The organism is Flavobacterium chungbukense (assembly GCF_020805785.1).
GTDB classification, from domain to species: Bacteria; Bacteroidota; Bacteroidia; order Flavobacteriales; family Flavobacteriaceae; genus Flavobacterium; species Flavobacterium chungbukense.
Genome location: NZ_JAJGZV010000002.1, coordinates 1 through 57,671, shown reverse-complemented (window position 1 = coordinate 57,671; position 57,671 = coordinate 1). Strand labels below are relative to the sequence as shown.

Below are 57,671 nucleotides of genomic sequence, written 5' to 3'. Positions count from 1 at the left end.
TGCGGCATTGGGCTCCTTTCAAGTCGAATTAAAACTGAGCCTTAAAAAAAGTAAACCAGCGGTGGGAATGTTTGGAAAAGCCGAAATAAAGGCAGAACAATCAGAAGATTTCATCATCATTCCGTACAATTCGCTTATTGAAGCTGACGGAAACAAAGCGTTTGTTTTTATTGTGGAAAACAACAAAGTAAAACGCCAACCGGTGACCATTAATAAATTTGAGAACAATAAAGTATTCATAAAAGAAGGTATTCAGAAAACAGATCAGATTGTGATCTCAAACAGTGCTTATCTCAACGAACAATCAACTATCAAGATCATTAAATAATCAGTATTATGAAAATAACAAACTTTGCTGTTAAAAATTATCAGTTTACGCTGATTATATTTCTGCTGGTTGCTGTGGTAGGGTATCTTACGTTGTTTACCATGCCCAGGGCGGAAGATCCTTCAACGCATCCACCGCAATATTTAATTACGGTAATTTATCCCGGCACAAGTCCGAAGGATATGGAAGAGCAGGTTGTAAAACCAATCGAGAATAAAATTTACGGACTCGAAAACATCGAAAAAATATTAACCACAGTAGAAGATGGTGTTGCTGCTTTTCAGGTAAAATTTAAATACGGAGTTGATGTTGATAATAAATATCGGGAGATTTCTACGGAAATGAATGCGCTTAAAAGCAGCGAACTTCCAAAAGACATTTATCAGATAAAAACCGAAAAAATTGCTTCTTCTGATGTGAAAATCCTTCAGATAGCGTTGATTTCAGAAAATGCATCAGACAAAAAACTTCGCGATGAAGCGGATAAACTTAAATCTAAAATTGAGAAAATTACCAATCTGAAAGATGTAAAATATGCTGGAATTCCCGAGCAGGAAATTCGTATTGATTTACAGCTTGAAAAGTTGGCCCAATTAAAAATTCCGTTAAATGTAGTCATGGCAAGCCTGCAGAGCGAAGCGGCCGATATTCCAGGAGGAAGCATTGATTTAGGCAGTAAAGTATTTAATGTAAAAACTAGCGGTAAATTTAAAAATGCGGACGATGTATCCAATACAGTAATTTACAATGCTAACGGTAAAATAATCTATATGAAAGATGTAGCCGAAGTAGGCTACAAGTCGCAGGTTGTCGATCATATTACCCGCATCAACGGACACAGATGTGTACTGGTTACAGCTGGTATGAAAGACAATGTAAACATTACAGATGTGCAGAAAGAATTCCTACCAATTGTAGATGAATTTTCTAAAGAATTACCGTCAAACATCAAATTAGTAAAAAACTTCGATCAGGCGAATATGGTATCGCAGCGTTTGGGGCATTTAGGTTTTGATTTTACACTGGCAATTGTTTTGGTAATTGTTACTCTGCTTCCATTAGGTTTAAGAGCTTCGGGAATTGTGATGATTTCCATTCCGTTATCCCTCGCATTAGGATTAATTGCAATGAATGCTTTTGGCTTTTCTTTAAATCAGTTAAGTATTGTTGGTCTTGTGGTAGCTTTAGGATTGTTGGTGGATGACAGTATTGTGGTAGTCGAAAACATAGAGCGATGGCTGCGAGAAGGACATTCTAAAATGGATGCAGTCCTTAAAGGTACCAAACAAATCGGAATTGCAGTAGTAGGATGTACCGCAACACTTGTAATTGCTTTTTTACCGCTTGCTTTCCTGCCGGATGTTTCGGGAGAATTTATCAGAAGTCTTCCAATGGCAGTTATTACCAGTGTACTGGCATCGATGATTGTCGCTTTGACTTTGGTGCCGTTTTTAGGAAGCCGATTTTTAAAAACGCACGATCATGCGGGAGGAAATATTTTTCTTCAGTATCTGCAAAAATTCCTGACCAGAGCGTATCGCGATATTATGCCCAAAGCATTAAAATATCCTAGAACAACTATTGCTATTTCTATAGTTTTAAGCATCACTGCTTTTGGATTGTTTAAAGTAACGGGTTTTAAATTATTTCCAACTTCAGAAAAACCGATGTTTCTGATCAATATAAAAATGCCCCTTCAGGCCAATATTTCAGAAAGTGACCGTGTGACCAAAATTGTAGAAGCAGAGCTTAAAAATCATAAGGAAATTGTGTATTACACTTCGAACGTTGGTAAAGGAAATCCGCAGATATATTACAATGTGCATCCCCAGGACAGAAAACCCGATTTTGCCCAGATTTTTGTCCAGCTCGAAGATGAAGCAAAACCATCAGAAAAAACAGCTTTGATTGAACAACTTCGAAATAAATTCAAAACAATGCCTTATGCAAAGGTAGAGGTAAAAGATTTTGAACAGGGAACACCATTAGAAGCTAATATTGTCGTAAGATTATTTGGTGAAGATCAGGAAGTGTTACGTAAGCTTTCTTCACAGGTAGAGACTATTCTTAGAAATCAGGAAGGAACCGTGTATATCAACAATGAGCTGAATACTTATAAAACAGATGTTAAAGTCAAAATCAATAAAGAAAAAGCCAGAACATTGGGCGTATTGACCAGCGATGTAGATAAGGTAATCCGTCTTTCGGTAGCAGGATTAACAGTTGGCGATTATATAGATGACAGGGGAGATGCCAGAAATGTTACGCTGACATTGCCCCGAGATAAATTTTCGAACCTCGATGCTTTGAAAAACCTGTACGTAAATAACCTTCAGGGAACCCCGATTGCACTGAACCAGATTGCTGAAATTTCGTTTGAAACTTCTCCAACTGCAATTAATCATTTTAATAAATCACGCTTTTCAAAAGTAACCGCTTTATCGGCAAAAGGGTATTATGCCAATGATTTATTGACGCACATTGTTCCAAAACTGGATCAATTGAAAATGCCAAAAGGATATTATTACAAATTATCGGGTGAGAAAGAATCGGAAGGCGATGCGCTGGGTGGTAACTTTTTGGCAGTAATTATTTTGAGTACCTTTCTGTTTGTTGCAGTTTTACTGCTGCAGTTTAAAACTTTTAAAGGAATTATTATTGTATTATCTATCATACCGCTAGGGATTTTAGGTGGTGTGTTATTGTTGCTTCTCAATGGAAGTCCGATGTCTTTGGTTGCTATAATCGGTTTTATAGGTCTTTCGGGAATTCAGGTAAAGAATTCTTTGCTGCTAGTAGATTTTACCAATCAGTTAAGGCAGGAAGGACATTCGATCGATGAAGCTATTTCAATTGCAGGAGAAACACGTTTTCTGCCTGTAGTGCTGACTTCAATTACTGCAATTTGCGGTTTGATTCCGATTGCATTAAACTCAAATCCCTTGATCGCACCATTGGCAATTGTGTTAATTGGCGGTTTAATCAGTTCTACAATATTATCACGGATTGTAACGCCCGTGATGTATAAATTTATCCCTCCTAGTATTGAAAAGATGTAAGAAGAGAGAAAAGATTTTTTTGAAATTAAGATAATTTTTAAAGCCGGCAGTGTGTTTTAGACTGCTGGCTTTTTTTCTTGAAAAAGATTGATAAGGGAAGACAGGAAATTATCAAATTTTGAAAATGTAAAACTTAATTTCAGCTCTGTTCTTGGTGTTCGAATCCTGTTAAGTTATCGAACGCTAAAATTTAAATTTATCTTGTTTTTCATATAAATACTGTTTTTCTGAAGTTTGTTTCTTTATGAAGAAAATAAAGCAAAAACAAGTCAAACTCATTTATTGATAAGGGTTAAATAAAAGAATGGCGCCAATTGAAGACAATTGGCGCCATTTGGATTTGTGACGGGGACAGGACAAATTGCAACATCATTTTTGGATGATTTGAAGAAATTGGCTTTCTATATGTAGTGTCTGTCTTCCACTGGTTATGTAAATTTGGTTTAGATGTCCTGTTGGGATTGATGCAAAAAATTATAAAAACTCAATTGGTTTATACCAGTAAACTAACATACAATTCTACAAATATTATGGAGGATTTGTAAAGATTGTTTTAAGTTGTGGCGGGATTGTCTTTCTTTGGCCTTATGAAATAATTAATTGTTGTTCCATTGGAGCTAAAAATTGGTTTATTTCTGTTTCTTACCTGCTGGATTTCCGCTCATTATGGATAGGATCATGGGCAGGTATTGTGTTCAAAAATCGTTTTGAGCTGATCGATTGCCTGCGTTTGGCTGAAATCTGTTTTTTGTATGGCGTCCATTATCTGCGGGCAGTCTCCAAAAGCTTCAGCGGCCATTTTACGGATTAATGAATCGGTGCCTACAGCCAGATTACTGCCGCTGGATTCTGAATAACCAAAAACGAGTTCTTCACTGTCTTTCTTTCCAAAAAAATAAGCAGTATTTCCATAAGTAATCACTCTGCTGGTTCCTCCTGCATTGGGCCTGTTTCTGCCTGTTTCTGTAATATAACCGATTCTTGCATTTTTATCATAGATCATGTAAAACCACTTTTTTTTACTTGATCTCGAAAACTTTCCACTTAAAATGTTTGCTGTTACAGCATATAAATTTTCAGCTATATAGGTGGTACCATCAGCATCTTCAAACTCAATTCTTTTGATTTCTCTGCTTGCTATTTTTTCTATTTTACTTCCATGATCAGTTTTGAAATTAACTTTTGAATCAGTGCTTTGTACTTTTTCTGCCAAGCCTTTTTTGATAACCCCATTTTCCATAAATAAAGTTGCTCTAAGGTATTTTGCCTGTAGTGTACTACTAAACAACATCAAAATAAACAGAAAAAGAATAGGATGTTTCATGATCTTTTTAATTTATGAAAGAAATATGTAGAGTGATTTTTCTATGAATCAAGCAAATATAGAAGTAATCTTCAAATTATTTACTACATGAAATCAGGTATATTGTCGGATTTATCGCCTGTTTTGTCGGCTTTTTGTTGGTCAAAACTATATTTAATATTTATATTCGTAAAAATTTTTTTAATGAAAGTAATATTCTACTTAATAATATTAAGTTGTTTTTTTAACATAAGCCTTTATAGTCAAAATGAAACCAATATTACCTACGGATTAAAAGTGGGTGGTATTTATTCCTCCTTTAGTAATCTGCCTGAAACGATAAAAGGCCGTGATAACACTTTTGACAACAGTACTCTGGAAAGCAAAGGCAAATATGGTCTTGAAACGGGATTTTTTCTTAACTGTAAACTGTATGATACTCGTGTTGCTATACAACCTGAAATCTTATTTAGACAGTCTGGAGAAACCGTGAAATATCGAGATGTTGTTGGGAAAGAATTTGAACTCGGACTTAATTATGCTTATTTAGAAATAGGTGCTTTATACAAAGTTTATCCTTACGAAGGTTTAAATCTAGGATTTGGAGCTTTCTACGGAATCAATTTATCTCCTAATGATATTAGTTATTCTTCTAATGAAGCGGACGGAATGTATGATGTAGCAACAAGACAGTTCTACAAAGATGGTCTTGATGGTGCTGGTGATTTTGCGCTTTGTTTTGCGTTGGGTTATGAGCTTCATAAAAGTATTCACTTCGATTTTCGCTATTATCTGGGTGTAAAAGATATGGTTAAAAGTAATGCATCTTCTTTTCAGTTTATAGAGAACCAAAACAAAAGCAGTGTTTTTTGTTTTTCTGTAGGCTATAGTTTTCATAAATGGTAATTAAAAAATAATGAAAAAAATTATTCTTCTGTTTTTATTGATAAGCACAAAATCTGTTTTCGCGCAAAGCGAGAGAGAAATTACATACGGCCTTTTTGCGGGAGGTATTTATTCGAAAATGTCCAATCTTCCAGACGTTATTGTACCAAAAGGTATTTACGACGGTTACACTTTAAAAGAGGAAGGAAAATTTGGAGGAGCTGGCGGTTTTTTCATTAACTGGAAATATCCTTATGCAAAATTGGCAATTCAAACTGAGGTTTCTTATTCTGGTCAGTCAACAGATTTGAATTATGAAGACATCAAAGGACTGAAATATAAAATGACTTTTGCTTTCAACTATATTAATGTGGGGGCACAGCTTAAGTTTTATCCTTACAAGGGATTTTACATTGGAGCGGGTCCATATGTCGGATTTAATATCTCGGGTGATAATATCAAATATTCATCAAATGCACAGGAAATATTTGCTGAATCAGGAGTTCCTTTTGAAACAGATGCAAATGTTCAAAAAGTACTGAGAGAATCTTTGAGCGGCAAAAATTACTTCTACGGAATGCTTGCAGCAGGATACGAATTTAGCTCTAACTTTTCTATTGGAGCACGATATGCCATTGGACTTTCGGATGCTTTAATGACGGAAGAAAATGGACATCGCTACAGCGAAAACAAAAACAAAGTCAATAGTATTTCATTGATTATAGGTTACTCTTTTGACTTTGATGATTTAGGGAATTTTTAGAAAAACAGCATCGTAACAATCAGTTTTACTATGAATAAAAAGATTTTTTTACTGGTAATTTTAATCACAGTATTTACTGTAAGTCTGACATTCTCGCAACAAAAAGTACTGCCTGGAGCCGTTTCAGAACCTTTTTTTTGGTTAAAATCTAAAAGTGCAGGCGAAAGTTATTACTGGGAGAGTCTTGTAGACAATAAAGAAGCAAAAGTATCTCTTCAAAAACAAGATGGAGCTGTTTTTAATTTTAATCCAAGTATTGTTTTTGATACTGCCCATGATTCATTAATTATTCCGTTAGGCGTTAACAGCAAAAGACGTCATACGCTTTTTATGGTGTATAAAGTAAAAGACAGTTTAAAGGAACAGTTTTTATGGACCATAAATGATGCTCAAAAAATAATAGCTACGGCAACAAATAAAAGATTGGTCGATTTAAAGAAATATTCTTACCAGTCCTATCAGGAAAAAATCAAACCCCATAAAGCCAATATTCATTTCTTTCAACAGCATGTTACTGATAGTGTTGCAAAGTTGTCATCACTTATTATTGGCCAGAAATCAAAATCAGAAAAACTACCGCCAGAAGATTTTAAAGGAAGCATAAGCGAAATTTTGGTTTACAGCCGTGTTTTAAATGGTTTAGAAACTCAAAAAGCAGCAAGTTATTTGGCTGTAAAATACGGGATTTCACTTTCCCAGTTTGATAATAAAAACTATTTAAACAGTAAAGGAGAAACTATTTGGGATGTCGATAAACATAAAGGATTTACATCTTCTATAACCGCAGTTGGTCGTGATGATGCCAGCGGATTGCTACAAGTAAAGAGCAGTAATATGGCAGAAGAAGGGCTTTTGACAATCGAAATGAAAAGTAAAACAAATACGATTCCTAATAATTACTTTACTTTTTGGAGTGATAATGGCAAAAATCTTCTAGTTAAAAAACAAGAACAAGGAGAGCCGATTGGTGTTTCGAGAGAATGGCAATTGGATTTTACAAATCCATCAGATTTGAGTTTGGACTGGTCTTTTAACCCATCTTTTATAAAAGGAACGCTGCCTAAAGATACTTATTACTGGTTATTGGTTGATTATTCGGGAAAAGGAACTTATGATGAGAATGATTCAGAATATATACGTTTGGCTAGTACTGCCAGTACAGAGAAATTAGTTTTAAATGATTTTGATTGGAACAAACATAAATCTGGAACAGCAAAATTTACTTTAAAAGTAGCACCAGAAATGTTCAGTAGAGTCTGGATTACAGAAGCCATTTGTGGTGTAACAGGTTCAGGTGAATTAAATTATACTATTGAAGGGGGTGAAGCACCTTTTACCGTTACTGTTAAAAAAGAAGGAAGTGAAGCCGTTGTAAAACAATGGAATCAGGCTGCAAAAAGTCAGAGTGGAGTACAGCTTTCTTCGGGAACTTATGATTATATCGTAAAAGATAAAAGAGGCAATCTGTATGCTGAAACTGTATTTGTTGCCGATAAAGAAGGAACTTTTCCTAACCTGAAATCGGAGTATTTATTGACAGATGGTAATGCGGTGCTTTTGGATGCAAGTAAGGATCTTCCAACGGGAAATTATCAATATGAATGGTTTTACGAAGGTAATTTTGTTGATGATAATCCAAAAATTCTAATAGATCAAGCCGGCGATTACGAGCTGAGATTGATAAATGATCTAGAATGTAAAACGTCTAAGAAAATTAGTGTGCTAACAGACGGTCAGGAAATTACAGATCGCAGTGTTTTGATCTTATATCCAAATCCTACACCCGACGGTAAATTTGCTCTTGCAATGCAGTTTCCTAAAAAGACAAATGCCACAATCAGTATTTATTCTTTGACAGGATCACTTTTAAAAGAAAAAAAATACAGCCAGATCGAAACTTATCTGCATGAAGATACTATTACAGCACCTTCTGGAATGTATCTGGTACAGGTAAAATCAGATTTTGGCACTAAAGCCTTTAAAGTTATTGTGAAATAATTCTACAGTCGAAGAAAAGTTCTTCCTGCAGAACGAAATATAATATAAATCGATTATTAGTAATCGATTAACCAGCTCTATGAAAAAGAAAATTATATTCCTGCTATTTTTAATAGGTACATTTTTGTTTGCTTCCAATTTAGGTGATTATAAAATTCCTTCTTTTATTACGGATAAGTTTTCAGAAAAAGAATCTGCGATTTCAGAATCAAAATCAGATGCAGCTATTGAGGTAAAGAATGAAAGTGAAGGTACAAAATTATTTTCTGCTGATATTGAACAAGGAATTATAGGAATCAACAGCCTTGATGAAGTTGATGATGCTTATGATAATGTTTTTCATCTTAAAATTGATGAATTACCGCAAGCTGATGAAAATGCCTATCTGGAATATGATTTGTTTGGTTACGATGAGACAGCATCGATCTCAAGAAGTCTAAACAATCAACCAAGTATTGGAGGACAATTTGTATCGCAAAATAAAGCCTGGACCAAACAAGCCGAATTATTATCTGAGAATTCTCTTCGAACTGGTGATAACGTTTTATTGTTTACAGCGCCAGAAGGAGTTTCAAATGGATATAAAATTAAAAACGTACGAATAGTATATAAAAATGTTCCAGAAGAAAATAATTTTAAACTTCTGAAAGCAGCAAATAAATTGTACATAAAAGGGACAAATTTTCCATCCAAAATAAAGAAACTTACCATTGCAGGAATTTCTATAGATGTAAATCAGCCAGAATTTGAATTGGTTTTAGATGCAGAAAATACTACTCAATTTATTCCTGTGCTAAAAGAGACTGTGACAGGTCTAATTTTAAAAGAAAAAATAGAATTAAATCAGTTTTTAAAAGTAGAAAGTTTTAGACCAATTGAAAATGCCAAAGAACGTGTTTTTAAGAATATTAATTTTGAGACAGCCAATAATTTAGAGTACAAAAACTTTTCTGCAGTACTTCCAGTTGGTGCCTTAAAAAACAATCTTACCATTTCGGTAAGTGGTTTAAGAAAAATAGATATTGCACCTTTAAACGCTTCAATGGTGAATGTTACTAATGGGAATGCAGGATTTAGATTACTGCCTCATGGAACCATTTTTGAAAAAGCAGTTACACTTTCACTTCCTTACAGCAAAAAGGCAATTCCAGAAGGATATACAGAAAAGGATATAAATGTATTTTATTTTGATGAAAACAAACGTCTTTGGCAGGAAGTCAGCAAAGATTCGTTAGACATTAAACAGGGATTAATTACAGCAAAAACAACACATTTTACCGATTTTATTGCAGGAATTGTAAAAATGCCGGAATCTCCAGAAACTTCTGGTTATACACCAACAAGCATAAAAGATTTAAAAGCAGCTAGTCCGCTGGTTGGAATTCAATCTATAGAACCGCCAACTCCAAACGTACGCGGAACTGCAAGTACTTCTTTTCCTATTGTCGTTCCAAATGGAAGAGGAGGAATGCAGCCTTCTTTAAAATTACAGTATGATAGTGATGGCGGCCATAGTTGGGCTGGAATGGGCTGGGATGTCTCTGTTCCTTCAGTAAGTATTGAAACGCGCTGGGGAGCACCACGATACGATGCAGCAAACGAAACAGAAAGTTATACTATTAGCGGAGAAGCTTTAATACCAAATTCACACAGGGTAGAATGGATTGGAAGAACACCAGATAAACAGTTCTTTCCAAGACGCGAAGGTGCTTTCCAGCAGATCATTCGTAAAGGAGCATCACCAAAAGATTATTATTGGGTAGTAAAAGATAAAAGCGGAAATGCTAGTTATTATGGAGGTACAATGTCTGGACTTTCAGTAAATGGTGTGCTTCAAGACGCGAGCGGAAACATTGGGTATTGGGCACTTTGTCTTCAAGTTGATTTGAACGGAAATACAGTAGAATACGAGTATGACAAAAGAGATGGAGGTATTTATCTTAAAAAAATATATTATACAGGTTTCGGTTCTCAAAAAGGAAATTACAATGTTACGTTTGTAAAAAATGGTGATTTAGGCGAACCGAATCGTCAGGATGTACAGCTTTCAGCAAGATTAGGTTTTAAGCAGTTAAACAATCAATTATTACGAAAAATTGAAGTGCGTTACAAAAACGACATGATTCGCAGTTATGAACTGCAATACAAAGAAGGAGCTTTTAAAAAGACTTTGTTAGAATCGGTTTCAGAATATGATACAGAGGCCAAGTTGTTTTACACCAATAAATTAGACTACTTTGATGATGTTCGTGATGCTTCAGGAAAATACAATCCGTTTGGACCTGAAGAAAGTTGGAGCGTACCAAGTGACAATTTAAAAAACAACTCTATTCCGTCTTTTACTAATGCTTTGTTTTCGGGAAAACATTCTCTGGTAAGCAGTACAGAAGGATCTACAACAGGAGTAAGTTATAGGCTGGGTCTGGGGTTTGCTACTAATGCCGGAAGTTTAAAAGGATTTACTATTGGCGGTCATGGAGGAAATAACTGGGGAAATTCTGAAACTATTGCCACTTTAGAGGATATAGACGGAGATGGATTGCCTGATAAAGTATTCAAAAATAATAATGGTGTTTATTATCGAAAAAATTTGGCCGGAACTGGAAAGCTGGCTTTTGGAGATCTTCAAGAACTTAATATCAGTGATGTAGGATTTTCAAAATCTAGTTCGTTTAACTGGGGTGTCGATTTAAATATGACTTATGGAAATATTGGTTTTGATCAACAGCGTTCCAGTAATAAAACCAAAGCCTATTTCATGGATTTTAATGGAGATGGTCTTGTTGATTTTGTTCGTAATGGGCAGGTATATTACAACCGATTAGAAAATGGAATCCCGACTTTCAAGAATAGCAGTGCGGGTACGCCGTCACCAGTTTTTGGAGGTGGAAATATTACTATTCCAGGTTATACAACTATTTCTTTGGAAGAGATAGAAAAACAAAATCCGCTTCACGATGTTGTGCGTATGTGGGAAGCTCCTGTAAAAGGGATAATTTCGGTATCACATCAATATCAATTAGTTCCTGAATCTACTCCAGAACGAATTAAAAGACGTGAGGAATATGTAAATAATGCTGGTGAAGACAAAGCCGATGGGGTTCATTTGTATTTTCAAAGAGGAAATACAGTAATTTGGAACGAAGCAATTGCGGCTACAGATTACGGTACTAAGAGCAAACAAAATACGGCCATTGCTGTAGAAAAAGGAGAACGATTGTATTTTAGAGTTAGCTCTGTTAAAGATGGGAATTTTGACACTGTAAACTGGGATCCAACCATTACTTATTCGCAGATTAAACACTTTGACAGGGGAACTAATGGAAATACAACCGAAAGTGATTTTACCATTCCAGCTTCTTTACAAGATGTAAACGCATATTCCTTGGCCACTTATCAAGCAAGTACCGATTTTTTTAGCAGCTCTAATGAAGGCGGAGTCGTGCCGGTAGCAGGAAATGTCGTTTTGAAAGGTATTTTAAATAAACCTGTTACCTCAGATCACATCAAACTGGTTATCAAAAAAACATATTTAGATTTGTCTCAGATTCCAGTTATTCTTTATGAAAAAACTTTCTTAGCCAATGAGGTCAGTTCATTCGATTTGTCATCAATTACGTTGCCTGCATTTGAAGCTGAGACTATGGTATCATTGTCCTTACAGACAGAAACCAATATCAATTGGCAGACAATTTCTTTTACGCCGACTGTTACTGTTCCTGCTTATCCGGGAGAATTGGTAAAAGAAGTTCCCTTAGGAGTTTCTCATTTGTTTTACAAAAAACGAGAAGGAAATTATAATATGACTGGTGTAACTTCTACTTCGCTAGGAAAAGTAAAACTAAGTATTCTGGCTCAGGATTTGACACTCGCAACTCCTGCTCAATATCCAGGTAATATTAATGATTTTGATGGAGATGTTATTATTTCTGCTAAACAAAATAATACATTATTAGCACGTAATCGTTATCAAATTAGAGGAGGTATTTTGAGTTTGGTAAATAATACATTTGATAATTCCGTTACGTATCCGGATGCTGTTTTGGGAGTTCCAATTCAATTAGAAATGACAGTTTCTAATGCACGATCTATAACGATTATTAAAAATTATCCAAAAGCTGATGCCTTAAATATTCAAGTTCAAGTTACAGATACAGTCAATGCTTCGGTATGGAACCAAGCTATAGATGATTTCAGTATTTATAGTCTTTTGAATGACGATGAAAGAAGTTTAGGATTGTATTATCGTCAATGGTGTGGATTTGCTATTAATGGAAATTTAGCATCAAATACTATTGATCAGACACTTCTAAAAAAATCAGATGCCTACAGCACAACACCCGATTTAGGCAATACAGATCCTGAAAGTTATGAAGGAACTGACTATGAAGTTGCAAAAAGTTATTTTGTATCATTAAATCCGTCTTACACTAAAGCAAAATGGGAAGGTTTAGAGGAAGGAATATATATACAAGGACAAATAATAGGTACATCAAGATTGGGAGAAGATGATATTTCGGAGTATACTGACTTTACACTTCCTAATCTGCCTGGCGGCAGTACTTCTGCGCTGGATATGATAAGCGAAAGTAAAAGTAAAAGTCTTTCTGCAGGAGCATCTGTTGGACCTGCCAATGTTGGTTATAGTAAGTCGATTGATGGCGACTCTTACGTAACACAAACAATGAGCGATTTTAATGGAGATAAATTTCCAGATTATATTCGTGGAGAAAATGTACAGCTTACAGCTCCAGTTGGGAAAATTTCCAACGAAGTAGTCAATATGGGAGATAACTTCAGCCATTCTAAAACAAGTACTGAGGGACCAAATTTTGGAGGAAGCTACAGTCACGGAGCTCCATCAAATTCAATTAGTATGACCATTGGTAAATCTAACGTAAAAAGGGATGCTGCTAAAGAAACCGCATCAAAAGAGGCAGAAAAGGGAGGTAATAGTATTGCAGTAAGTGCTTCTCAAGGAAAAGGAGAAGATCATGCGGCAATGATTCATAGTGATATTAATGGGGATGGACTTCCAGATAAAATTTCAGATTCTGGTGATGTTTATTTGAACACTGGATACGGATTTTTACCAGCAGAAAAATGGAACCACAACAGTTTGAATGGAGGAAAATCAACAGATTGGAGCGCTGGTTTAGGTTTTAGTATCAAACAAGGATCTATTTCTGGTGGAGCCAATTATGCAAGATCACAATCTGATAGTGAAGAATCTCTTATGGATATTAATGGTGACGGACTTGCTGATAAAATTAAATATGAAGGAAGTAACATGCAGGTTTCCTTAAACTTAGGTAATTCTTTTGCAGCACCAGTTGTCTATCCGAAATATTCAGAAATGAATCAGAATAAAGGAGTAAGCTACGGAATGAATGCTAATTTCTCAATAGACATTGTTATTTGGCTGTTGCGTATTACACCAACTCTTGGAGGAAGCCAAGGATGGAGCACAAACCGTTCTGAAGGAACTTTTATGGATATTGATGGTGATGGAAATTTAGATTATGTGGTTTCAAAAGAAGATGGACATTTGACAGCGCAATTATCAAATATCAGAAGGACTAATAAATTAAAAGGCGTTACCAATGGCGCAGGAAATAGCTATACGGTAGATTACGAACTAATAAAACCAAGTTACGAAAATCCATCAGCTAAATGGGTTTTACAAATGGTTACAGTTTTTGATGGACATGTTGGAGATGGTATTGATAATTCGATAGCTAAATTTAGATATGAAAATGCTTATCATGATCGTCGCGAAAGAGAGTTTTATGGTTTTGAAAAGGTAATCGAAGAAGAAATAGATGCGTCTGATAATTCATTATTTTCGACAACGGTTCAAGAATATCACAATCACGATTATTTTAGAAAAAATCTTTTAAAGCGCAGCTATACTTTAGATAAGGATGGCAAAATACGCCAAGAGTCTGAAAATGAATACAGCTTAGTAGATGTTGCTACACAAGCCAGTATTTCGGAATCTGAATTAAATTTACCATCATGTGACGATAAAAGAGTTTTTGCTGGATTAATTCATACCAACGAAAAAGTTTACGAAGCAGGAGGTGAATATCTAGAAACGAATATTTTCAATACTTATGATGCAAACGGAAACATCATTCAGTACGAAGATTTAGGAAATGGTTCAGCTGATGATAAAGTTACAGCCAAAATAGCATATTATGAAAGCACTAATCCATATTATGGAGGTATAGCAAAACAGTTAGAAGTTTACACAAGTGAAGGATTAAGACGTAAAAGAACCGCGGCGGTAAATCCTGCAACAGCAGAAGTAACTCAGATAAGCAATTACAGTGCAGCAGATAAAATTGCTGTTACTGACATTGCATACGACACTTACGGAAATATCGAAAAAATTACTGGTCCTGTCAATCATAAAGGACAGCGTATGACTTTGGAATATGTATTTGATTCAGAAAATCACCAATACATGACCGAAATAAAAGACGCCTTTGGTTATCAGAACAAAGTAGAATTCGATTACCGTTTTGGAGTGCCTCTTAAAACAACAGATCGTAACGATCAAAGTACTATTTATACTTTGGATACAAAAGGTCGTGTGTCAACAATAAAAGGCCCTTATGAAATTGCTTCAGGCAGACCATACACGATTGCTTATGAATATTTTCCAGAAGCAGAAGTTCCGTATGCCAAAACTAGAAATTATGATCCAGAACTTGACAAAGACATCGAAACCTACACATATACAGATGGATTAGGAAGACCTTTGCAGGTAAAGAAAACAGCAAGTTTATTTACACAGTCCGGAAGTCCAGATCAGGAAGCTCATGTTGTTTCGGGGCGTATAATTTATGATGGATTAGAAAGACCAATAGCCACCTACTATCCAACGACGACGACTACGATGGATAATAATTTTAGTACAGCAATGTCTAATGTTGAGCCAACTAAAACCGATTATGATGAGGTTGGACGTCCAATAAAAGTAACATTGCCAGATGGAAGCACCAATACAACATCTTATACCATTATCAATCATGATGGACTGTCAGTACTAAATACAACACAGACAGATGCTTTAAACAGAACAAGTTCAACTTATACAGATGCTGCAGGGCAAAATGTAGCCGTTGTACAAAATGATTTGGTAACAAAGATTGAAACTAATGCTCTGGGAGAAACGGTAAAAGTAACGGATGCCATTGATCATATTACCAAAATGAGTTACGACTGGGTAGGAAAACGTATTGAATATACACATCCAGATGCTGGAACAACAACTATGGAATATGATTTGGCAGGAAATTTAACTAAACGCATAACACAAGATTTAAAAAATACCGTTCCAAATGGTGGTGCTGTAGAATATGTCTATAATTATAATCGTTTAGAATTTATAAAATACCCTAAGAATCCACAGAATAATGTACAATATAATTATGGAAAAGCTAATGGAACTCCATCTCGACGAGGAAGAGTGTGGTTTGTACAAGATGCAACTGGAGGACAAGAATTTTTCTTTGGTAAATTAGGAGAGATAGAAAAAGAAATTCGCACACTTCGTATTACGCCTACAGATGTACAGACTTATATTTCACAATTTGAATACGATACATGGAATCGTATCCAGAAAATGACCTATCCTGATGGAGAAGTAGTAGAATACACTTATAACCGCGCTGGAAATCTGCAAAGTATGAAAGGTAAAAAAGAAAGCCATACTTACGATTATATCAAGCAATTAAGTTATGATGAATTCGAACAGCGTAAATACCTGAAATATGGTAACGACACCGAAACGAATTATACTTATGATGCCGTAATGAGAAGATTACAGCAGTTACAAGTAAGAAGCGGAGAAAGACAGGTCTTAAACAATGCTTATGGTTATGATAATGTTGGAAATGTATTAAGCATTAAAAATACAGCTCCAATAATAAACAACAGCTTAGGAGGAACCTCTTCTCAAGAATACCAATATGATGATTATTATAGATTAAAATCAGCAAAAGGTTCTTATCAAGGAGAGTTTACCAAAGCCAGTTATGAACTCAATATGAGTTACAATAAAATGCATAATATTACCAAAAAAGATTTGATGCATACCGTTAATAATGAGCAAAAAGGATATGTTCTAGATTACGCTTACGATAACGAATTACATCCGCATGCGCCGAGTAAAATTGCTGAAACAGCTAAAGAAGATCCTCGCGAATATCTATATGATGGAAACGGGAACCCAACAAGTTATACAGAAACTCAAAGTTTCAGAAAAATGACTTGGGACGAGGAAAATCGACTAATGGGAATTAATGATAATGGAAGAATTTATCAATTTTCTTATGATAGTAATGGAGAACGTGTAATTAAAAGTTCAGCCGATTCTCAAAATGTTGTAATAAACGGAGAAAACGCCGCTACAATTATACATACAGATGATTATACAGGATATGTAAGTCCGTATTTTGTAATAAGAAAAGGTAAATTTACCAAACATTATTTTGAAGGAAGTGGACGAATTGTGAGCAAATTGGGTAACGGAACTTTTGCCCAGCCGTTAGGTTTAACAGCAGGAGGAGTAAATTACACCAATCTTAGTGCAGAACAGCAAAAGGCGTTAGATGCTTATGTGAAAAGTTTAGGTTTACCACCAGGACCTCCAACACAGCAAGGAATCTATGCTACGCCAGAATTTACAGGGAATCCGTATCCAAGTGAAGTACTTAAACCTGTAGAAGAAAATCAAGAACCTCCAGAAGGATGGCCTAGAAACCCAATTTTTAATGCTCCGGGAGATGTTCCAGGTCCGCCAGTACAATTTGGCCCACCAATAGAACCAACTACCGTACAAGCAGGAGAAGGTTTTACAGGAACTGGAATGCCAGAAAATGATATTTTTTATTTTCATGCTGATCATTTGGGAAGTACTTCCTATATTACAGCCAAAAATGGTTCTATTTCACAGCACGTAGAATACATTGCTTTTGGTGAGATTTTGTTTGAAGAACATGCAACTTCATTTTCGTCTCCTTATTTGTTTAACGGCAAGGAATTAGATAGAGAAACAAACTTAACCTATTATGGAGCAAGGTATCTCGATATGAAAGCTAGTTTGTGGTTAAGTGTCGATCCTTTAATGTTTAAAGAAGACTTTTTTGATGAGCCAGAATCGAGTAACGGAGGAGGGTTTAATTCATTCAACTTAACATCTTATGCATTTTCATACAATAACCCTGTAAAATATGTAGATCCAGATGGAGAATGTCCTAATTGTGCCACTGCTGCCGCAGGAGCATTGATTGGCGGTATTATAGGAGGTGCCATAGAAGCAGGAACCCAATTATACAAAAACGGTAAAGTAGATAATTGGAAAGCTGTGGGTGGTGCCGCGGTACAAGGTGCTGTTGTAGGAGGAGCCGCAGGATTTACTGGAGGAGCCAGTTTATTGGTAACTGCAGGTGTTTCTGGTGGAGCTAATGCCGTTGGAGGTGCTGCGAGCAGAGCAATTCAGGGACAAAAAACAACCGTTAGAGATGTTGTAGTTGATGGAACCGTAGGAGCTGTTTTAGGAGCTGGAGGTAAATTGGTAGGGAATGCCGTTAAAAATTCGACGAATAATTTATCACGAAGCGCTAAAGGAAAATTAGGAGAAGCCATTACAGAAATCAAATACAGAGGTCGAGGTTATGTCAGTCAAGGCAAGGCTCAGGTTATGACTGGCGGAAGAACTCCAACAGGAAGACAAGCCAAAGCATTGTTTGACCATGATATGAAAAACATATTTACAGGACGCCGTTTGACGGTGGAAAGTAAATTTAATACATCTGGATTAACCAGAAATCAAAGAACAGCAATTAATAGAGGTGCTAATGTTATAATAGACAGAACAACAAGCCAAGGTCTGGGCAATGCAGCAAAAACAGCTACAGTTGGTACAGGTGGAGGTATAGCAGCTCAAAGAAATACAAGAGATTAATATGAGTACAAGTTTTAAAAAATCGGATAAGGAGCTCTTGGATGCCAGGAATGCTATTTTCAAGGAGTATGGAATTCCGGGACTGCAGAGGAACGGTTACGCGAAGTCCCCATTCAAAAGCTCGTGGTTCGGGCAGTATGATACAAATATACGAGGCTATTCCTATGAGCTCTGCAGGCTGGCAGATAACGGTGAGCTACACTTTGTCAATGCCACGATGGTGAAGGACGACAAATGGATCAAGATAAACCTGAATATCTTCCGGCTAGGTGAAAAGTTGGAATCGTTGGATCAACTGAAGGACTGCGAAGGGATCAACTTCCATCTTCCGCCGCACGAGTCCACAAGCATGCGTCTGAGGAGCGATGACTACAAGGGGCCGCCGCTGTTCCATATGATGTTTTCTCCGGAATACAAATTAGGCAATGTAGGTTCTGAAAGCAGTTTTGAAAAAGAGGTCAGGAAACTGGCGGATCTGGTGGGTAAGGACATGGCCAATATCCGATCCTTTGAGAGTAGGTGGCATGAACTACACCGCCCACGTACGACCGATTTGGAGGGCAATGTAATATAGGCAGCGGCTAGGTAGTTTTTCACAGTTAGTGATATGAGATTTTAAAATTTTAACCTTTTGATATTGAATAAATTTTAGAGATAAATAATTTAAAGATGAGCAGTAAAGCTCATCTTTTTTGTTTTATATTGCCTTAGTTAGTTAGTTAGTTAGTTAGTTAGTTAGTTAGTTAGTTAGTTAGTTAGTTAGTTAGTTAGTTAGTTAGTTAGTATTTTTTTAGATTGGTTTTAATTGTTGCAGATTTTTTAATTGTGGATTTGACTAGTGGAAGGAGATGTTGGCTGGAGTGAGAGTTAATTTGAATGGGAGAATTATTCAATATCTTTTTCCATTAAGATTTAATAGTATTAGTTGTTAAATTATTTTGACCGATAAGAGTCATGTTAAAGTTATCCAGCAAAAGTTTCAGGTAGATATGAAGCTTATTATTTTATATTTGCTTTTTATCTGATATTATCTGAATACACTGACTACATCTTTCTTATGATATTGTTGTTTAGATGAAATTGAAAATAACTTGTTTCTCTTAATTTATTTTATAAAATCTATTTATAGATAGAGGAATGCCTTTTTATTGGCTTTAGCTTTTTGTGGCAAGTTTGGTTGGAACTCCGCTATTTGCTTTAGTATTTTCTGTTTTATCCGACATTTTATACGTCCAGGCTGTCAATGAGAAAGGTGAGGTTATATAGCACTGAAATAAAAAAAGAAATAATTCCTGATAAGAAGTAGTATCCCTTTATTATACTCAAACTCATTTTTACTTAAAATAAAAAATGGCGCCAATTCTCTTCAATTGGCGCCATTTTGCTTTGTGACCTCGACAGGACAAATTTCAACATTTTTTTTGGATGATTTGAAGAAATTGGCTTACTATATGTAGTGTATGTCTTCCATTGGCTGTGTAAATTTGGTTTAGATGTCCTGTTGGGGATGGAGGGTTAAATCAATGTCCAAAAAGAAAACAACTTTGCTACTTAGTTTTCTTTTTTCTAGAATGGTTTTAACTGATAGAGATTTTTTAATTTTGGTAGGTTAGAGGATAGTGTTATTAAAAAGGCGGTTGCATTAAAAATATAAAAATGCGCGAAAGAGGATTATTATCAAGAATATGTGGAATTTATATTTTAGTTAAAGTTACTGTCATCTGTTTAGTACCTAACACCAGTTCATCTTCAGTTATTATGCTCTGGCAATTGTAAGGAGTTCCGGTATCTTCTTTGATCACAAGACTTTTTCCTTTTTTTGTCAGGGCAAAAGTTCCGTTATTTATATCCTGCAGAATACGGCCTCTAACAAAGCCATCATCAGTAAAAGTTAATGAGCCATGAGAGAGTATATCATTTTTGGCGGTTTGTGAAACAGCTGTTTTAGGTTCAACTTTGGTAATCTTCCAGCTTCCAACCAGATTGTCCCTGTTTTTATTAAATGAAAGAAACATTAGTGACAGCAGTGCCAGACTAAACGTATATAAAAATGGTTTTTTCATGATTTTATGAATTAAATTAAAAATATTTTTTAAGTGGAACAGCTTTTTCAAGACTCGAAACAGGTTTACATCTTAGAACGAACAGGTCGCTTCACTGCTGTATGCGGTGCAGTTTTTAATGCAGAAGATCTCTGGGTCTGGCTGTAATTTTTTGCAGGTCTGTTTGCTGACTGGTTATATTTACGTGTCTTCGATGATTCTCCTTTATTGTATTTTGTACTTCTCTGTTCTAAATTTCGTGCCTGCTGTCTGTTGCCGGAGTTTTTAGGAGTACGGTATTTTCCGCTTTCCCTATTAGTGATAACAGTATTAGAGCGGCTTCTGCTTATGTTATAGTTATTATATACATTTTTATTATGAATTATAACCGTACCGCCTCCTCCATAATGACCGCCATGATAGTGATAATGGACAATCAAATTAATTGGTGATTTGTTAAAATTACGCTACCTTTCCATTTGAAATCAAATACTACAAAGAGTGCAGTTGGACAGCAGGGGATCTCAACATCCGTTTTTAAGTAATATGGGAGAATTAGGTTCTCTTATCAGTGAGTTTAACTGGTCTGAAACTTCTTTAGGTGCGCCGGAGAAATGGCCGCCGCAGCTGGAGACATCACTGGCAATTATGCTCGGTTCAGGAGTTCCGATGTTTCTGATATGGGGAAAAGAAAGGTTCTTTTTCTACAATGATTCTTTCAGCGCTTTCTTTTCTGATAACGGCATAAAAACATCGACTTTTGAAACCCGCTTTAAAGATGCAATGCCTTTTGGATGGGAAACAATATCAGATATCATTGAACAGGTTATAAATCAAAAAGCAATTAGATTAGAGTCTAATATTATAACTGCTGTAAGCAGAAATAACAGTCTGCAGGAAATTTATCTTACTGTCGCATGCAGCGCAGTTTTCGGCCAGAGCAGGAATACGGAAGGAGTCTTTGGCACCTGCATAGAAAATTCAGCTGTTATTCCCAATGTAATAGAATCAGGTTCCGTAAGAACACAGCTTAACAATGTACTTAAACAGTCTCAGGCCGGAATTGCACAGGCCAATATAGAAGGACGAGTGACGGAAGTTAATGACCGATACTGCGAGATGCTTGGCTACAGCCGGGAGGAAATAGTACAGATGAATCTTGGAGATCTGACACATCCTGATGACCTGCAGCGCAATATGATACTTCTTGAGGCCTGCATCAGGGACGGAAAAGATTTTATGATTACCAAACGCTATGTAAAACGTGACGGTTCAATACTATGGGTAAACAATAGTGTCTCTGTTGTAAGCGATGCAGCAGGCAGTAAATATATCACTGCCATCGCAGTGGATATAACACTTGAAAAAGAAAAAGAGGAGCAGCTGGAAGAAGGAGAATTTCGTTTTCGGACACTTATTGAAAAAGCACCTGTGGGCACTGCATTATTCAGGGGAAGAGAGTTTTACATTGAACTGGCCAATCAGGCAGTCCTGCAGTATTGGGGAAAAGAAAATGATATTATCGGCAGAAAATTAAAAGATGTTTTTTCTGACATAAGAGATTATGATTTATATGACAGGCTCAATGAAGTTTATCTGACTGGAAAAGAATACAAAGCTACAGCAGCCAGAATAAAAAATGTAAAATCAGAAAAAGAACAGTATTTCGATTATTCCCTGACACCTCTTTTTGATAAGACTGGCGCCGTTTATGCCGTTCTTGCTATGTATTCGGATGTAACACCTGCAGTGAAAGCACAGCAGCAGGCTTCAGAGAGCCACAACGAGCTCGCTGTTATGTTTGAGCAGTCTCCCGTCGGTATTGCCACGATAGGAATAGGAGATGATCTGGTTTTTATAAGCGCCAATACTTTTTACGGCGAACTGGTAGGCCGCAAAGCTGAAGATATTATCGGCAAACCCCTTCTTGAGGCACTTCCGGAGCTCAAGGGGCAGGGTTTTGATGATCTGCTGAGGGAAGTAATCCGTACCGGTAATGCTTTTATTGCCAAGGAAGTGGAGGTTGAATTGCTTAGAAATGAAAAGCTGGAGCATATTTATGTGGATCTGACCTATCAGATTAATCGGAATGCTGCAGGTAAACCAGCTGTTATACTGGTAGTTGCAACTGATGTAACCAGACAGGTATTGAGCCGTAGAGAAGTGGAAGAAAGTGAAACAAAACTAAAAAACCTCATTGCGGCGGCACCGGCAGGCATTGGCCTGTTTACCGGCCGCGACCTGATTATAGAATATCCTAACCAGACATTTATAGATATAGTGGGCAAAGGCCCTGATATTTTAGGACTGCCGTTAAGAGAAGCCATGCCTGAACTTATTTCTGAGGGCCAGGCTTACCTTAAAATTCTTGATGATGTCTTTACAACCGGAATTCCTTTTATTTCTCCTGCTTCACTGGTGAAAATAATGCAGAATGGAGTGCTGAATAATAACTATTACAATATTTCCTATACACCGCTGCGAAACAAATCAGGAGAAATTTATGCTATTTTAGATATTGCCATTGATGTGACGGCGCAGGTCATCGCGCAAAAAGCAATGCAGGAAAGTGAAGCCCACCTGCAGTTACTGCGCGATACAGTCCCGGCCATGATTTTCTATCTAGATAAGGAACAGCGCTACCAGAGTTATAACAGGGTTTTTATGGATTGGTTTTCTGTAGACGCGAGTGAAGCCATAGGAAAAAGCGTAAGAGAATTTCTGGGAGAAGCTGCGTACGCAAAAACACTTCCCCATCTTGAAATTGCTTACGGCGGAGATCAGGAGAAATATGAAATGTTTGCGCCCTCACGCATGGGAATCACCAGATGGCTGAGCATTGTATATACGCCACATAAAAATAATGATGGGGAGGTAATAGGAGTAATTGTTCATGCAACGGATGTTACGCAGAGTAAACTGACAGAAATAGCCCTTAAGGAAAGCGAATCCAAGCTTCGCACTGTTTTAGATGCTGCCCCTGTTGCGATAAGCGTATTTGCGGGCAGGGATTTAGTCATTGAAAATCCTAATGATCGTTTTATGGCTGTCATTAATAAGGGAAGTTCTATAATAGGACAGCCTCTTAAGGCAGTGCTGAAATCCAGCAATTCGGAGAATTTCCTAAAATCGGCACAGGAGGTATTTCGCTCAGGAAAAAGTTTTTATGCCGGCGGCATGCCTGGAATTAATACCGAAGAAAGAGAAATCCGTTATCATAATATCAGCCTGACTCCTCTAAACGATGAGAGGGGAGAAGTTTATGCTGTGCTTTATGTCGGTTCGGATGTCACAGATGAAATTGTTTCAATAAAAAAAGCGGAACAGGCAGAGTCTGCTCTCCGCTCTGCAGTAGAAGTGGCGCAGCTCGGAACATGGTCACTGGACATATCTTCGGGAATTACCACAGTATCAGAGCGTCACGCTTCCATGTTCGGATTAAAGGCAGCCCAAATGCCGTCATCGGAAATACGCGCACTGATAAAACCTTCAGACTATGACCGGGTGACTGAGGCATTTTTTGCAGCCCAGAAACCAGGTTCAGAAGGCAGATATGAGGCTGAATACAGAATTATACACGGCATTACGGGACAGGAAAAGGTTATTCATGCAGTGGGACAGACTTATTTTGATCTGGATGGGAAGCCGTCGGTGATTCAGGGGACTGCTCAGGATATTACGATCCACAGGGAACTTCAGCTTGCCCTTGAAAGTGAAGTGGAGCTCAGGACAAAAGAACTTGCGGCAGTGCTGAAAGAGTTGCAGTCTTCCAATGCTGATTTAGAACAGTCCAATGATGCCCTTAAGCATTCCAATCAGGAGCTGGCGCAGTTTGCATATGTGGCAAGCCATGATCTTCAGGAACCGCTTCGGAAAATTCAGATTTTTGCAGGCCTGCTTCAGGAGAATCACCCTGGTAAAGATCCTAAGATAATGATTGAAAAAATAACTTTTTCTGCTGCCAGGATGAGCCAGCTCATTACTGATCTTCTTGCTTTCTCAAGACTGATACAGCCTCAAAAGAGCCAGCAGGCGATTGATCTGAATGAAGTTATCAAAAATATCTGGATTGACTTTGAGCTGGCTGTTGAGGAAAAAAATGCTTCAATTGAAGCTGGAAAGCTGCCGGTTGTAAAAGCTGTCGGTCTTCAGATGAATCAGCTTTTTTATAATCTGGTCGGCAATTCGCTGAAATTTACAAGAGATGATATTGCGCCGAAAATTACAATAAGCGCTGTTCTGGTACCGCATGATTATGCGGCCCAGTTTACAGATTCTCCCCTTGTTGAAGGAGAGTATCATCACATTTTGTTCAGTGATAACGGAATTGGATTTGAAAAAGGCTATGAGAAGCAGATTTTTGAAATCTTCAAACGGCTGCACGAACAGAATATTTTTCCCGGCAGCGGCATCGGACTGGCGCTGTGCAGGAGAATTGTCAACAATCATCATGGGTTAATGTATGCAGAATCAGAATATGGAAAGGGAACCACATTTCATATTTTTCTTCCTGCATCTTAAAGCATTATGCAAACCTGTTGCAGCAATAATGCGTATATTATAAAGAGCTGCTCTCTGCCGAACCGAAAGGTTAAAGAAAAAACACTTATGTTATATAAAAATATACTTCTGGTTGATGATGATCCCGATGACGCTGAAATATTTATGGAGGCTGTCGGTTTTGTCAATGAAAAAATAATAATGCGCCACATTGATAATCCTGTAAAGGCATTGCAGGAACTGGAAACTTTAGAAAATCTTCCCGACCTGATATTTTTAGATTACAATATGCCGTTAATGAATGGCAAAGACTTCCTGCAGCAGATCAAAAGTAAAGAGAAATTGAGAAGCATTCCGGTAATATTAATTTCAACTCCTTCTGAAGAATTTGTTTTCGATCTTCTGGAAAAGAGAGAGATTATCCGGTATATGAGCAAACCCAGCAGTTATAATGAACTGGTCAGAATGCTTAAGGAATTAATATTATAGTTTAATGCTGCCGGGTTTTCAAGAAAAAAATGACTTTAGTGCAGTAAAAATTTTTATAAATCAGCAAGCCGGCAATATTAAGATAAAACAGCAGTAATTATCAGCAAACCGTTACAGGGGTCAGGCTTGTCTTCCAGTATTCCATTATATTTTGTATCATTAACCTGTAAGCCGGAAAATTTTCTTCTTTGCTAAAATAGCCCTGTACATTATAAGCGTAGGCTTTTGTTACGTTTTCAGGATTTTTCGAAGTGGAAAGAAAAATGTACGGCACGCATTTTTCACTTATATCATCATTAGCTAGAATCTGGCTTCGTAATTGAAAACCGTCAATTTTCGGCATATTGATATCAGAAAGAATGAGAAAAGGATTTATATCTGGAGAAGATAAATAGGGAATAGCCAGAGTAGGATCTTCGATAAAAACTACTTTGTTCGGATACCCCAGACTCTCAAATATGTCTTTAAGAAAATTTCTGTCATCTTCATCATCCTCAATTATAATTATTTCGCCGTTTCTTCTCATAAGGCAAAGTTACATATTTTTTCCGCATTTATTTTTTTAGATTTGAAAGAAACTTATAATGGGAATAACCCAATTTTTGCCTTAGTTAAGCAGTAATTAACAATTGAATTTATGAAAAATCAATTCTTAGATTTATTTCATGCCAATATTGGCTGATAAAAATTTAGGTCTCTATAATACAATTCGACAAATATTAGGAAGGATTTAAAAACATTGTTTTGCTTTAATGCAGAGTTGTCTTTCTTTGGTTCTATGAAGGAGTTGTTCCCGCTATGCATTCCACCCGAGCGTCAGTGAACTGGCGAAGCAGTCTTTTGTGCCCAGCCCCATGTAAATTTTATAATATTATTTTTCAGGAGCTATTCCCGCTATGCGTTGCAATCTTTTGCGTCGAACTCCGGCACAAAAGGATTTCCACTGCTATCGGGGCTACAGCTGCCGGATAGCCCTGTTTTCTCTTTGAAGAACTGCGTATTGGAAGCCAATTGTTGTGTTTTAGCAAATAGTCTATTTTTTTAGAGAAAAAAATAAGGACATTAAAAAGTCATAATTTCTCCATTCTGGGTGTTCGAATCCTGTTAAGTAATCGAAGGAAAAATTTAAAAAAACATCTAATTTTTTTTATAAAAAATCTATAGCAGCTGTTTTTTTTGTTTTAACGTGATTCTAAAAAAAAGAAAATAAAACAAAAAAATGATTCAAAGTTAGTTTATCTACCAATGTAAATAAAAAAATGGCGCCAATTATCTTCAATTGGCGCCATTTGGCTTTGTGACCCCGACGGAACAAATTTCAACATTTTTTTTGGATGATTTGAAGAAATTGGCTTATTATATGTAGTTGTTTGTCTTCCAGTGGTTTTGGTAATTTGGTTTAGATGTCCTGTTGGGGATTGAAGTAGAGTTTACGCAGCTTATACATGACCTTGGCATAAAATGTAATCAGATAATTTTATATTCACCTAAAGGCCGAAAATAAATGTAGCTACATTTTGTAAACATAAGCATTAGCTAAGTAATTAAATTTCTGCAATATTATCTTTCTTGAAAAATTTTCTTCTTATGGCTTAATCCCCAATCTTTCATAGCGTAGATAATAGGAGTCAAGGTATCTGCATAGGGTTCTAAGCAATATGATATTTTTACAGGATAATCGTTCGTTATAATCCGTTTGATCAGCTGGTGCTGTTCAAGTTCCTTAAGTTCTTTTGAAAGTACTTTGGGAGTTAATCCTGGAATGCTCTCTTGAATTTCAGTAAATCGGCTGTTTCCTACACCTACAGAAATAATGATGGATAATTTCCATTTTCCATTAATTACTTCAAGTGTGTCCCGTACTGGCTTAACGGTATTTAGGCACTCACAATAAGGTTTCTTTTTCGGCATGATAAATTATTTATTTCGCTTTCCTTTAGGAAAGAGCTATACAAAGGAAAGTGATTTTGTTTAATTTTGCAATATAATTAATCAAAATATTCAATTTATGAATGCTGTGGGAAAAATGCTTATTGGACTTCATCTTGGAAATGGATACGGATCTCAATCGGGGGCTTGGCGTATGCCGGGAGTTGATCCCGAAAGCTATACGAGTTTTGATATTCGTGTAAAGCAGGCTCAGGCTGCAGAGCGTGGAAAATTTCAATTTATATTTTTGCCGGATGGTCCCGGTGCAGTTATGACAGATATTGAAACTGAATCTCCCGTTTTCAATCTTGATGTGATGATGACCCTCGCCGCAGTGGCCAGAGAAACTCAATATATTGGATTGGTCGCTACAGGATCAACCACTTTTAATGAACCCTTTAATCTAGCCAGACAATTTAAGGCTTTGGACATTATGAGCCATGGCAGGGCCGGATGGAATGCAATTACATCAAGCGGAGAAGATGTTGCAGCCAATTACGGAAGAAGAATTCCGTCGAGCCAAGATCGTTATGGACGTGCTCATGAGGCTATCCAACTCATTCAATCACTTTGGGGGAGCTGGGGAAAAGATGCTTGGATACACGACCAGAAGAGTGGTCAGTTTGCAAAGAAAGATCAGATTCTTCCAATCAACTTACAAGGTAAATACGTCGGTTCAAGAGGACCTCTATACATTCCACCATCAGAGCAGGGACAGCCAATCATCTTTCACGCAGGCGGCAGTCCCAACGCACATCAGTTGGCAGGACGCTTTGCTAATGTGGTAATAGGTGCAGCATTTACAATTGAAGAAGCAAGAGCGCAACGTAATGCATTTAGAGCGGCAGCAAAAAGTTACGGTCGTGATCCGGATGAAATCAAATACATTGCCGGACTGATGACCACCATTGCTAAGGACAAACGCACGGCGCTCGATCGCCGAATACAATTAGGAGGCAGTTCACTTATACAAAAATTTGAATACCTGCAAAAAATGCTGGGTATTCCACTTGATCTTTCCTTGATAAATGAACCAATTTCAGAATCGCTGCTGGAAAATGCCCGTCCATCTCCTTATGATCCTCGTTCTTCCAATGCATTCAAAATTGCTAGGCAAGGCTGGTCCGTTCTTGATATTCTTGCTCACGGCGTGATAGATTACCATCCTGTAATTGCAGGGCCGGGCGTAGAAGCGGCAGATCATATGCAGGCTTGGTATGAAGCCGGTGCTGCGGATGGGTTTTGGATTTCACCTGATGTTAATTCGGATGGAATTGATGCCTTTGTGGATCAGGTTGTTCCGCTGCTGCAGGAGCGAGGGCTTTTCCACAAAGAGTATGAAAGCAAAACTTTGCGCGGACACCTCGGCGTTCCGGATCAATATGGAATTGATCCAAGGGTTTAAATTGAAAATTATAACAAATGAAACTTATATAATATGAAAATAGGAATAATTGGAACCGGCGCAATAGGCGGTACGATCGCAAAAAAAATGGCACAAGCCGGTCATGAAGTGAAAGTGAATAATACAGATCAGGCTGAAAAATTAGAGGCCCGTGCTGAGGAGTTGGGTGCTACAGCAGCAACACTAAAGAATGTTGTAAAAGATGTAGATGTCATTATTTTATCATTGCCTACCATAGCAATACCAACTTTGCCTAAAGATTTGCTTGCAGGCGTTCCGGAAAATGTAATTGTGGTAGACACATCAAATTATTATCCATTCCGTGATGCCGATATTGAAGAGATCAAAAACGGAAAAGTAGAAAGTATCTGGGTATCGGAGCAATTGGGAAGGCCTGTTGTAAAAGCTTTCAATAATTTGCTGGCAGAGACCCTGGCAAACGGCGGAAAAAACAGCGGTGCTGAAGACAGAATAGCAATGGCTGTAGCGGGTGATGATCCGCAGGCTAAAAAAGTAATTGCCTCATTAGTCAATGATGCCGGTTACGATGCAGTTGACTCGGGTAGACTTTCTGAATCTTGGAGACATCAGCCTGGAACTCCTGCTTACTGTACGGAACTTAATGAAGAAGAATTAAAACAGGCACTATCTGATGGTGTAAAAGAAGCAGCACCGTCATTAAGAGATAAGGCCATAGCTGATCTTTCTGCCCTGCCTTCATATCCATCACATCCGGAGGTAGTAGAATACAATAGAGGATTGTTTCAAAAAAATCCTAAGTCAAGATAATTTATAATGACTGCACTGCAAAATCCCTCTCAATATTTGAGATGGGATTTTGTTTTTTTATATTCCCTCTTTGAAACAGTAAATCAGAGCTGCAGCAATTTCGTTAAAATGTTTCATTATTGCCTACTTTTGTATCATATCCGTCTGTACTATCTGTTCGAACTTTGTCCATATCAAAATATTAAAAATTAATATCATGGCAAAAACAATTTTTATAACAGGTGCATCGCGTGGATTCGGAAGAATTTGGGCAGAGGCATTTTTAAAACGCGGCGATAATGTTGTTGCGGCTGTTCGCAATCCTGAAACACTAACCAAGCTTAACAAAGAATTTTCATCATCGCTTTTGGTGCTAAAACTTGATGTTACTGATCGAAACGAAAGTTTTGAAGCAATAGAAACTGCAAAAAAGCACTTTGGCAGCATTGACGTGTTAATAAACAATGCCGGTTTTGGACATATAGGGGCGGTAGAGGAATTAAAAGAGCAGGATGTAAGAGCTCAGTTTGAAACTAATGTACTGGGATCATTATGGACTATTCAGGCAGTTCTGCCTATCATGCGCCAGCAAAAATCAGGACATATCATTCAGCTTTCAAGTGCGCTAGGTTTAAATACCGTATCTTTAATGGGGTTGTATAGTGCAGCTAAATTTGCTGTTGAAGGCCTTACTGAAACACTCGCGGGTGAAGTAAGCGGATTTGGCATTAAAGTTACCATAGTAGAACCAGGCGGTTTTTCTACAGATTTCTTCGGGACCACTTCCCTTGCACTCAGCGAATCAATATCGGCTTACGACGGTGTACGGAAAGATTTTTATCAGCATGCCGGCGAGCAGGATTCAGGTAACCCTGCAGCCACTGCCAAAGCTATTGTCAAGCTCGTTTATTCTGAAAATCCGCCACTCAGATTGCTGCTGGGTAAAATTGCTTTTTCCTGGGTGCAGCACACTTACTCAGAAAGACTGAAAACATGGGAATCATGGCAGGATGTGTCGGTGGCAGCACATGGTTAATAGACGTTTGAATTAACAGAATCTAATTTTTTTTTTGGTCTGTTTTTAAAATTAAGAAAAATGATACATTTCAAAAAAATCAGCGATCTGCATGAAGCGCTCGATATCAAACCTCCCCAGCACCCGCTCTTTAGTGCCGTATATGGTGAACGGGACAGTTGCAGCGGTAATAGTATTCTAGAGTTTTCATCTGAATTTTATATTATAGGATTTAAAAAATTGAAATCTGGAAGCATGCAGTATGGCAAAACAAAATATGACCATGACCGTGGTTCCATGTCCTTTACAAAGCCCCAGCAGAAAGTAGTCTTTAAAAATGTGGAATTAGAGGAAAAGGGATTTCTAATTATGATTCATGAAGACTTTTTACCGGGAACAGTCCTTTATAACGAAATTAGGAAATATAGTTATTTTGATTACGAGGTTACTGAGGCTTTACATCTTTCACCTGCAGAGGAGGATATCATTTGGAATCTGTATTTCAATATTGAAAAAGAGTACAACAACAATACTGATGAACTCAGCAAAGCTATTATCGTAAGTCATCTGGATTCCATGCTTAAATATTCACAGCGCTTTTATAAAAGGCAGTTTATAAACCGTACAGAGCTCACCGGTTCTACAGTTACGAAGTTTAACGCTTTGCTTGCTGCTAATTTTGAAGAAAGAAAAACAAAAAATATTGGATTACCAACGGTATCTCTCATGGCAGAAAAGCTGAATATATCTTCCCGTTATTTAACTGATTTGCTCAAACAGGAAACAGGAAAGACTGCTCTGGAGCTTATTCATCTTTTTCTAATCGGCGAGGCAAAAAACTTACTGACCGAAGGCGAACTGAATATAACTGAAATTTCTCATCTGCTTGGTTTCGAAAATACGACTTATTTTTCACGCCTTTTTAAAAAAGAAGTAGGAAGCACGCCAAATGAATTCAGGGCAAACATACTAAATTAAAAGTGGTAAACATCATAAAAAAAAGTAAGAGATATACTGAATAAAGAATTATTTAAAAATACATAAAGTTAAAAACAATAAAAAATGTCAAACAATCAAAATAAAATAGCATTAGTAACAGGCGCAAGTCGCGGACTTGGAAAAGATTCGGCTTTACAGCTGGCGAAAAAAGGATTTGATATCATCCTTACCTATCAGACCAAAAAAGAATTTGCGGACCAGGTGGTAAAAGAAATTGAAACTATTGGACAAAAAGCGTTTTCATTGCCTTTGGATATTTCTTCAACTGCCGGTTTTGACCAATTTGTAACTGAAGTAAAAGATGTTTTAGATGCTCAATTTTCTTCTGCAAAATTAGATGCGCTAGTAAACAATGCGGGTATCGGAATTAACCAAAGTTTTGAAACAACAACAGAAGAAATTTTGGATGCAATGACAAATATCCATTTCAAAGGCCCATATTTCTTAACTCAAAAACTATTACCATTACTGAATGATGGAAGCAGCATTGTAAACACTTCTTCTGGTTTGGCAAGATTCTCTTTTGCTGGATATTCCGTTTATGGCGCGATGAAAGCTGCAGTCGATTCATTATCAAGATACCAGGCATTGGAATTGGGAAGCAGAAAAATAAGAGTCAATTCCGTAGCTCCAGGGGCTATTGAAACTGATTTTGGCGGGGGTGTTGTACGTGATATTTCAGATTTGAATAAACATCTGGCTTCTGAAACTGCTTTAGCAAGAGTCGGCTTGCCCGATGATATTGGAAGTGTAGTAGCCTTTCTTTGTTCTGATGATTCCAAATGGATTAATGCGCAGAGAATAGAAGTTTCGGGCGGATATAGAATATAATGGACCATCATAAAAAAAAGCTATTGAGCTGGTTTCTAATGGTTTTATACGTTAGTTTTATCAATCCAAAGGCTTTTGTTTTGATTAATAAAACGAGTTAAGTTATTTATAGAGTAATAAAAAAAAGGCGTCAATTGTCTTCAATTGACGCCTTTTGGCTGTTGTGACCTCCACGGGACAAATTTCAACAAAATTTATGGAAGATTTTAAGATTGGCGTATTATATTTAGTGTCTGTCTTTCATTGGCTTCATGAATTTTATTTAGATGTCCTTTTGGGCATTGATGTAAAAAATAGATTGTTTTATGGCTGTATACTAAAATACAATTCTACAAATATTTGGAGGATCTGAAAATATTGTTATGCTTAAGGTAGAATTGTCTTTATTTTGCTCTATTGCTTATTGGCTGGGATTTTAAAATAAATCTATTTGGTTTGCGAAACCCTTTTTTAACATAATGATAATTTATTTGCCTAAATAAGTCTTCCTTGGATATTGCAGTAAAAATTTCATGGTTGAAGGCTAAAATTTCTTTTACATTCACATTAGTTTTTTGTTTGTAAAAGTTTCAAGCCCTAATCTCAAAGTGCAGCGTTGTATAAAGACAAAGAGAAAATATTTCAAACTCCCGATGTCATCTATTTATTTCGTTCAAAAGAAAATCCACTCTCTCTCTTATCTTTATTTTTGGAACCTCAATGACTTTGTAGCCGTATTCTGAATATATTTCTTTCATTTTTGTAAATGTTAATTGAGCTTCATCCCAGCTCTGCTTCCTTTCATCATCGGTTTTATAAATTTCTTTCCAAGGCGGCAGTATAAAAACTTTTTTGTTATAGGCATACTTTTTTGATATCTCGTTTTTCTCTTTTGATATTGGAATGTTTTCCATTTTCATATAACAAATTGAATCTAAAATTCCTCTATCAAAGAAAATGGGCATGGAACCTTCTAAATCTACTTCATCATAACTTCTCACCGAAGCATTAAACATTAATTCTGCATACAGCTCTTTATTTTTCCATGGCAATCCTTCACCGCTAACTGTAAGTTGCTGCTTAATTATTTTTCGAGCATCTTCTTGAACTACTTTAAAATTATACTTGGCCAGTTCATCTATTAAAGTTGTCTTACCAACTCCAGGACCGCCAGTAATAATATAAAAATTGTCTTTTTTCATTAGTTGAAAATTCTTTTAAATTTATTTCTACTTTTTTAAATTAACTAAATTATCTTCATCTAAACAAAGAATAAATCAACTATTAGCAACATTTGATTAGCAATCAATAACTGAAATAGGTGAGAGGGCAATTAGAATATAAGCCAATTTCTAAAATTATATAATGTAGTAAGTAGATGAAAATTAGTTTAGTACGATTTAAGAAGTGTTAATCTTGATTTAGATCATATAAGGTGATCGAATCCTGTTAAGTAATCGAATGATCAACTTAAAAACAATGCGTTACGTTTCTTATAAATACATTTTTTATTTTGATTTAAAAAAACAAAATAAAAGCAAAAACGACTCAAAGTTAGTGTATCTATTAATATTAATAAAAAAAAAGGCACCAATTGTCTTCAATTGACGCCATTTGGTAGAGTTCTTATGAAAAAGATATGCAAATGGCTACTGATTTTGCATAAGTAAAATAATGATCTAAAATAAAAAAATTTGGTGTGTATTTTAAGCTTATTACAATTCCCCAGAGTCACAGGCTTTAAAAACAAAAGTCAGAATTTTAAAATCAAGTTTTTTACGGAAAACCGTAACTGTGATTTTTTTTCTCTAAAAATCATTCTAATACAGATTTTTTATAAATCAAAAATACAATTTAAGGCAAATCCTCTATGCGTAAAAATACCTGTTGTGAGATATTAGTACGTAATCATGACTTAGATTTCTCAAATTATACTTGACCTATAACGGAATTAATAGTGTTATGCCTTATTTAAACTTAGTAATTATAAACCATTGATACAATATTATTTAAATTAATATTGAATTGATTTGTAGTGTGTTATATATTTTTTTATTGTAAATGGCGTTTAATTTAGTAAAACATAAAATGATTTTTTATTAACGAGTTCATGTATTAAAAATATTCAGTAGTAAATTCTAACAAGTAAATTAATTATATGAAATCAGCCTATTTATACGTTCGTGTAAGTACGGACGAACAAAAAAGAAAAGGTTACTCCTTGCCGGAACAGGAGGACAGACTATTGAAGTATTGTAAATATTACGATATCGAAGTCAAAGGAATTTATCGCGAAGATTACTCAGCCAAGAATTTCAATAGGCCAGAATGGAACCGATTGTTTTCAGAAATCAAAAAGAAATCCTCAGGAGAAGACAAAAATATATTATTTATCAAATGGGATCGATTCAGCCGAAATGTTGAATATGCCTACGAAATGATTGGAAAGCTCCGGAAATACAAAACAACAGCAAAAGCTATTGATCAGCCAATTGATTTTTCTGTGCCGGAAAGCACAGTAATGCTGGCTGTATATTTGGCTGTTCCAGAAGCAGAAAATGCGAGAAGGGCTCAAAACACTTCAAATGGCATTCGTCGGGCGAAGCTGATGGGCAGACATCCTAGTAAGGCACCATTAGGATTTATCAATTTGACAATGATGGATGGTAAGAAAGGCATTGCTCCTAAAGAGCCTGAAGACGAAATTATAAAATGGGCTTTTTATCAAGTTGCGAGGAACGATCATAAAATATCCAAAATCATAAAAATAGTCAATGAAAAAGGATTAGTATGCTCAAGATCACACTTTTTCAGGATTTTACATAATCCTGTTTATTGCGGGCTTATACCAGTAACACTTGACTCTGGTAATGAGGGAGTGGTAAAAGCATTACATGAGCCATTGATTTCCGAGTCATTGTTTAACCAGGTTCAGTCTGTTATTAATACAAGAAGAAGAATTACTGCCAAAAAAGATGATTTACAATCATTATTTTTTCTTAGAAGTTTTTTAATATGCCCTGTTTGTAATCGAAAACTTAGCGGAAGTGTTTCAAAAGGCAGATCAAAAGACTATCCATATTATCATTGTCATAATGGATGTAGAACAAGAATAAATGCATTATTCCTTAATGACTGTTATTATAACAAGCTCCGACAATTAATGCTCTCAAAGAATGCAGTTGAATTATTTAAAAAAGTTTTGGAAGACCAGAATATAATAACACAGAAAGCAAGTTATTTATGCACTCAAAAGGTATTGGAGAGGAAAATAAATGAGGAAGAGCTGACCCTTTCTCGAGGCAGAAAATTATTTATAGCTGGAATATTAAAAATTGATGACTACAACCAATTAATAAAAGAGAATCAAGTCAGCACTAAAAATCTTAAAAAGGAAGTACATGATATTGCTGTTAAATTAAAAGGGATTGATAGAAAAAATCAAATAGAAGAAAAAGCATTAGTTGAAATCTTTCAAAGATTTTCTGAATTTGAGGCTTCAGATAAAAGACATCTTGTAAATCTTATTCCACCGACGGAAATTAATTTTAAAACAGGGGATCTATCTTTAGGCTTAAATCAAGCATTTTTAAAAATATTATCAAAAAAAAGAAACCGAAAAAACAATAGAAAAAATGAATTTCATTGAGAAGAATGTTTCAGTAGAGAAAGCCGTTATTATTCTTTCCAAAAACGGCATTCAGGTAGATGAGAAGGAAGCTAAAATTATTTTGGAATTACTGTATTTAGTATCAAAAAATTACGATAAACCAAAAGAGAAAAAAATCCTATATCCTTAACGGGATTTCGAACCATCGTTCAGCTTCGATTAATTCTCTGATAGCGCCACTTTAAGACTGTTTATTTTAAACAGACTAAGAATTTCTTGTGAAAAAATAGAACCGCAAATATTAGGCTGTGAAGGCTTGAAATATCTACACATTAGGGTATAAAAAAAGAGACAACTACTATATAGTTGTCTCCTTAAGTGAAGGGACAGGACAAATTTCAACATCATTTTTGGATGATTTGAAGAAATTGGCTTACTATATGTAATGGTCTGTCTTCCATTGGCTTTGTAAATTTGGTTTAGATGTCCTGTTGGGGATTGATGCAAAAAAATATAAAAACTCAGTTGGTTTATGACAGTAAATTAATATACAATTCTAAAAATATTATAGAGGGTTTGAAAAGAAAGCTTAAGTTGAGATAGGATTGTCTTTCTTTGGCTTTATGAATTACTTGCTAATTGGGGTGTGAACCACCGAAAAAAGATCTTTGAAGATGATATATAAATATTTAAATTTTGTAGAGCCAAACATTGTAAAATTAATGCATCTCAAAAAACGATGATTTTAATTATACGATATATGATTTTTGTATTTAAAAAAGAATTTATCTTTAATTTAGGTCTCTGTTTCTAAATTTTTGAACCTAAGTTTCTTAGGGTTTGCATATATTATGTTTCTGATATTCCAAAATACAAAGTGCCACGATTTTGCCACAAAACTTAATTTACAAGGGTCTACATTTGCTTTGCTTTAATTGTCTTTGCCCAGCTCTGATAGATTGGGAACCAGACACGATCTCCATTAGAACCGTTGCAAAGCATAACGATACCGCTCTTGGTGGGTAGATGTAAAAACATTGCTGCACTCCAGCCTACGTTTTCTCCAGTATGTCCAATTGTTTGAAGATCTTCAAAATTCATGAATCGGTATCCAAGGCCACTTTTTCCTTCGCTCGAATATGGAAAAACAGGTTGCTCCATCAGTTGTATTGTTTTGGGCCTTAAAACTTTATTTAACTTCCGAGAATCAGTTGTAATGGATAGCTCGGCGAAATGTGCTAAGTCCACCACCGTTGTTTGTAATCCAGCAGCTGCTTGTTCTGTAAATATTCTATTTTTTATAGCATTCCCAAGCGTGTCGTACGCGGTTGCACAATTCGCTTTCATGTCTTCCGTCCACTCATAAGAGGTATCAGCTAATCCCAAAGGTAGGAATACATTTTTTTTCATATAGTCGGCAAATTTTTCATTTGTTTTTTCTTCAAGAAATAATTGTGCTAGTGTGTAACCGCCACCAGAATATTCCCACTTTGTTCCTGGCTCATTTATAAGATATACACTTTCACCATTTCTCTTTGTTTTTCCGTTGAGCGATTCTTCTAAGCTTAATAGTTTTGTTCCTTGTTCAAAGCCACCATATCCATGCACAGAAAGACCAGATGTATGGCTGAGAACGCGTCGAAGTGTAACTTTGGATACATCGTATTGGGATTTTGGTAGTTGCCAGCGGGTTAAGGATTGATTAATTGGCTCATCAAGTTGTACCATACCTTTTTCAGTAAGTTGCATAAATCCCCAGGCGGATACAACCTTCGAAATTGAGCCTATGTTAAAAATTGTTTGTGGAGTTATGGGTTTTTTAGTTGCCAAATCAGCATAACCGATGCATTGGATCGATATGATTTTTCCATTTTGGATAATAGCTACGGCTATTCCAGGAACATTGTTCTTTCTGGTAAAATCTAGTGCTAATTTTTGAATCTCTGTAGATAATAAATCTACTTTAATGATTTCATTTTCTTTTGTTGCAGTCTCGGCACGTTTTGTTGAGCAAGAAAAGAGAATTGCAATACAACACGTGATAAGTAAATGATTAAGTTTAGTCATATTCATTCGTGTTAGTTTTTAGATGTGTTACAATATTTATGCATTGGAATATTTCTGGTTTATTGATGATTAAATTTAGGGATAGTCTTGCAATGGTATTAATTAAGCTGACTTAATTTTTCTTCCGCAAAATACATATCTTGACACATTAATTAAAATTACTAGAATTATACATCCAAAATTTAATATATTCAGATTTTAGGAGTTAAATAAATTTCCAAAATGTCTATGTTCGCATCCACTAACAGCCTGCAGATGGATGGCACCTGTTCGCAATTTTCGTATTTGATCTTTATGCATTCTTCCAACTTCAAGATTTCCATCTCAAAGTCAAAAAATAGTCTGGCAGCTTCCCTGTTGCTTTCGGTTCTGACAACTATCCATCTTGGGTCATTTTTGTTTTTTCTCAAAATTAAAGGATTTAAGATTGAATGCTGTATTTGTGGCTCTTCATTGAGGTAGTTTTTACTTCAACCCACTCTGATCTTACAACTTCTGCAAAAAGTAAATTTACTAGATTGGCATGCCATTAAATTGTAAAAAAGCGAATGGACGGCTATTTTTTAAACGAGAGGAAGTAATTCGGTATATTTATCCCTTTCGGAGGAACTTTGGTAAATAATCGCGATGAAATAAACCGATTTTTACCTTACCAGATAAATAATTATAATCGGAAAAAGAAGTAGGAAATACAAATAATTATGAAATATTAAACCATTTTAAAAATAAGATTTGATTATTTTCAACTGCGCAATAATTAGGAAAATTTAGGATGTTTTAAAATAATAATTTTTATTCATTATAGGCGTTTGCATCATGTTGATTTATGCATAATTTTTAACGCTCCACAGGTTTTCGTGTTGATCCCTTGTTTTAGACTGCTGGCTTTTTTACAATTCATTTTTAAGAGTGCGATTCGAAAAAAATAAAAGAAACGAATTAAACTTATGTTGTTAAAAGATATATAACAAAAAAAAGGCGCCAATTGTCTTCAATTGGCGCCTTTTGGCTGTGTAGTGACCCATAAAGGACAAATTACGCACCATTTTATGGAGGATTTAAAGCGATTGGCTTACTGGAAGTAGAGACTGACTTTATGTGTCTTAAGGATTTTGGTTTGGATGTCCTGTTGGGGATTGATGGAAAATTTATTCAGTTTTAAAGTTGTTTCACAGAACTTTTGGGTGTTTTTAAGATTGAAAACTGTCTTTAAAACATAAATATGGAGTTACTAAAATGAGTTTAGATAATAATATTTAAGCGTGAAAAAGTCCTATTTTTATTAGGACTTTTTCGAGGGGAGGGCGGGATCATTTATATTATCATAGACAGTATTATAAAAATAACAGACCTCTAAAAATGAATCGTTTTTTAGAAGTCTGTTATTATAATATAGAAAAAATAATAAAATTAATTATGCGAAATTTGTTCGATTCTGTATCCTGATCCGGAAGATCCAGAGATAAAAACGGTATACACTTTTCCAGCCGCAAAATCTGTTGCTGGCAGCGTTGCCAGATTATCAGTTGTTCCAGTGCCACGTACCTGAATGCCCAATGAACCGGCATTAATTTCAGTGTAATTGCTTTGACTGTAGCGTGAAACATTAGAGGCCAGATTATTGCCTTGAGCATCAAGAAAATCAATATTCGCAGGAGCTCCACCGCTTAAATGAATGAATTTTACTTTAGCTTTTCCACTAGCCGGCGCAGTTATATTGTCTTCATAAAGTCTTACTTCAGCATCGTCTCTCGATTCTCCTGTAAGATATACAGTATATCTTCTGTCATCGTCAAGATCAAGTTCTTCAGTGGCATACAAATCATTATCATTTTCATCTCTAAACTGGCTTACCAGATTGTTACCTACAGCAACGTCATGATATGATACGGAATGCTCTAAATAATCAAGATCACCAATGTATGGAATGTTTGCCATAACAAATTTTTGAGAACCTGAGTTGGGAGCAGCGTTTACTACTTTTAGTCGGGCAGATCCAAACGGATCTACTTCGTTATTATCACAAGAGGATAAAAATAGCAGGGCTAAAATAGCCATTGCCTTTACAGGCATTAATTGAATAATGATTTTAGTTTTCATAATTTTAATTTTGGGTTTTACTTCGTTTTTAATCGTTTTACATATATTTTACCTTAATGGTAATTTTATTGCCCGTGTTTTTTACAGTAACTTTAAAATCATCAAAAGCAGGCTTTTTCATTTTTTCCATGAAGAAATTAGAAAAACCAAAACCTTCTTTTGGTATACCGATAAGGTTTTTGTTTAGTTCTCCGTTTTTATTTTCATCATCAATAAGCGTGATGCCGTATGTTCCGGGTTCGAGATCACAATTAATAATCATAAGGTCATTACTAATTGCTTTTTTATCAAAGATTAATTTTTTCGAAACTTTTTCCTGTTCGTAATCTTCACTGTTTTTAATAACATTGAGTATAATTTGCCCTTTTTCTGAGCGAATGCCCGATATTTTAATAGCCGTATTTTGTCCGTAAGAATTGCTAAGGCATAAAAGGATTATCAATACTATACCCCAGCCTTTTTTGGTATTTTTTATTTGAATCATTATAGTTGAATTTTAAGATATTTGTTCTGCGAAAGTAGGAGAGCAATTTCTTAAAAAGCATAAAAAATAAAGTCAAACGGACAATCTTACGGGTGAACCGTTTCGTAGTAGATAAATACGGTTTAGCAGATAATTAAAAGTGGAGAATTAATTTTTAGAAGAAAGTTTTTACGGCGTAACCGGGCTTTTATCTACGCTTTTAGAATCGATAATTACTTTGTATACAAGTTGTTTTTCTGAAATTCCTTTCAATTCAATATCAGTAATCGGTAAAAAGCTAAAGGGATAATCAACAACTAAATGGTTGTAAAAACTTTCAGAAATAACTAAAGCAGCATCATGATCACGGCATACTTTCTGAAGCCTTGAACATAGATTTAATACTCCTCCGTGATATGCCATTTCTTTTTTATAAACTCCAACAAGTGCAGCAGATACAATCCCGGAATGTATAGAACTTCTAAATTCAGGAAATATGTTGTGCTTATTCATATAATACGGTCGTTTTTTCTCCAAACGTTCAATAAGAGAAAAATGCATTTGAAGCGCATTATTAAAACATTTATTGGTTGTAATCTGCCAGCTTAAAACGGCTTCGTCTCCAACAAACTGGTAGATTTCGCCACCCAAATCAAGTGCAATGGCAGAAATGTCTTTAAAGCAATCCTGAATAAAACTACTGAATTTTGTACTTCCCATTTTTTCAACCAATAACGTCGAGTCCTTAAGATCCATAAACATAAAAATTCGGTCTTCAAGTGATGGCGTAAAATAGGCATTACGAATGAAATTTCTAAAGTAGTTTTTGCCCATATTGGTTCGAAGCGTAACGACCATTCCTACCAGCATTTCCATTAAAATCATCGAAATCATGACACTTAACCCTGAACCTTCAGGAAGTGAAGTGCTTTTCCAGGCGTTTGAAGGCATGCCGGAAAATTGAAAAGCAATTAAAATAAGCGCTGTCGTGAGCGCTGTGAAAACCATGATTCGCAAAAAAATAGTGAGAACAATATTTCGGGTTTTGATCATCTTAGGATAAATCAGGGTATGAAAAATACCCATTAGTAACCCTATACAAATGCAGGTTATGGCAGAAAATTCATAAATCCATTTTTTTGTCATTCCCGGAATTAGAGGATAGGCAATGGATATGATGTTATTGGGAATATCATTAAATTTTATATATACAAAAAGCAGTCCGCCAAAAAGCCATAACATGGTAACGGAGATAATTTCGCGCAGATAATAGTGAAGCCTGTAAGCAGTAATCTTCATCGTTTTTATTTTACAAGTTACTACTTTTTAGAAAATCAATTTTCTAACCACGCCAATACTTTAGACCTTTTTTCCCTGCTGACAAAAATATCTTTATGAAAAGGAAACGAAAGGTTTATTTTTAGCTTTCGCGGAAAATAATCGGTAACATCAGCAATTGCATTTCGGTTAACCAGAAGCTGTCTGTTCATCCTAAAGAAACATCTGTTGGTTCTTTTTTCCAGATCTTCAAGGCTTTCGGTAAGGATATAACTTTTACCGTTGTGTGCCAGCATGACTGTAGTTTCGGCTTCAACATAAAATAAAGCAATTTTATCTAATGTAAAAGGAAGAAGGCGATCTCTGTATTTTACCATGATAGTACCACTAACAGGCTGCTGAAGATTAGAGATGGTTTCCATTGCCTTTTGGTATTGTGCAGCAATCTGGCCGCTCATTATTTGCTGCATCTTATGAAATTTGCCTAATGCAACTTTTAATTCGGCTGCGCTAAAGGGTTTTAGAATATATTCAATTCCATTGGCCTTAAAAGCATCGAGAGCATATTCATTAAAAGCGGTGCAAAAAATGACCGGAACATTTAAAGGCACTGTTTGAATAATTTCAAAACTCAAACCGTCTCCCAACTGGATATCGCTAAAGATAAGATCAGGCTGGGGATTATTTTTAAAATATGTAATTGCTTCTTTAACAGATCCTAAAAGAGCGATGATTTCGATTTCGGCATTGCAGTTTTTCAGGCTGGAGGCAAGATCTTCAGCTACGAGCGATTCATCTTCAATAATTATGATTTTCATCGGTATTTATTTTAAAGCTTACAGAAAAAGTTGTGCCATCGTTGTTGATTATAATTTCATTTCCGGACCAGATTAAACAACGTTCGGCTAAGTTTGCCAAACCGCTTTTTAGAGATGTTTCATTTGGTTCTTTAAGATTCATGGTATTAGATACAGATATATAGGATCCTTTTTGCTCTATTGTAATCCGTAACGGATGTTGTTTGGTAAACCTATTGTGCTTGATGGCATTTTCGGCTAAAGGCTGAAGAGAAAATGTAGGTATACTGAATTTGAGTATTTCCGGATTATTTATTTTAATATCCCATTCTAAAGCTTCTGCAAAACGCATTTTTTGCATTTCAAGATAATTTTGGCAAAAATCCAGTTCTTCCTCAAGTGTTGTAACCATGCTGTCGTTAAGTGTTACCGCAGCTCTTAAAAACCCGGCGAGTTGTATAAGATAATGTTCACCAAGGGCAAGATCTTTTTTGTAAAGCGCTTTTAAGGTATTGAGAGAGTTAAATAAAAAATGAGGATGTATTTGTTGTTTCAAAAGTAAATTTTCAGCTTGTGCCGTACGAAGCTGCAATCTCGAATTTTCAATTTCGGCTTGTGTTTTAGCCAATCTTAAAATCGCAAAATCCTGTAACAACAATACTAAAGTCGAAATGAAAATAGCTTCCATTAAAAATGTCATAATAAGCTCTATATTGTAAACGCTCCATTCTACATGCGCCATATAAGCAAAAAAAGGCCACAAGATCATTTGAAGCAATATAGATGTACAAAAACTTGAGCCGTAACGCCAAATCCTGAACTGAACAATATCATTTGGAAATTTTACCGCACAAAATTCTAATATTGCTGAAAGCGAAAAAGTTACGGTAAAAATATAAACCAGACTTTTTAAGGTCATGAAAAGGATGAGAGCGGCTGAGTTTTTAAAAATAACAAGAAAAAATAAAGCAATCAACGAGATTAAGAACGTCAAAAAAATGTTCATTTTATAAATCTCCCTCAAAATTAAAGGAGAGAAAGATTTGGCAATATTGTTCATGATTATGGTTTTACATTTTTGGCTACAGATCTCAATCCGTTTTAATTTAGGGAAAATACAAAAAATAGTAATACTGCTCTTGTAATTTTGAGGAATAAATAATACCGCCTGTAAATGCAGGTGGTATTATTTGGCTCTTAGTTTGTAAAATGAAATTTATCTGATTTAAAAAATGTAAAAAAGACTGACTTGTGACATATGATTTTGAAAATCAGTATTTATGGTCGTTGATTTTGTTTTGCTGACATCCGTCAGTCCCATATAATAGCGCGCTCCAATACCAAGACCGTTTGAAAACTGATAGCCGATACCCCCAACCATACCAGCATCAATTTTTTTTGCGAAATCAGTATCATTATTCGTTATTTCTTTAAAATCTTCGGAGGCTAAAATTCCTACTTGAGGACCTGCTTCAAAATAGAGTCCGAAGCTGGTTTTGTATTTTACTACGATCGGTACAGAGATATAAGATAGCTTCAGGTCTTTGCCATCAGTAAGTCCGCCTTTTAATTTAGCGCCCTGGGTAGAATATAAAAATTCTTCCTGTACAGACCATTTGTCATTGATATCTAAAGCTACAATTGCACCGGCATGAAATCCAGGCAAACCTTCGGTATCAAAATCAGCATTGTAAAAATCACTGTAATTAGCACCGGCTTTAAGACCAAAATGAAGCCTGTCAAAAAAACTTTGGCTAAAAGCGCTTGAAGATACCAGAACAATGCAGAGCAAAAATAAATTTTTCATGATTTACTATATTTTAAATGTTATCAGGCAAAAGCCTTTTTTTAGTTTGATGATGCAAACATAAAAGGCACTTGTGACAGAACATAAAAAAAAATAGCTCAAACGGACAAAATTATATGTGAAACGGTTTTGCTTTTAAAATTGCTGTTTAAATAATTAGAATTTAGATGATTTTGATCAATGAAGAGGGGCAAATTATTTAGCTTTAGCTGATCCATTGTTTTAGAGAAATAACCTCTGCCTGCATCTGGAAAACTTTAGTGGTTAAAATTTGATGAACCTCTTCATCTCCATCGGCACAACAATCACTAAGAACCGTTAAGACATAGTCCTTGTCAGAAGCTTCTCTAATAGTTGATAAAACTACGCCACTTGTAGCAATACCCGTTAGGGGCAGACAGCAGTCGAACATCATTAAATTAAAAGGCAGTATAATCTCAAAGGGCTACACGGAGATCATACACATTTTGGATCAGGATGAGGAGTTTCACATCAATTCTTTTGAGATTGAGAATGGAACGGACATTGAAGTGCGTGAATTTATAACGGCATTTATTGCCAGGGAGCAGCTTGAGGACAGTATCTCTATTTTCAGGTAATTACTGTCTTCTTAATTTTAAGAAACCTTTAAAAAAAAAGTATAGAAAAGCGCCTTTTCAATGAAAGGGGCGCTTTTTGATTTTGTAGGTGATAGTAAAAAAGCAGTGAGGGACTATTAAATATTATTTTTTAGGAGCTTTTCCCGCTATATGTTTCAATCTTTTGTGCCGAAACCCGGCACAAAAGGATTTCCACTGCTATCGGGGCTAGGGCTGCCTTTTCTAATTTAGCATATTGAGATGGGTATATGTAAGATTATTTAAAGTGTCAATCGCCGACATGTCGCTGATGGGTAATTCTGATGATTCTGGTAAAGCAAATTCTCAGCTTCTTTATGTAAAAGGAAGCAAAATTGTTTATAGAAAATGGATTAAAAGGAGCACTACGAATAACGATGAATTAGAAATGAAGCTGCCATCTCATCCATTTAATATAATTTCAGAATTGGTCTTAATTATTTGAATACTCAAAATTAATCTTGTAAATAGTAAACTTGTAATGGCTGTGTATATTGATTTTGTGACTATGACCAATTGTACATGTTTATCTTAGAGACCATATATAAAAGGAATGTGATTTTTTTCGAACGACCCATAGTAAAAATCTGCTGTATTTTTAAATTTTAAATATTAGCTTTGGTCTGTTTCAGAGGTAGTGTAACTGTAAATTCAGCGCCATTATCCTTCTCGCCCGTGGCCGTTATGGTGCCGTTGTGCCTTTTGGCTATTTTTCTGCAAAGTGCTAGTCCCAGACCATTTCCTTCATATTGGTCTTTGGAATTTAATCTCTCAAAGGCTGTGAAAATCTTCTCGGCAAATGCAGGATCCATACCTATTCCATTGTCTTTGATGGTAATTTGTACTGCATCCTGGCCATGAAGACTCACCAAGGCACTGGTAATGATAACACGCGGAGGCTGGTCTGCTTTGGAGAACTTAAGTGCATTTTGTATCAGGTTATAAAATAGCTGTGTAATGAGAATCGGTGCACCTTCAATTTCAGGGAGCACTGTTGCATTAAGTATTGCGCCTTTCTCCTTGATGATGAGCTCCAGGTCGGTTTTTATATTTTCAATGACTTCAGACAGGTCAATATGCTCAATAGGCTGCTGGGATTTATCGATTGTTGAGTAGCTTAAAATGCCCTCTATGATATTGTTCATCCTTAGCGCTGACTGGTCAATCTTGGTAAGGTATTTTTTGCTGGCCTCATTAAAAACAGTGTCTTTTTCGTTTCGAAGCAGTGTATTGAAAATTTTAATTTTTCTGACAGGTTCCCGAAGGTCATGGCTAACTACATTGGCAAAATGCAGCAGATCTTCATTGGATCTTCTGAGCTCTTCGGTACTTTGGGTGACCTGTCTTTTGAGTTCATCTTCAAATTCCCGATGTTCATGGATATCCTGGATAATGCCGATAATGACCGTATCATCGCCGTTCTCGTCTTTAATTATCCTTCCGTTAATTTTAATCCATCGGGAGGTCTCATCCTTGCTTAGTATCCTGCTCTCATAAGTTATTATCCCTGTACTCAGGGCATCTTGATGTGCTTGTTCGCGTACGGGTAAATCCTCGGGGTGCAGTTTTGCAATCAGCTCTGCGTTTGATATTTCCCCTTCAATGCCCAGGATGGCATTGAAATTACCACAGGTTTTTACTTTTTGGGTAACAAGGTCTATCTCATAGGTGCCCATGCCCGAAGATTCAATGGCCATTTTGAGCCTCTGCTGGGCTCTTTCCAGCTCCAGTTTTGCCATATGTATATCAGTTACGTCGGCCCCGGTATTCATTACACCGTAGATATGGCCGTCGGGATCAACAAGAGGAATAAAGCTGTAGTTAAAATAGTGTGTTGTAAGTTTGCCATCGATCACAAGGTCTACTTTTTTATCCTTGGCATGAAAGGGTATGCCGGTTTTAAGCGCCGTTGTGGCCTGCTGGAAAAAATCTTCTTTTTCAACCTCGGGAAGCACTTCAAGGTAGTTTTTTCCCAATACCTGATCGCCTTTGCCCCAGGCCTTTATCATGGCAGTATTGGCCAGTTCGATTTTAAGCTCATCCCCTGAATATACGGCAATTGGCAAAGGGGTATTGTCAACGATATCTTTTAAAAGACTCATATTTCGGTACATGGTAATCGGTTTTTGGTGGTTACGAAGCTAGCGAGTTATTTGAGATTACTATTATAGAAAATTGGAAAAGTTTTGTACAATTACAACATAGGCTTTTTTGTTGCACTCCATACAATCTGCTGTCGCTGTATTGCTAAGTTATATAAAAGAAAATAATTTGTTTAGCTTTTTTTTTAAGTAAAAATTTTAAAAAAAAATCTGTTTAACAGCCATGTCAATTTTTATAAACAAAGGCAAACCACAGGGCTTAAATTTTTAATAGTTGAAGTCCCATACTTTTTTGTCAATGCGTTTTTCTTTCACTATAAATGGCGTTTTTTAACTTCCCCTTTCTTTTATGTATGAAGAGTCAGTCTTTGATACTATGAAACCATATTCTTATAATACAATAGGTTATGGATATCATGCTACTTATTTTTTGTGCGCTGTTCCCGCTATGAGCTGCAATCTTTTGTGCCCCTTTAAAGAAAACATAAATCATTTTAGTTATCGTGATATAATTCATAATGAAATGGAAAACCCGCCACATACAGTTAAGTACATGGCGGGGTGTCCATAAACATAATCTTCCATTTTATGTTTACTTATAATTTTCGTATTCAAAGGTGGTCTTTAATAAGGGGATCTTCTTATAGCTTTGATGCTGGTAATTGTATAATACGCATCTGTATTTTCCTGAACGGCTAACTTTAGGAGTTTTTAGGGAATAAACAGATCCAAATAAAATGGGACTGATTATAAAAAGACACCTGGTGAACCACCTGCCGCGTTTAATTTTTTATGCTCATCCGTTTATTTTCTCCTTATGGTACTCCCTGAGCCATTTTTCCATTTTCTGCAGTAATTGGATTTCATCTGGATCGCCTAAGGGGTCGGAAAGCCCTGTTATGGTCCTTTGGTAATTGAATTTTTTATTCTCAAAGCAGCAGGTGAATTTTGGGAACTCGTTGTGGGATACCAGCCATTGGTTGCCATCTGCATTTTTTATGTCAAACTTCTTCATTTCTTGTAATCTCCCGGGCAGCGGCAGGTACTGCTATGCTGTTGTGTTATGCGCTGTTTTTGCTGCTGGATTGTAACGGGCAAAAGTAGGGGATTATTGCCCTTATGGTGTTATATAATTTACAGGAGGGGGAATTTTTTTTAACGCCTTTAGCTATTATTTAATTTCATTGGCATTATGTACTCTCGCTGGCTTATGTAATCCTATTAGATTCCCTTGATCTCAGTACATTTAAATTTTCGCCCAGAAGGTTTAGTATTGCGCGGTGCACCATAAGTTGATTCATCCCTGGCGCGTTCATCTTCTTTTAGCTCGTCATTTCCAAGTACACCTATTTCGAATTCCTTCCTTACCGGATTATCCTTTTCGGGCGCTATGGTCTCAAAGGAATCATTTTGAGCCTCATCGCTATTTTGGGTATCCATATCGGTTTGAGACCCCTTTGAAGGGTCATTCTCTATAAGGTCCTTTTCTATGTCCTTCCCCCTTATGTCTTTGGGGCCGCTTTACGGTTTCTTTTAAGGGTTCTGCGGGTCATAGGGGCTGGGTGTTTTTGGCTGCGTGTTTTGGGTCTTTGATCGGGTTTTGGGAATTACGGTGGTCCTTGTGGTAATTTTTTGTTGTTGGGGATTTGTCGTTTTATTTTTTGAATTAGATTATTGCTGTGGTTTTTTTTAAGGTGGGTATAGGGCAGGTTGGGTGGTATGGCCGTGCTTGTCTGGGGTTGTGCTGTACTTTGTTTGTACTTTGTACTTAGTGAATTGTATATAGTTTTATTTTTTGGAGCTTTTTCCCGCTATCCGTTGCAATCTTTTGTGCCGAACCCCGGCACAAAAGGATTTCCACTGCTATCGGGGCTAGGATCTGCAACAGATCCAATTTGTCCTGGGAGAATGTAAATTTGAACCAAATTGTTCTATTTTCTAGTTTACAGGTCGAAGTTAAGATTAAGAGTTATTGTATGTTTGAATTTCTTAACTTTGCATTATGAAAGAGATCATAACAAGAGAAATTTCGCAGTTTAACAATGAACTGAAACTCCAGGGTTTTAAAGCATTTCAGATAGAGGATGATGGCGCAGAAACCAGAACCTACAGCAGAAAGGAATTTTATAAAATCTGCCTCACTACAGGGAAAAGCAGGATTCATTATTCCGATAAGACCTATGAGCAGGAAGGCACGATTCTTTTTTTCGGAAATCCGCACATTCCCTATTCGTGGGAAACTATCTCCACCACTTACGTTGGTTACACTATTTTATTTTCTGAGGAGTTTTTTAAAAACTCCGAACGTTCTGAAAGCCTGCAGCAATCGTCCTTTTTTAAAATAGGGGGAACACCTGTTTTGAAAATCACAGAAGAGCAGAGAGGCTTTCTGAATACTATTTTTCAGAAAATGATTGCCGAGCAAAAAAGTGATTATGTATTTAAAGATGAACTGATTCGCAATTACATCAGTCTGATTATACACGAATCTTTAAAGATGGAACCTTCTGAGAATTTTGAGCAAAACAAAAATGCATCATCCAGATTAGCCTCTGTGTTTTTAGAACTGCTGGAAAGGCAATTCCCTATTGAAACCACTTCTAGTCCGCTTCAATTAAGAACGGCGCAGCATTACGCAAAGCATTTGAATGTGCATATTAATTACCTGAACAGGGCTGTAAAAGAAGTGACGGGAAAATCAACAACGACTCATATTACAGAGCGAATCATCACAGAAGCCAAGGCGCTTTTGCAGCACACCGACTGGAGTATTTCCGAGATCGCTTACGCCCTCGGGTTTGATTATCCAACCTACTTCAATAATTTCTTCAAAAAGACTACGGGAACCAATCCCACTGCATTTCGTCTGGCGGAAGTTTGAATTTCTTAAGCTTTGGTTTGATAATCGTTACTTCCCTGCTTAAAGGCAGCCTTATCTTTGTATCTGGATATTTAATTCAAATACTATGTCAGATAAAGACCCTATTTCCGAAGCTGCACCATTTCAAAAAGATATTTTTGAGAGGCTTTTAGCCGGTGAGGCGATACTTCCAAACGATCCGCAACTAGGCAGATTAAGAGAAGAGGCATTTGCTGTCAAAGCATTGCTTAACCAGATGAATAATTCCTCAAATCCAGATGAAATTGCACAGATACTGAGCATAATTTTAGATACAAAAGTTCAAGATGTAACCGTTTTTACACCCCTTTACATCAACTACGGAAAACACATTTCGATCGGCAAAAACGTATTTATCAATTTTGACTGCACCTTTTTGGCACTCGGCGGCATTACCATTGAAGATGATGTTTTAATTGGCCCGAAAGTCAGCCTTATTACCGAAAGCCATCCCTTACATCCAGAGCAAAGAAAAGGACTCATTGGAAAACCTATCCACATTAAAAAAAATGCATGGATTGGTGCCAATGCAACGATTTTGCCCGGCGTTACCATTGGAGAGAATGCCATTGTCGCCGCAGGGGCCGTAGTTTCCAAAGATGTTCCCGATAATACTATCGTGGGCGGGATTCCTGCAAAATTCATTAAAAATGTTTAACCTTAAAACATATCGTATGAAACTGAAATCCTTAGTAACAGTTATCGCTGTTCTTTTCGCTTTTTCTTTTTGTAATGCAGGCTGTGGCAATGACAATGAAGCAGTACCACAAAACAATGAGAATGAAAGTACTAATAATAATTCAACATCAAAAATGAGAATAACAATTGGCACAGCCGTTTTTACAGCAACGATGTATAATAACCCCAGTACAGCTGCACTAAAAGCAATGCTTCCGCTTACCATCGATATGACAGAGATGAATGGCAATGAAAAGTACTACGATTTTCCCAGTCCGCTTCCAGCAAATGCTTCGGTTGGAGGTGAAATAAAAGCGGGCGATTTAACGCTTTACGGAAACAATGTCCTGGTACTTTTTTATAAAAGTTTCAAGACTTCCTATAGTTATACAAAACTCGGATATATTGACAATCCTGCGGGACTTCCTGCTGCACTGGGTAATGGAAATGTAGTTTTGAAATTTGAAAACAATTAAAATGAAATCTTATGAAAAGTATTTTAAATATAGCATCGGCACTTATAATTTGTGTGCTGGCAATGGCTTGCAGCAAGAATAAAAACCATGAAAAAACAAATGGAGATAAAAACCAGCTGACTCAAATTTTTCCAAGAGGTGAAAAAGGTTCAAAAGATTTATTTACAGGTAATGCATACAATACCGGTTTGGTTGATGCGGACAGCGTTTTTACAACAGCGGTTGGCAATGTCTATTTCCAGCCAGGTGCAAGGAGCAACTGGCACAGTCATCCCTCGGGTCAAATCCTGATTATTACCGATGGTGTTGGTTATCATCAAATTGAGGGAAAGCCTGTTGAAATTATCAAAAAAGGTGACCTCATAAAATGTCCGCCAAATGTAAGGCATTGGCACGGTGCTAGCGTTGATGTGGGTTTGCAGCAATTGTACATCGTTCCCAACACCGAAAAAGGAATTGTAAACTGGAACGAAGCGGTAACCGATAAGGTGTATAAAAGTGTTCAATAGTTTTTCAAAAAGAATTGAAATTAAATATAATTAATTATGGAAAATAATATCAAAGATAAAGTAGTAATCATTACAGGAGCGAGCAGCGGGATGGGAGAGGCTGCTGCCAGGCATCTGGCAGAACTTGGCGCTGTAGTGGTACTTGGTGCAAGACGAGCGGACAGAATTGAAAAGCTGGCAAAAGATATTCAGCAAACAGGCGCGAAAGCCCTTGCTGTAGAAGTGGACGTGACAGATCTGCAGCAGGTAAAAAACCTGGTTGACACGGCAGCCCGGCAATTTGGACGTGTAGATGTCATACTCAATAATGCAGGGGTCATGCCTTTGTCCCCAATGGACCGAGTGAATGTAGAGGAGTGGAACACCATGATAGATGTTAATATCAAAGGCGTGCTCAACGGTATTGCCGCTGTTCTTCCTTATATGAAAGAGCAAAAGTCCGGCCAGATTATCAACACTTCTTCTGTGGCGGGCCATAAGGTATTTTACGGGTCTGCGGTTTATTCCGCTACCAAATATGCCGTTCGTGCATTAACAGAAGGTTTGCGAATGGAGCTCAAGCCCTATAATATCCGTACCACCATCGTATGTCCCGGTGCTGTTAAAACAGAGCTGCTGGAACATATTTCAGAGGCAGATATCCAGCAGGCCAACAAAGACTATGTAGGCGAAGTAGGGATTAGCGCGGACAGTTTTGCCCGTGTAGTGGCTTTTGCAATTAGCCAGCCTTCGGATGTAGACATTAACGAAATTATCTTTCGCCCAACAGCGCAGGAGCTTTAGTAAACCTCTGTACAAAATTTAGGAAAGAGATGATGAATTGGGAACAAGAGATAGCCCAGGAGTAGTATCTAAGTATTAAAAATAATTCAAACATAAAATGAAAAAAGCATTGGCAATCACAATATTGTTTCTGATAACAGGGCAATTATTTGCACAAAAAACAAAATTAAATTCAGAAAAAATGAACACGTCAAAAAAACATTATACATTCCAATTAAGCGATAAGGTAACCCGTCAAAAAGTGAGCTTCAAAAATCGTTATGGTATTACATTAAGTGGAGATTTATACTTTCCTAAAGATATAGGAAACCAAAAATTATCTGCACTAGCCATTGGCGGGCCTTTTGGGGCCGTGAAACAGCAATCATCAGGATTATATGCCAATCAAATGGCAGAACGCGGGTTTATGGCGCTGGCTTTTGACCCGTCTTATACGGGGGAAAGTGGAGGTGAGCCAAGAAACCTGGCATCCCCTGAAATCAATACAGAGGATTTTAGCGCCGCGGTTGATTTTTTGGGATTGCAGAAAAACGTTGACAGGAACAAAATTGGGATCATCGGGATCTGTGGTTTTGGCGGTTTTGCCTTAAATGCCACGGCTATTGATAAAAGGGTGAAAGCGGTTGCCACGACAAGTCTGTATGATATGACCAGGGTCATGTCCAAAGGCTATAATGATTCAGTAACTCCTGAGCAAAGAACCAAAACACTGGAAGCTTTGGGCGAGCAGCGCTGGAAAGACGCCGAGGCTGGAAAACCGGCAGATGGCCCAAGAAACTTACCCGAAGCATTGAAAGGCGATGAACCGCAATTTGTAAAGGAATATTTTGATTATTACAGAACACCGCGCGGTTTTCAGGTTAATTCTGTAAACTCAAACGGAGCATGGCCTGCAACCAATCCAATATCTTTTATGAATATGCCAATACTCTCTTATGTAAAGGAAATTGCGCCACGACCAATGCTTTTGATTGCAGGGGAAAAGGCACATTCAAGATATTTTAGTGAAGATATTTTTAAAGTGGCAGGTGAGCCGAAAGAACTGATCATTATACCAAATGCAGTTCACGTTGATCTGTATGACAAAGTGGATGTGATTCCTTTCGATACATTAGGGCGTTTCTTTAAGGATAATCTGAAATAAGATATCAAAGGGTTATTGAAAATTTTTAATTTTTATGTCGACCGCGTTTCCTAATGATCTTTAAATTGGCTGGAACTTGCTAAGGTCCAGATCATAAACCTCCAAAGTCATTTGATTTAGGAGGTTTTTGGGTTTATACTACGGGGAAGCCCTGGCACCTGATTAATTGTTTGATTAACTTAACTAATAGTTTGAATTCACTAATTTTTATATGAACCTTTTGTGTTAATTTTGATCATAAATTAAATCTTAAGCTATTTATGATTAATTTTAAATAAAAACTAAATTAATTACAAGATGATTAAATTAAATGTAAATAATAAATCACATGATTGTGACATTAGCAGTGATATGCCGCTGCTTTGGGCCTTGCGTGATATTCTCCAGCTAACCGGTACAAAGTATGGATGCGGCGTGGCGCAGTGCGGTGCCTGTGTGGTACATCTTGACGGGGAAGCGGTGCGCTCCTGTGTTACTAAAGTGAGCCGTGCCCAGGGGAAAAAAATCACGACCATTGAAGGTTTATCTTTAAACAATGATCATCCTTTACAGCAGGCATGGCAGAATATAGATGTCCCGCAATGCGGTTATTGCCATTCCGGGCAAATTATGTCAGCTGCAGTACTGCTTCGTGAGAATAACAACCCTACAGATCAGGATATAGATAATGCGATGGCCGGTAACATTTGCCGCTGCGGTACTTATCCCAGAATTCGAAAAGCGATACATATTGCTGCTGAAATACAGCGAAAATCAGCTGAGAAATCATAGTGATCCCTGGGATTCTAAATTTATACAACTTTTCAATACTTCAGTATGATAAAAAATAGGCACTCACAAAATATAAGTGTTATGCTGCGAAAAAAAAGCGGCTCAATTGCAGCTGTAATCCTGGTTATGATTACCCTTGCAGCTTTTGGTTTTAGCAATACATACAGTCCCGATAAAGCATACAAAGATATACCCACGCCTCTTGTAAAGGACAGTATAGCCTCGGTAAAGGCTTTTGAGAAAGTATATACAGTGCTGATGAGCCCCAGATGTGTTAACTGCCATCCCATTGGGGATATACCCCTGCAGGGAGATGACAGCCATATCCATAAAATGTTTCCAAAACGCGGAGCAGACGGAAAGGGGCTTTATGCCATGAAGTGCGCCAATTGCCACCAATTGGAAAATACTACAGGTCCTCATGCGCCTCCGGGAGCTCCAAACTGGCATTTGCCCCCGGCTAACATGAAAATGGTTTTCCAGGGAAAATCAGCCCATGATCTTGCCAAACAGCTTGTAGACCTGAAACAAAACGGCAATAAGAACATGAAGCAGCTCCTGGAGCATGCTGATGACCAACTGGTGCTGGCGGGCTGGAAACCAGCCCAGGGACATTCAATGCCCCCGATGAGCCACAGCGAATTTAAAAAAGCGTGGACTGCCTGGATTAAAAATGGGGCCTATGCACCGGCCAAATAATGAAGTTACACTAAAATACTCAAAAATCATGTCAGAGTCAAATATAGTATCAAACGTTTCACGCAGAGGTTTTCTTAAACTGGCAGGTATAGGGGGAACAGCTTTCTATCTTGGTGTATTCAACAGCGCGGGTGCATCGGCCAATATCGTAAATCCGGAATTGGACGGGCTTAATTCGGTGGAGATGAATGCCTGGATTATTATTGAGCAAAGCGGCAAGGTAACCCTTATAGACCATCGCGCAGAAATGGGACAGGGTTCTTTTCATTCTGTACCGCAAATTATAGCCGAAGAGCTTGAAGTGGACCTCAAGGATATTAATGTGGTATTTGCACAGGGAAGTAAGAAATATGGCGGCCAGATCACAGGGGGGAGCTCTACAATCAGGGGTTCGTATAAAAATCTTCTCAAGTTAAGCGCCACGGCCAGGGAAATGCTCATCGCTGCAGCGGCCGGTATATGGTCTGTGCCGGCAGGTGAATGTTTTGCGCAATCAGGCCATGTCATCCATAAGCCGTCGGGAAAAAGCCTGCATTACGGGGAGTTGGCCCAGAAAGCCTCCAAACTGCCTGCCCCTTTAGAGGTAAAATTGAAAAAACGCTCGGATTATAAGCTCATTGGCAAAGGTATACGACGAATTGATACGGCCAGAAAAACCAATGGAACTGCCGTATTTGGAATTGATAAAAGAATTCCCGGGATGGTTTTTGCGGCAGTGGAGCGCAATCCCAGACTGCGGGGAAAGCTCGTGAGCTATGATGACAGCGAAACCTTAAAAATTGCCGGGGTAAAAAAGGTATTTAAAATAAAAATGAAGGTCCATAATACCCTGCGTGAAGGTGTGGCCGTTATAGCGGACAATACCTGGGCTGCCCTGCAGGGCAAAAAGGCACTAAAAATAGTTTGGGACGACAGCGGGTTTGAGCATTTGGACAGCGCTGAAATATCCAAAAGACAATTGGATTTACTTGATAAGGAGCAGGGGCTTATCTTTAAGAAAGTGGGTGATCCCGATAAAATTATACAGGCTGCAGCAAAAAAGCTCGATGTGACCTACCAGACACCCTACCAGTCGCACTATGCAATGGAGCCATTAAATTGCATAGCGCACCATCAGGGAAATAAAATTGAAATCTGGGGACCCCTGCAGGCCCCGGACTGGATGCAGGAATTTATAAGTGCAAGTTTCGGGATTCCCTTGGATGCGGTTATCGTAAATATGACTTTTTTAGGCGGTGGTTTTGGACGGAAGGCCTTTACGGATTTCGTTCATGAGGCCGTTGTGATCTCCAGGGAGATCAGGGGGCCTGTCCAGGTCGTCTGGACAAGGGAAGATGATGCGAGCCAGGGGCCTTTCAGGCCCGGTATTTCCTATAGGGGGGAAGGTGTTATAGAAGATGGGGAAATGACCGTTGTAAAGTTTCGTATGGCGGGCCAGAACATCGACCACTGGATGTCCGAGAATAGGGGAAAAGCCAATGGAAGCACTACAGAAGGTTTTTTGGCGCCGTATTTTGAGTCGGTTAAAAATATAAGTTTCTCTGATATTCCTTTTGAAACGCCCATACCGGTGCTCTGGTGGAGGTCTGTTTACGCCTCTACCAATGGTTTTGCCTATGAGAGCTTCATGGATGAAATGGCGCATGCGGCAGGGAAAGACCCGCTTGATTTTAGAAGAAAATATTTAAAAGAAGAACGCCTTCAGAAACTTATCGATAAGATGGAAGAAGTATCGGGATGGAAGGCCAGGGGAAAAAACGAAGGATTTGGCGTTGCCATCACAGAATGTTTTGACAGTACGGTCGGGCAGATCGTAAAGGTTTCCCGTAAGGCTGAAGGAGGCGTAAAAGTAGATAAGGTATGGGCTGTTATGGATTGCGGCTGGTATGTAAACCCCGATATTATTGAAGCCCAGATAGAGGGCTCCATCATAATGGCACTGGGAGCCGCAGCCTTCCATGAGATGACTTTTACAGATGGCATGGCAGATCAGCAGAATTTTTACTCTTACAATATGCCGCGCATCTATGATATGCCGCAAATGCAGGTGCATGTGATGGAGAATGACGCCGATGCCGGGGGTGTGGGCGAGCCTGCACTTCCGCCTTTTGCGCCGGCGCTTACCAATGCTATTTTTGATCTGACAGGAAAAAGAATAAGAAAACTTCCTTTTAACCTGGAGGAGGTATAGTTTAGGTCTTTTTCTATGTCCTTCCCGGTTATGTCTTTGGGGTTCCTTATAAGGGTTCTTCGGGGCATAGGGCTGGGTGTTTTTGGCTTTGGTTTTTGGGGCTTTGATCGGGTTTTGAGAATGACGGCGGTCCTTGTGGTAATTTTTGTTGTAGCTGAATTTTTCATTTTATTTGCTGATCAATGTGTTTTTTAGGTTTAATTATTTAATTCGCTTTCATCTTATTTTTTTGGAGCTTTTTCCCGCTGTCCGTTGCAATCTTTTGTGCCGAACAACGGCACAAAAGGATTTTGGAGTTGCTACATTTACTGGGACATAAATTTTAAGACTGTTTAAATAAAAATAAATATCTTAGAATTATGAAAAAACGAGTTTACAGTGCTGAGTTTAAATCATCAGCAGTACGATTAA

Annotated in this window: 43 protein-coding genes (1 of these 43 running past the window's edge); 27 read left to right on the top strand and 16 right to left on the bottom strand. The window is 37.0% G+C overall.

Annotation, left to right across the window (positions count from 1 at the left end):
- On the top strand, nt 1-328 hold the final stretch of the coding sequence (locus tag LL966_RS05375) for an efflux RND transporter periplasmic adaptor subunit (protein WP_229350991.1). 758 nt of this gene lie to the left of the window's left edge; only the last 328 of its 1,086 coding nucleotides appear in the window; its start codon lies beyond the left edge, outside the window; the stop codon is at nt 326-328.
- Between the two features lie 8 nt (nt 329-336).
- The gene (locus tag LL966_RS05370; RefSeq protein WP_229350989.1) at nt 337-3,387 is read left to right on the top strand and encodes an efflux RND transporter permease subunit; all 3,051 of its coding nucleotides are present in this window, start codon (nt 337-339) and stop codon (nt 3,385-3,387) included.
- 676 nt (nt 3,388-4,063) lie between these two features.
- On the opposite strand, the gene LL966_RS05365 is transcribed toward LL966_RS05370, so the two are convergent.
- Nucleotides 4,064-4,711, bottom strand: coding sequence for a hypothetical protein (locus LL966_RS05365; protein WP_229350987.1), 648 nt, complete (start codon nt 4,709-4,711; stop codon nt 4,064-4,066).
- A 183-nt stretch (nt 4,712-4,894) separates the two neighbouring features.
- Between LL966_RS05365 and LL966_RS05360 the strand changes: the two genes are divergently transcribed.
- The 5 genes from LL966_RS05360 to LL966_RS05340 all read left to right on the top strand — a co-directional run bounded on the left by LL966_RS05360 (nt 4,895) and on the right by LL966_RS05340 (nt 18,886).
- Nucleotides 4,895-5,596 (top strand): outer membrane beta-barrel protein, encoded by a 702-nt coding sequence (locus LL966_RS05360; protein WP_229350985.1) that lies wholly within the window; start codon nt 4,895-4,897, stop codon nt 5,594-5,596.
- A 10-nt stretch (nt 5,597-5,606) separates the two neighbouring features.
- Complete coding sequence (locus LL966_RS05355; RefSeq protein WP_125720551.1) at nt 5,607-6,338, top strand: outer membrane beta-barrel protein; 732 nt, start codon at nt 5,607-5,609, stop codon at nt 6,336-6,338.
- A 30-nt stretch (nt 6,339-6,368) separates the two neighbouring features.
- A complete protein-coding gene (locus LL966_RS05350; RefSeq protein ID WP_229350983.1) occupies nt 6,369-8,336 on the top strand; it encodes a T9SS type A sorting domain-containing protein in 1,968 nt (655 codons plus the stop codon).
- Between the two features lie 79 nt (nt 8,337-8,415).
- Nucleotides 8,416-18,312: a SpvB/TcaC N-terminal domain-containing protein gene (locus tag LL966_RS05345; RefSeq protein WP_229350981.1), complete on the top strand. Its 9,897-nt coding sequence runs from the start codon at nt 8,416-8,418 to the stop codon at nt 18,310-18,312.
- Between the two features lies 1 nt (nt 18,313).
- Nucleotides 18,314-18,886 carry a hypothetical protein gene (locus LL966_RS05340; protein ID WP_229350979.1) on the top strand — a complete coding sequence of 191 codons (573 nt, stop codon included), beginning with the start codon at nt 18,314-18,316 and terminating at the stop codon, nt 18,884-18,886.
- 1,120 nt (nt 18,887-20,006) lie between these two features.
- Here LL966_RS05340 and LL966_RS05335 read toward each other — a convergent pair.
- Nucleotides 20,007-20,375, bottom strand: coding sequence for a lipocalin family protein (locus LL966_RS05335; RefSeq protein WP_229350977.1), 369 nt, complete (start codon nt 20,373-20,375; stop codon nt 20,007-20,009).
- 525 nt (nt 20,376-20,900) lie between these two features.
- Between LL966_RS05335 and LL966_RS05330 the strand changes: the two genes are divergently transcribed.
- Together LL966_RS05330 and LL966_RS05325 are read left to right on the top strand one after the other, a co-directional pair.
- The gene (locus LL966_RS05330; RefSeq protein ID WP_229350975.1) at nt 20,901-24,875 is read left to right on the top strand and encodes a PAS domain-containing protein; all 3,975 of its coding nucleotides are present in this window, start codon (nt 20,901-20,903) and stop codon (nt 24,873-24,875) included.
- Between the two features lie 87 nt (nt 24,876-24,962).
- Nucleotides 24,963-25,343: a response regulator gene (locus tag LL966_RS05325; protein WP_229350973.1), complete on the top strand. Its 381-nt coding sequence runs from the start codon at nt 24,963-24,965 to the stop codon at nt 25,341-25,343.
- Nucleotides 25,344-25,443: 100 nt separating this feature from the next.
- Here LL966_RS05325 and LL966_RS05320 read toward each other — a convergent pair whose 3' ends face one another.
- Together LL966_RS05320 and LL966_RS05315 are read right to left on the bottom strand one after the other, a co-directional pair.
- On the bottom strand, nt 25,444-25,869 hold the full coding sequence (locus LL966_RS05320) for a response regulator (protein ID WP_229350971.1): 426 nt from the start codon (nt 25,867-25,869) through the stop codon (nt 25,444-25,446).
- A 1,034-nt stretch (nt 25,870-26,903) separates the two neighbouring features.
- The gene (locus LL966_RS05315; RefSeq protein ID WP_229350969.1) at nt 26,904-27,254 is read right to left on the bottom strand and encodes a winged helix-turn-helix transcriptional regulator; all 351 of its coding nucleotides are present in this window, start codon (nt 27,252-27,254) and stop codon (nt 26,904-26,906) included.
- A 97-nt stretch (nt 27,255-27,351) separates the two neighbouring features.
- Between LL966_RS05315 and LL966_RS05310 the strand changes: the two genes are divergently transcribed.
- From LL966_RS05310 to LL966_RS05290, 5 genes are all read left to right on the top strand, one after another.
- Nucleotides 27,352-28,677: an NtaA/DmoA family FMN-dependent monooxygenase gene (locus tag LL966_RS05310; protein ID WP_229350967.1), complete on the top strand. Its 1,326-nt coding sequence runs from the start codon at nt 27,352-27,354 to the stop codon at nt 28,675-28,677.
- Between the two features lie 33 nt (nt 28,678-28,710).
- Nucleotides 28,711-29,466 carry an NADPH-dependent F420 reductase gene (locus tag LL966_RS05305; RefSeq protein WP_229350965.1) on the top strand — a complete coding sequence of 252 codons (756 nt, stop codon included), beginning with the start codon at nt 28,711-28,713 and terminating at the stop codon, nt 29,464-29,466.
- Nucleotides 29,467-29,662: 196 nt separating this feature from the next.
- Nucleotides 29,663-30,481, top strand: a complete 819-nt coding sequence (locus LL966_RS05300; RefSeq protein ID WP_229350962.1) for an SDR family NAD(P)-dependent oxidoreductase — start codon at nt 29,663-29,665, stop codon at nt 30,479-30,481.
- Between the two features lie 60 nt (nt 30,482-30,541).
- Nucleotides 30,542-31,438 carry a helix-turn-helix domain-containing protein gene (locus tag LL966_RS05295; protein ID WP_229350960.1) on the top strand — a complete coding sequence of 299 codons (897 nt, stop codon included), beginning with the start codon at nt 30,542-30,544 and terminating at the stop codon, nt 31,436-31,438.
- 84 nt (nt 31,439-31,522) lie between these two features.
- Entirely contained in the window at nt 31,523-32,290 is a 768-nt protein-coding gene (locus LL966_RS05290) for an SDR family NAD(P)-dependent oxidoreductase (protein WP_229350958.1), read from the top strand.
- Between the two features lie 635 nt (nt 32,291-32,925).
- Here LL966_RS05290 and LL966_RS05285 read toward each other — a convergent pair.
- Complete coding sequence (locus LL966_RS05285) at nt 32,926-33,471, bottom strand: AAA family ATPase (RefSeq protein WP_229350956.1); 546 nt, start codon at nt 33,469-33,471, stop codon at nt 32,926-32,928.
- A 956-nt stretch (nt 33,472-34,427) separates the two neighbouring features.
- On the opposite strand from LL966_RS05285, the gene LL966_RS05280 reads away from it, so the two are divergent.
- Nucleotides 34,428-35,918, top strand: coding sequence for a recombinase family protein (locus tag LL966_RS05280; RefSeq protein WP_229350954.1), 1,491 nt, complete (start codon nt 34,428-34,430; stop codon nt 35,916-35,918).
- On the top strand, nt 35,905-36,069 hold the full coding sequence (locus LL966_RS05275; RefSeq protein ID WP_025572058.1) for a hypothetical protein: 165 nt from the start codon (nt 35,905-35,907) through the stop codon (nt 36,067-36,069). The genes LL966_RS05280 and LL966_RS05275 overlap by 14 nt, the downstream gene beginning before the upstream one ends.
- Before the next feature lie 725 nt (nt 36,070-36,794).
- Here the strand turns inward: LL966_RS05275 and LL966_RS05270 are convergent.
- The 8 genes from LL966_RS05270 to LL966_RS05235 all read right to left on the bottom strand — a co-directional run bounded on the left by LL966_RS05270 (nt 36,795) and on the right by LL966_RS05235 (nt 44,803).
- Nucleotides 36,795-37,952 carry a serine hydrolase domain-containing protein gene (locus LL966_RS05270; RefSeq protein WP_053471278.1) on the bottom strand — a complete coding sequence of 386 codons (1,158 nt, stop codon included), beginning with the start codon at nt 37,950-37,952 and terminating at the stop codon, nt 36,795-36,797.
- A 1,404-nt stretch (nt 37,953-39,356) separates the two neighbouring features.
- Nucleotides 39,357-40,046, bottom strand: a complete 690-nt coding sequence (locus LL966_RS05265; protein ID WP_229350952.1) for a DUF4397 domain-containing protein — start codon at nt 40,044-40,046, stop codon at nt 39,357-39,359.
- Between the two features lie 37 nt (nt 40,047-40,083).
- On the bottom strand, nt 40,084-40,530 hold the full coding sequence (locus LL966_RS05260) for a DUF2141 domain-containing protein (protein ID WP_229350950.1): 447 nt from the start codon (nt 40,528-40,530) through the stop codon (nt 40,084-40,086).
- Nucleotides 40,531-40,698: 168 nt separating this feature from the next.
- The gene (locus LL966_RS05255; protein ID WP_229350948.1) at nt 40,699-41,808 is read right to left on the bottom strand and encodes an adenylate/guanylate cyclase domain-containing protein; all 1,110 of its coding nucleotides are present in this window, start codon (nt 41,806-41,808) and stop codon (nt 40,699-40,701) included.
- A gap of 35 nt (nt 41,809-41,843) precedes the next feature.
- On the bottom strand, nt 41,844-42,605 hold the full coding sequence (locus LL966_RS05250) for a LytR/AlgR family response regulator transcription factor (RefSeq protein WP_229350946.1): 762 nt from the start codon (nt 42,603-42,605) through the stop codon (nt 41,844-41,846).
- Nucleotides 42,586-43,644, bottom strand: coding sequence for a sensor histidine kinase (locus LL966_RS05245; protein ID WP_229350944.1), 1,059 nt, complete (start codon nt 43,642-43,644; stop codon nt 42,586-42,588). Before LL966_RS05245 ends, LL966_RS05250 begins: the two co-directional genes overlap by 20 nt.
- A gap of 165 nt (nt 43,645-43,809) precedes the next feature.
- On the bottom strand, nt 43,810-44,391 hold the full coding sequence (locus LL966_RS05240) for a porin family protein (RefSeq protein ID WP_229350942.1): 582 nt from the start codon (nt 44,389-44,391) through the stop codon (nt 43,810-43,812).
- Between the two features lie 205 nt (nt 44,392-44,596).
- A complete protein-coding gene (locus LL966_RS05235; RefSeq protein WP_229350940.1) occupies nt 44,597-44,803 on the bottom strand; it encodes a cysteine hydrolase family protein in 207 nt (68 codons plus the stop codon).
- On the opposite strand from LL966_RS05235, the gene LL966_RS05230 reads away from it, so the two are divergent.
- Entirely contained in the window at nt 44,742-44,990 is a 249-nt protein-coding gene (locus LL966_RS05230) for a hypothetical protein (RefSeq protein WP_394799457.1), read from the top strand. The two genes, LL966_RS05235 and LL966_RS05230, sit on opposite strands and share 62 nt — an antisense overlap.
- A gap of 265 nt (nt 44,991-45,255) precedes the next feature.
- A complete protein-coding gene (locus LL966_RS05225; RefSeq protein ID WP_229350936.1) occupies nt 45,256-45,453 on the top strand; it encodes a hypothetical protein in 198 nt (65 codons plus the stop codon).
- A 160-nt stretch (nt 45,454-45,613) separates the two neighbouring features.
- Here the strand turns inward: LL966_RS05225 and LL966_RS05220 are convergent, their stop codons facing one another.
- The 3 genes from LL966_RS05220 to LL966_RS05210 all read right to left on the bottom strand — a co-directional run bounded on the left by LL966_RS05220 (nt 45,614) and on the right by LL966_RS05210 (nt 48,550).
- A complete protein-coding gene (locus LL966_RS05220) occupies nt 45,614-47,122 on the bottom strand; it encodes a PAS domain-containing sensor histidine kinase (protein ID WP_229350934.1) in 1,509 nt (502 codons plus the stop codon).
- 784 nt (nt 47,123-47,906) lie between these two features.
- A complete protein-coding gene (locus LL966_RS05215; RefSeq protein ID WP_229350931.1) occupies nt 47,907-48,125 on the bottom strand; it encodes a hypothetical protein in 219 nt (72 codons plus the stop codon).
- Between the two features lie 206 nt (nt 48,126-48,331).
- Nucleotides 48,332-48,550, bottom strand: coding sequence for a hypothetical protein (locus tag LL966_RS05210; protein ID WP_229350929.1), 219 nt, complete (start codon nt 48,548-48,550; stop codon nt 48,332-48,334).
- Nucleotides 48,551-49,112: 562 nt separating this feature from the next.
- Between LL966_RS05210 and LL966_RS05205 the strand changes: the two genes are divergently transcribed.
- From LL966_RS05205 to LL966_RS05165, 9 genes are all read left to right on the top strand, one after another.
- Nucleotides 49,113-49,991: a helix-turn-helix domain-containing protein gene (locus LL966_RS05205; RefSeq protein ID WP_229350927.1), complete on the top strand. Its 879-nt coding sequence runs from the start codon at nt 49,113-49,115 to the stop codon at nt 49,989-49,991.
- Between the two features lie 85 nt (nt 49,992-50,076).
- Entirely contained in the window at nt 50,077-50,667 is a 591-nt protein-coding gene (locus LL966_RS05200) for a sugar O-acetyltransferase (protein WP_229350925.1), read from the top strand.
- Between the two features lie 16 nt (nt 50,668-50,683).
- Nucleotides 50,684-51,163: a cyclophilin-like fold protein gene (locus tag LL966_RS05195; protein WP_229350923.1), complete on the top strand. Its 480-nt coding sequence runs from the start codon at nt 50,684-50,686 to the stop codon at nt 51,161-51,163.
- Between the two features lie 11 nt (nt 51,164-51,174).
- The gene (locus LL966_RS05190) at nt 51,175-51,672 is read left to right on the top strand and encodes a cupin domain-containing protein (RefSeq protein WP_229350921.1); all 498 of its coding nucleotides are present in this window, start codon (nt 51,175-51,177) and stop codon (nt 51,670-51,672) included.
- Between the two features lie 36 nt (nt 51,673-51,708).
- The gene (locus LL966_RS05185) at nt 51,709-52,455 is read left to right on the top strand and encodes an SDR family oxidoreductase (RefSeq protein ID WP_229350920.1); all 747 of its coding nucleotides are present in this window, start codon (nt 51,709-51,711) and stop codon (nt 52,453-52,455) included.
- 97 nt (nt 52,456-52,552) lie between these two features.
- A complete protein-coding gene (locus LL966_RS05180) occupies nt 52,553-53,599 on the top strand; it encodes an alpha/beta hydrolase (RefSeq protein WP_229350917.1) in 1,047 nt (348 codons plus the stop codon).
- A gap of 297 nt (nt 53,600-53,896) precedes the next feature.
- Entirely contained in the window at nt 53,897-54,370 is a 474-nt protein-coding gene (locus LL966_RS05175; protein ID WP_229350915.1) for a (2Fe-2S)-binding protein, read from the top strand.
- A gap of 81 nt (nt 54,371-54,451) precedes the next feature.
- The gene (locus tag LL966_RS05170; protein ID WP_229350913.1) at nt 54,452-55,069 is read left to right on the top strand and encodes a c-type cytochrome; all 618 of its coding nucleotides are present in this window, start codon (nt 54,452-54,454) and stop codon (nt 55,067-55,069) included.
- 28 nt (nt 55,070-55,097) lie between these two features.
- Nucleotides 55,098-57,260 carry a xanthine dehydrogenase family protein molybdopterin-binding subunit gene (locus LL966_RS05165; RefSeq protein ID WP_229350911.1) on the top strand — a complete coding sequence of 721 codons (2,163 nt, stop codon included), beginning with the start codon at nt 55,098-55,100 and terminating at the stop codon, nt 57,258-57,260.
- Nucleotides 57,261-57,671: the final 411 nt, after the last annotated feature.

Coding starts and splice junctions, on each gene's coding strand:
- LL966_RS05325 (WP_229350973.1), top strand. CDS start 24,963: ATGTTATATAAAAATATACTTCTGGTTGATGATGATCCCGATGACGCT.
- LL966_RS05360 (WP_229350985.1), top strand. CDS start 4,895: ATGAAAGTAATATTCTACTTAATAATATTAAGTTGTTTTTTTAACATA.
- LL966_RS05350 (WP_229350983.1), top strand. CDS start 6,369: ATGAATAAAAAGATTTTTTTACTGGTAATTTTAATCACAGTATTTACT.
- LL966_RS05355 (WP_125720551.1), top strand. CDS start 5,607: ATGAAAAAAATTATTCTTCTGTTTTTATTGATAAGCACAAAATCTGTT.
- LL966_RS05205 (WP_229350927.1), top strand. CDS start 49,113: ATGAAAGAGATCATAACAAGAGAAATTTCGCAGTTTAACAATGAACTG.
- LL966_RS05215 (WP_229350931.1), bottom strand. CDS start 48,125: ATGAAGAAGTTTGACATAAAAAATGCAGATGGCAACCAATGGCTGGTA.
- LL966_RS05220 (WP_229350934.1), bottom strand. CDS start 47,122: ATGTACCGAAATATGAGTCTTTTAAAAGATATCGTTGACAATACCCCT.
- LL966_RS05180 (WP_229350917.1), top strand. CDS start 52,553: ATGAAAAAAGCATTGGCAATCACAATATTGTTTCTGATAACAGGGCAA.
- LL966_RS05310 (WP_229350967.1), top strand. CDS start 27,352: ATGAATGCTGTGGGAAAAATGCTTATTGGACTTCATCTTGGAAATGGA.
- LL966_RS05345 (WP_229350981.1), top strand. CDS start 8,416: ATGAAAAAGAAAATTATATTCCTGCTATTTTTAATAGGTACATTTTTG.
- LL966_RS05245 (WP_229350944.1), bottom strand. CDS start 43,644: ATGAACAATATTGCCAAATCTTTCTCTCCTTTAATTTTGAGGGAGATT.
- LL966_RS05365 (WP_229350987.1), bottom strand. CDS start 4,711: ATGAAACATCCTATTCTTTTTCTGTTTATTTTGATGTTGTTTAGTAGT.
- LL966_RS05300 (WP_229350962.1), top strand. CDS start 29,663: ATGGCAAAAACAATTTTTATAACAGGTGCATCGCGTGGATTCGGAAGA.
- LL966_RS05200 (WP_229350925.1), top strand. CDS start 50,077: ATGTCAGATAAAGACCCTATTTCCGAAGCTGCACCATTTCAAAAAGAT.
- LL966_RS05240 (WP_229350942.1), bottom strand. CDS start 44,391: ATGAAAAATTTATTTTTGCTCTGCATTGTTCTGGTATCTTCAAGCGCT.
- LL966_RS05285 (WP_229350956.1), bottom strand. CDS start 33,471: ATGAAAAAAGACAATTTTTATATTATTACTGGCGGTCCTGGAGTTGGT.
- LL966_RS05195 (WP_229350923.1), top strand. CDS start 50,684: ATGAAACTGAAATCCTTAGTAACAGTTATCGCTGTTCTTTTCGCTTTT.
- LL966_RS05270 (WP_053471278.1), bottom strand. CDS start 37,952: ATGAATATGACTAAACTTAATCATTTACTTATCACGTGTTGTATTGCA.
- LL966_RS05165 (WP_229350911.1), top strand. CDS start 55,098: ATGTCAGAGTCAAATATAGTATCAAACGTTTCACGCAGAGGTTTTCTT.
- LL966_RS05320 (WP_229350971.1), bottom strand. CDS start 25,869: ATGAGAAGAAACGGCGAAATAATTATAATTGAGGATGATGAAGATGAC.
- LL966_RS05255 (WP_229350948.1), bottom strand. CDS start 41,808: ATGAAGATTACTGCTTACAGGCTTCACTATTATCTGCGCGAAATTATC.
- LL966_RS05315 (WP_229350969.1), bottom strand. CDS start 27,254: ATGCCGAAAAAGAAACCTTATTGTGAGTGCCTAAATACCGTTAAGCCA.
- LL966_RS05370 (WP_229350989.1), top strand. CDS start 337: ATGAAAATAACAAACTTTGCTGTTAAAAATTATCAGTTTACGCTGATT.
- LL966_RS05275 (WP_025572058.1), top strand. CDS start 35,905: ATGAATTTCATTGAGAAGAATGTTTCAGTAGAGAAAGCCGTTATTATT.
- LL966_RS05170 (WP_229350913.1), top strand. CDS start 54,452: ATGCTGCGAAAAAAAAGCGGCTCAATTGCAGCTGTAATCCTGGTTATG.
- LL966_RS05185 (WP_229350920.1), top strand. CDS start 51,709: ATGGAAAATAATATCAAAGATAAAGTAGTAATCATTACAGGAGCGAGC.
- LL966_RS05340 (WP_229350979.1), top strand. CDS start 18,314: ATGAGTACAAGTTTTAAAAAATCGGATAAGGAGCTCTTGGATGCCAGG.
- LL966_RS05210 (WP_229350929.1), bottom strand. CDS start 48,550: ATGGATACCCAAAATAGCGATGAGGCTCAAAATGATTCCTTTGAGACC.
- LL966_RS05250 (WP_229350946.1), bottom strand. CDS start 42,605: ATGAAAATCATAATTATTGAAGATGAATCGCTCGTAGCTGAAGATCTT.
- LL966_RS05190 (WP_229350921.1), top strand. CDS start 51,175: ATGAAAAGTATTTTAAATATAGCATCGGCACTTATAATTTGTGTGCTG.
- LL966_RS05265 (WP_229350952.1), bottom strand. CDS start 40,046: ATGAAAACTAAAATCATTATTCAATTAATGCCTGTAAAGGCAATGGCT.
- LL966_RS05305 (WP_229350965.1), top strand. CDS start 28,711: ATGAAAATAGGAATAATTGGAACCGGCGCAATAGGCGGTACGATCGCA.
- LL966_RS05175 (WP_229350915.1), top strand. CDS start 53,897: ATGATTAAATTAAATGTAAATAATAAATCACATGATTGTGACATTAGC.
- LL966_RS05280 (WP_229350954.1), top strand. CDS start 34,428: ATGAAATCAGCCTATTTATACGTTCGTGTAAGTACGGACGAACAAAAA.
- LL966_RS05335 (WP_229350977.1), bottom strand. CDS start 20,375: ATGAAAAAACCATTTTTATATACGTTTAGTCTGGCACTGCTGTCACTA.
- LL966_RS05290 (WP_229350958.1), top strand. CDS start 31,523: ATGTCAAACAATCAAAATAAAATAGCATTAGTAACAGGCGCAAGTCGC.
- LL966_RS05260 (WP_229350950.1), bottom strand. CDS start 40,530: ATGATTCAAATAAAAAATACCAAAAAAGGCTGGGGTATAGTATTGATA.
- LL966_RS05295 (WP_229350960.1), top strand. CDS start 30,542: ATGATACATTTCAAAAAAATCAGCGATCTGCATGAAGCGCTCGATATC.
- LL966_RS05330 (WP_229350975.1), top strand. CDS start 20,901: ATGGGAGAATTAGGTTCTCTTATCAGTGAGTTTAACTGGTCTGAAACT.
- LL966_RS05235 (WP_229350940.1), bottom strand. CDS start 44,803: ATGTTCGACTGCTGTCTGCCCCTAACGGGTATTGCTACAAGTGGCGTA.